General features: G+C 74.7%; 25 protein-coding genes (2 of these 25 running past the window's edge). 15 read left to right on the forward strand and 10 right to left on the reverse strand.

Features of this window, described 5'->3' with window-relative positions; translation table 11 throughout:
* The 8 genes from ACIBCA_RS04430 to ACIBCA_RS04465 all read right to left on the reverse strand — a co-directional run.
* On the reverse strand, window positions 1-2,016 hold the 5' portion of the coding sequence (locus tag ACIBCA_RS04430; protein ID WP_396281793.1) for a type I polyketide synthase. The gene continues 1,359 nt to the left of window position 1, outside the view; only the first 2,016 of its 3,375 coding nucleotides appear in the window; its start codon is at window positions 2,014-2,016; its stop codon lies off the left edge, out of view.
* 80 nt (window positions 2,017-2,096) lie between these two features.
* Window positions 2,097-7,904: a type I polyketide synthase gene (locus ACIBCA_RS04435; protein ID WP_396281317.1), complete on the reverse strand. Its 5,808-nt coding sequence runs from the start codon at window positions 7,902-7,904 to the stop codon at window positions 2,097-2,099.
* A gap of 35 nt (window positions 7,905-7,939) precedes the next feature.
* Window positions 7,940-12,937 carry a type I polyketide synthase gene (locus tag ACIBCA_RS04440; RefSeq protein ID WP_396281318.1) on the reverse strand — a complete coding sequence of 1,666 codons (4,998 nt, stop codon included), beginning with the start codon at window positions 12,935-12,937 and terminating at the stop codon, window positions 7,940-7,942.
* A 73-nt stretch (window positions 12,938-13,010) separates the two neighbouring features.
* Window positions 13,011-19,601, reverse strand: a complete 6,591-nt coding sequence (locus ACIBCA_RS04445; RefSeq protein WP_396281319.1) for an SDR family NAD(P)-dependent oxidoreductase — start codon at window positions 19,599-19,601, stop codon at window positions 13,011-13,013.
* A gap of 71 nt (window positions 19,602-19,672) precedes the next feature.
* Window positions 19,673-33,658, reverse strand: coding sequence for a type I polyketide synthase (locus tag ACIBCA_RS04450; protein WP_396281320.1), 13,986 nt, complete (start codon window positions 33,656-33,658; stop codon window positions 19,673-19,675).
* Between the two features lie 27 nt (window positions 33,659-33,685).
* On the reverse strand, window positions 33,686-36,793 hold the full coding sequence (locus ACIBCA_RS04455; protein ID WP_396281321.1) for an amino acid adenylation domain-containing protein: 3,108 nt from the start codon (window positions 36,791-36,793) through the stop codon (window positions 33,686-33,688).
* Window positions 36,790-37,623: a hypothetical protein gene (locus ACIBCA_RS04460; protein WP_396281322.1), complete on the reverse strand. Its 834-nt coding sequence runs from the start codon at window positions 37,621-37,623 to the stop codon at window positions 36,790-36,792. The genes ACIBCA_RS04455 and ACIBCA_RS04460 overlap by 4 nt, the downstream gene beginning before the upstream one ends.
* A gap of 119 nt (window positions 37,624-37,742) precedes the next feature.
* On the reverse strand, window positions 37,743-38,609 hold the full coding sequence (locus ACIBCA_RS04465; protein ID WP_396281323.1) for an FG-GAP repeat domain-containing protein: 867 nt from the start codon (window positions 38,607-38,609) through the stop codon (window positions 37,743-37,745).
* 272 nt (window positions 38,610-38,881) lie between these two features.
* Between ACIBCA_RS04465 and ACIBCA_RS04470 the strand changes: the two genes are divergently transcribed.
* From ACIBCA_RS04470 to ACIBCA_RS04485, 4 genes are read left to right on the forward strand one after another with little or no spacing between them, the layout of a single operon-like run.
* On the forward strand, window positions 38,882-39,766 hold the full coding sequence (locus ACIBCA_RS04470; RefSeq protein ID WP_396281324.1) for a 3-hydroxyacyl-CoA dehydrogenase family protein: 885 nt from the start codon (window positions 38,882-38,884) through the stop codon (window positions 39,764-39,766).
* A 2-nt stretch (window positions 39,767-39,768) separates the two neighbouring features.
* Window positions 39,769-40,065 (forward strand): acyl carrier protein, encoded by a 297-nt coding sequence (locus ACIBCA_RS04475; protein WP_396281794.1) that lies wholly within the window; start codon window positions 39,769-39,771, stop codon window positions 40,063-40,065.
* A complete protein-coding gene (locus tag ACIBCA_RS04480) occupies window positions 40,058-41,167 on the forward strand; it encodes an acyl-CoA dehydrogenase family protein (RefSeq protein ID WP_396281795.1) in 1,110 nt (369 codons plus the stop codon). The genes ACIBCA_RS04475 and ACIBCA_RS04480 overlap by 8 nt, the downstream gene beginning before the upstream one ends.
* Window positions 41,164-42,267: an HAD-IIIC family phosphatase gene (locus ACIBCA_RS04485; protein WP_396281325.1), complete on the forward strand. Its 1,104-nt coding sequence runs from the start codon at window positions 41,164-41,166 to the stop codon at window positions 42,265-42,267. Before ACIBCA_RS04480 ends, ACIBCA_RS04485 begins: the two co-directional genes overlap by 4 nt.
* A gap of 155 nt (window positions 42,268-42,422) precedes the next feature.
* Here the strand turns inward: ACIBCA_RS04485 and ACIBCA_RS04490 are convergent, their stop codons facing one another.
* The gene (locus ACIBCA_RS04490) at window positions 42,423-42,980 is read right to left on the reverse strand and encodes a MarR family winged helix-turn-helix transcriptional regulator (protein WP_396281326.1); all 558 of its coding nucleotides are present in this window, start codon (window positions 42,978-42,980) and stop codon (window positions 42,423-42,425) included.
* Between the two features lie 114 nt (window positions 42,981-43,094).
* On the opposite strand from ACIBCA_RS04490, the gene ACIBCA_RS04495 reads away from it, so the two are divergent.
* The 4 genes from ACIBCA_RS04495 (at window position 43,095) to ACIBCA_RS04510 (ending at window position 49,903) form a co-directional block, all read left to right on the forward strand.
* On the forward strand, window positions 43,095-44,555 hold the full coding sequence (locus ACIBCA_RS04495) for an MFS transporter (protein ID WP_396281327.1): 1,461 nt from the start codon (window positions 43,095-43,097) through the stop codon (window positions 44,553-44,555).
* 185 nt (window positions 44,556-44,740) lie between these two features.
* Window positions 44,741-45,592 (forward strand): collagen binding domain-containing protein, encoded by an 852-nt coding sequence (locus ACIBCA_RS04500; protein ID WP_396281328.1) that lies wholly within the window; start codon window positions 44,741-44,743, stop codon window positions 45,590-45,592.
* A 373-nt stretch (window positions 45,593-45,965) separates the two neighbouring features.
* Entirely contained in the window at window positions 45,966-48,854 is a 2,889-nt protein-coding gene (locus ACIBCA_RS04505; RefSeq protein WP_396281329.1) for an AAA family ATPase, read from the forward strand.
* Window positions 48,855-49,015: 161 nt separating this feature from the next.
* The gene (locus ACIBCA_RS04510; RefSeq protein ID WP_396281330.1) at window positions 49,016-49,903 is read left to right on the forward strand and encodes a DMT family transporter; all 888 of its coding nucleotides are present in this window, start codon (window positions 49,016-49,018) and stop codon (window positions 49,901-49,903) included.
* A gap of 48 nt (window positions 49,904-49,951) precedes the next feature.
* Here ACIBCA_RS04510 and ACIBCA_RS04515 read toward each other — a convergent pair whose 3' ends face one another.
* Window positions 49,952-50,740 (reverse strand): LuxR C-terminal-related transcriptional regulator, encoded by a 789-nt coding sequence (locus ACIBCA_RS04515; RefSeq protein WP_396281331.1) that lies wholly within the window; start codon window positions 50,738-50,740, stop codon window positions 49,952-49,954.
* Between the two features lie 341 nt (window positions 50,741-51,081).
* Here ACIBCA_RS04515 and ACIBCA_RS04520 point away from each other — a divergent pair, with 341 nt between their 5' ends.
* From ACIBCA_RS04520 to ACIBCA_RS04550, 7 genes are all read left to right on the forward strand, one after another.
* A complete protein-coding gene (locus ACIBCA_RS04520; RefSeq protein WP_396281332.1) occupies window positions 51,082-51,267 on the forward strand; it encodes a hypothetical protein in 186 nt (61 codons plus the stop codon).
* A 59-nt stretch (window positions 51,268-51,326) separates the two neighbouring features.
* Window positions 51,327-52,112: a thioesterase II family protein gene (locus ACIBCA_RS04525; protein WP_396281333.1), complete on the forward strand. Its 786-nt coding sequence runs from the start codon at window positions 51,327-51,329 to the stop codon at window positions 52,110-52,112.
* 90 nt (window positions 52,113-52,202) lie between these two features.
* Window positions 52,203-53,081 (forward strand): isocitrate lyase/phosphoenolpyruvate mutase family protein, encoded by an 879-nt coding sequence (locus tag ACIBCA_RS04530; RefSeq protein WP_396281334.1) that lies wholly within the window; start codon window positions 52,203-52,205, stop codon window positions 53,079-53,081.
* Window positions 53,078-54,016: a 3-oxoacyl-ACP synthase gene (locus tag ACIBCA_RS04535; protein ID WP_396281335.1), complete on the forward strand. Its 939-nt coding sequence runs from the start codon at window positions 53,078-53,080 to the stop codon at window positions 54,014-54,016. Before ACIBCA_RS04530 ends, ACIBCA_RS04535 begins: the two co-directional genes overlap by 4 nt.
* Window positions 54,017-54,146: 130 nt before the next feature.
* Window positions 54,147-56,360, forward strand: coding sequence for an iron-containing redox enzyme family protein (locus ACIBCA_RS04540; protein WP_396281336.1), 2,214 nt, complete (start codon window positions 54,147-54,149; stop codon window positions 56,358-56,360).
* A gap of 10 nt (window positions 56,361-56,370) precedes the next feature.
* Window positions 56,371-57,561 carry an acyl-CoA dehydrogenase family protein gene (locus ACIBCA_RS04545; RefSeq protein ID WP_396281337.1) on the forward strand — a complete coding sequence of 397 codons (1,191 nt, stop codon included), beginning with the start codon at window positions 56,371-56,373 and terminating at the stop codon, window positions 57,559-57,561.
* Window positions 57,562-57,586: 25 nt separating this feature from the next.
* Window positions 57,587-57,671: the 5' end (the start) of a cytochrome P450 gene (locus ACIBCA_RS04550; RefSeq protein ID WP_396281338.1), read on the forward strand. It continues 1,049 nt past the right edge of the window; 85 of the gene's 1,134 nt are visible here — the first part of the coding sequence; its start codon is at window positions 57,587-57,589; its stop codon lies beyond the right edge, outside the window.

The raw sequence follows: 57,671 nt of genomic DNA on the forward strand, positions 1-57,671 counted from the left end.
GGTGAAGTCCGTCCGGTCCAGCAGACCGGCCTGCTCCGAGCCGGGCTCGGCCCAGAGCACCGTGGTGAGCGGGACCTCCAGGTGGCGGTCGACCTGGGCCAGGACCTCGTCCAGTTCCTCGGCGAAGGACGGGAACGCGCGGTACAGCTCCTGGCCCGCGCCGAGCCGCTGCGATCCCTGCCCGGAGAAGAGCACGGCGAGGCGGCCGGGCGAGCCGGGCTCCGGCGCGCCGCGCACCACCGAGGGCGACGGCTGGTCGGCGGCCAGCCGAGCCAGGCCCGCCAGCAGCTCCTGGCGGTCGCCGCCGATGACCACGGCTCGGTGCGGGAAGAGCGTCCGCGTCGTCGCGAGCGCGTGGGCGACGCCGGCGGGCAGCGGTTCCGGACGGTGCGTCAGCGCTTCGTGCAGCCGGTGGGCCTGCGCCCGCAGGGCCTCGGGGTCGTTGGCGGACAGCGGCAGTCCGAGTACGGCCGGCCGGTCGCCGCCGCGCGTCGCGGGTTCGCGAAGGGCCGAGGTGGTGAAAGCGGCTGAAGCGGCCAAAGTGGCCAAAGTGGCCAAAGTGGCCGAAGTGGCCGAAGTGGCCGAAGTGGCCGAAGTGGCTGAAGCGGCCGGCGTGGCCGGGGCCGGCTCGGGGTCGTACTCGACGATGACGTGCGCGTTCGTTCCGCTGACCCCGAAGGAGGACACACCGGCGCGCCGCGGGCGGCCGGTCTCCGGCCAGGCCACCGCCTCGTCGAGCAGGGCGACCGTCCCGTCCGACCAGTCGATGAGCGGGTTGGGCTCGCTCGCGTGGAGGGTTCGCGGCAGGAGGCCGTGGCGCATCGCCATGACCATCTTGATCACGCCGCCGACGCCGGCCGCGGCCTGGGCGTGGCCGATGTTCGACTTCAGGCTGCCCAGCCGGAGCGGCGCCTCGGGGGTGTGCTCCGCGCCGTAGACGGCCATGATCGCCTGGGCCTCGATCGGGTCGCCCAGGGTGGTGCCGGTGCCGTGCGCCTCGACGGCGTCCACCTCGCCGGCCGACAGACCGGCGTTGGCCAGGGCCCGTCGGATGACCCGCTGCTGGGCGGGGCCGTTGGGCGCGGTGAGCCCGCTGCTGGCACCGTCCTGGTTGACGGCGGTGCCGCGCACCACCGCCAGGACCCGGTGGTCGTTGCGCCGGGCGTCCGTCAGGCGTTCGACCAGCAGCAGCCCGACGCCCTCGCCCCAGCCGGTCCCGTCCGCGTGCGCCGAGAACGCCTTGCAGCGGCCGTCCGGCGCCAGCCCGCGCTGGCGGCTGAACTCGACGAACGGCCCGGTCGTCGACATCACCGTGACGCCGCCGACCAGCGCCATCGAGCACTCGCCGCCCCGCAGGGCGCGGGCGGCCAGGTGCAGCCCCACCAGCGAGGAGGAGCACGCGGTGTCGATGGTCACGGCCGGGCCCTCCAGCCCGAAGGTGTAGGCCACCCGGCCCGAGGCCACGCTCGGGGCGCTGCCGTTGCCGAGGAATCCCTCGAATCCCTCGGGCGCGGGCTGGAGGCGGGAGGCGTAGTCGTTGTACATCACGCCGACGTAGGTGCCGATGTCGGCGCCGCGGACGCTGCGCGGGTCGATGCCGGCGCGCTCGAACGTCTCCCAGGCGCACTCCAGCAGCAGCCGCTGCTGGGGGTCGATGGCCAGCGCCTCGCGCGGCGAGATGCCGAAGACGCTCGTGTCGAAGTGGCTCGCCTCGGAGAGGAAGCCGCCGCCGCGCGCGGTGCACCTGCCCGGGGCGTCGGGGTCGGGGTCGTAGAGGTTCTCGAGGTCCCAGCCCCGGTCGGTGGGGAACCCGGAGATCGCGTCCACGCCGTGGGACACGAGGTCCCACAGGTCCTCGGGCGAACGGACGTCTCCGGGGTAGGCGCAGGCCATGCCCACGATGGCGAGGGGCTCCTGCTCCCGGTCCCGCAGCTCCCGCAGCTGGCGCCGGGTCTCGCGCAGGTCGATCGTGGCCCGCTTGAGGTACTCCATCAGTTTCTGTTCGTCGGCGATAATGCCGTTCTCGGCCATTCAGCACTCCCAGCTCGTGAGATCACCGGTCCCGCCGGACCGATCGGGGTTGACGGGGGCGCGGTTCACAGGGCGTCGAGTTCCGCGTCGAGCAGGTCGAACAGCTCCTGCGCGCTCGCCGAGGAGACGTCGTCGTCGGAGGTCTCCGCCTCGACGGCGCCCTCGACCTCCCGGAGCAGGGCCCGCAGCCGGGCCGCGGTGTGCTGCCGCTCCTCGCCCGTCGGCGCGTGGCCGGCCAACAGGTCGGCCAGGGTGTCGAGTTCCTGCCGCAGCCGGTTCGCTCCGTGCCGCCCGAGGTCCGCGGCGAGCTGCTCGCGCATCAGGTCGGTCACGGCCGCCGGGGTGGGATGGTCGAAGATCAGGGTGGCGGGCAGGCGCAGACCGGTCGTCCGGCCGAGCCGGCCCCGCAGGTCCATCGCGCTCAGCGAGTCGAAGCCCAGGTCCAGGAATCCGCGGGTGGTGTCGACCGCCTCGGCGTCGGAGTGGCCGAGGACGGAGGCCACCGTGGTGGCGACCAGGCGGCTCAGCTCGGCGTCGAGCTCCTTCCCGGAGAGCGTCGCCCACCGGTCGCGGAGTCCGACGGCGTCCTCCGCCTGCTCCGGGGCAGCGGTGGCCTGCGGGGCCGGGGCGAGGCCCCGCAGGACGGCCGGGAGCAGCCCGGCGTTCGCCTGCCCCCGCAGGGCCGCCCGGTCGATCCGCATCGGGACGAGCACGGCGTCCGACGCGGTGGCGCCGAGTGCGGCGTCGAACAGCGCCAGGCCCTCCGCCTCGGTGAGCGGCAGCAGACCGGCCTTGGCCATGCGCTGGGTCTCGGCCTCGCCCAGCCGCCCGGCCATGCCGTTGCGCTGGTCCCACCAGCCCCAGGCGAGCGAGACGCCCGGCAGTTCGGCCGCCCGGCGGTGCGCGGCGAGCGCGTCCACGGTGGCGTTGGCGGCGGCGTAGTTGCCCTGGCCGGGGCTGCCGAGGACGCCGGCGGCCGAGGAGAACAGGACGAAGGCCGAGAGGTCCAGTCCGCGGGTGAGCTCGTGGAGGTGCCACGCGCCGTCCGCCTTGGCCCGCAGCACGGTGTCGAACCGTCCGGCGTCCAGGGAGGCGACGGTTCCGTCGGCCACCACACCCGCGGCGTGTACGACGGAGCGCAGCGGGTGCTCGGGGGCGATCGTCGCCAGCAGCGCGGCCAGCTGGTCGCGTTCGGCCACGTCACAGGCGGCGAGGGTGACCTCGGCCCCGAGCTCGCGCAGCTCGGCGCGGAGCTGCTCGGCGCCCTCGGCCGCCGGGCCGCGCCGGCCGGTCAGGACGAGGTGCCGGACGCCGTGGTGCCGCACCAGGTGCCGGGCGAGGGCGGCGCCGATGGCCCCGGTGCCGCCGGTGATCAGCGTGGTGCCGTCGGGGTCGAGGCGCGCCTCGCCGAAGGCCGTCCGGGCCGCTGGTGCCAGCCGGGGGGCGAGCAGGCGGCCGTCGCGCTCGGCCGACTGCGGCTCCTCGCCCGCCAGGGCCGCCATGACCGGGCCGGTCGCGGTGATCGGAGCCGGGCCGGTTGCGGCGGTCGGAGCCGGGCCGGTCGGAGCGAGGTCCAGCAGCAGGATCCGGCCGGGGTACTCCGCCTGCGCGGAACGCACCAGACCCCAGACGGCGGCCTGGGCCGGGTCCGGTACCTCGGCATCGGTCGTGGCGACGCCGCCCGTGGTGAGGACGACCAGCCGGGACGCCGTCAGCCGGTCCTCGGCGGCCCAGTCGTGCAACACGGCCAGGACGCAGGCGAGTTGCTCCCGTACGGCCTCGGCCGGCGCGGTGGCCGCCGCCGGGTGCGGAGCGAGCGGCAGCAGGACGACCGGGGGAGCGGGGCGGCCCGCGTCCATGGCCGCGCGCAGCGCGCGGAGCCCATCGAACGGCTCCGGTGCCGACGGGGCGGACAGGTCGGACAGGTCGGACCGGCCGGGCGAGTCAGACGGGTCGGACAGGTCGGACCGGCCGGGCGAGTCGGACGGGTCGGCGGCGACGGCGGCCGTGGGGTCCAGCAGCGCCCACCGGCCCGGCTGCGGCGCGACGGCCGATGCCGGGACCGGCGTCCAGTCGAGCCGGAACATCGCGCGCTCCACCACCGGGGGCGCGGTGACGAGGTCCCCGAGCCGGGCCGGGCGCAGCGTCAGGGCGTCGATCGAGCCGACCGGGGCGCCCGAACCGTCGGTCACCTCGACCGAGACCGCGTCCGCCCCGGCCGGACGGAACCGGGCCCGCAGGGTGTCGGCGCCGCCCGTCCGCCAGGAGACGCCGCTCCAGGAGTAGGGCAGGCCGTAGCGGCGCCTGGTCCCGTCCGGACCGGTCTCCGCCAGGGCCCCGAGCGCCACCGGCCGCAGCAGGGCGTCGAGCAGCGCGGGGTGGACCGTGTACGAGGCGGCGTCCTGCCGTGCCACCTCGGGCAGGGAGGCCTCGACGAACAGGTCGTCCCCCGAGCGCCAGGCCGCGCGCAGCCCCAGGAAGGCCGGGCCGTAGCCGAAGCCGGTCTCGGCGAGGCCGTCCAGCAGCTCGTCCAGGTCGATCTCGGCCGCCCCCTCCGGCCGCCGGGCGTCGCCGCCGGGACGGGCGGCGGTGCCGGTCTGCGCCGAGCGGGGCTCCAGCAGGCCCTCGGCGTGCGCGGACCAGGGCGGTCCGGCCTGCGGATTGTCGGCCTGCGCTGCCGCGGGCCGGCTGTACAGCGTGAACGCCCGGGCACCCTCCCGCGCGGGTTCCACGACGAGCTGGATCGCGATCCCCGCGCCGTCGGGCACCACCAGGGGGGTGTTGACGGTCAGTTCGGCCACCCGTTCGCAGCCCAGCCGGTGGCCGGCGCCGGCCACCAGCTCGACGACGGCGGTCCCGGGCACGACGGCGGTGCCCTGGACGGTGTGGTCGGCCAGCCACGGCTGCCGCGTGAGCGACAGCACGGAGGTGAACACCTCGGCCCGCCCGTCGGCCAGGGGCACACCGGCGCTCACCAGCGGGTGGTCGACCGGGGTGAGGCCGGCGGTGGCGAGGTCGGCGGAGCGGGCCCGGTCCTCGAGCCAGAACCGCTGACGCTGGAAGGCGTACGTCGGCAGCGCGACCCGGCGGGGGCGGTGGTCCGCCAGCACGGCGGCCCAGTCCACCCGTCCGCCCTGGACGTGCAGCGTGGAGAGCGCGGTCAGCAGCCCCTGCTCCTCGGCGCGGTCGCGACGCAGCGCGGGCACGACGGTGTACCGGTCGGCGTCCTGCTCCTCCGGCAGGCACTGCCCGACCAGGGCGGACAGCACGGCGTCCGGACCGATCTCCACGAAGCGGTCCACCTGCTGCCCGAGCACGGTGCGGATGCCGTCCGCGAAACGCACCGGCAGCCGGACGTGACGGGTCCAGTAGTCGGCGGAGCGGAGCTCGTCGGGGCCGGCCGGCCCGCCGGTCACGTTGGAGACGACCGGGATCCTCGGCGGGTGGTACGTGACCCGCTCGGCGACGGAGCGGAACTCGGCGAGCATCGGCTCCATCAGGGGGGAGTGGAACGCGTGGCTGACCTTCAACCGGTGGGTCTTGCGCCCGAGTTCCGTCCAGTGGGCCGCGATCGCCAGCACCGCGGACTCCGTCCCGGCGATGACGGTGGTGCGCGGCCCGTTCAGCGCGGCGATCGCGACGTGCTCCCGCTGCCCGGCCAGGACCGGCAGCATCTCCGCCTCGGAGGCCTGGACGGCGACCATGGCACCGCCGGCGGGGAGGGCCTCCATCAGCCGCCCCCGGGCCGCCACCAGGGAGGCGGCGTCGGGCAGCGACAGCACCCCGGCCGCGGTGGCGGCGCTCAGCTCGCCGATCGAGTGGCCGATCAGCACGTCCGGGCGCACGCCGAAGCCCTCCAGCAGCCGGAACAGCGCCAGTTCGAAGGCGAAGAGGGCGGCCTGGGTCCAGTTGGTGCGGTTCAGCAGCTCCGCCTCCGGGGTGCCCGCGTCCGCGAACGCCACCTCGGCCAGCGGGCGGCCGAGCAGCGGATCGAGGTGGGCCGTCACCTCGTCCCAGGCCGCGGCGAAGGCCGGGAAGCGACGGTGGAGGTCCCGGCCCATGCCGGGCCGCTGCGCCCCCTGCCCGGTGAACAGGAACGCGGTCTTCGCCTCCGGGCGCACCGACCCCAGCACCACGTGCGGTGACGGCCGGCCCTCCGCCAGGGCGGCCAGGCCCTCCAGGAGTTCGTCGCCGTCGGCACCGAGCACCACCGCCCGCTGCTCCAGGGCGGGGCGGGTGGTCGCCAGGGAGTGGCCGACGTCGGTGGGGGTGCTGTGGCGGGCGGCGGTCGAGCCGTACAGCCTGCGGGCCTGGGCCCGCAGGGACTCCGGCCGGTCGGCCGACAGCGGCCAGGGCACCAGGGGCGCCGCGGCGGGCCGGTCCGCCGGCGAGGGGGCGTCGGCCCCGGCCTGGGTCTCGGCCTCGGCCAGGGGCTCGGTCTCGGACGGGGTCTCGGACGGGGCGGCGGCCTCGGCCTGGGCCGGGGGCTGCTCGATGATCACGTGGACGTTGGTGCCGCTGACCCCGAACGAGGACACCGCCGCCCGGCGCGGCCGTCCGGTCTCGGGCCACGGGGTCGGCTCGGTGACCAGCCGGACGGCGCCGGAGTCCCAGGCCACGTGCGGCGTGGGCTCGGTGACGTGCAGGGTCCTCGGGACGGTGGCGTGCCGGATCGCCATCACCATCTTGATGATCCCGCCGAGGCCGGCGGACGCCTGGGTGTGGCCGATGTTGGACTTGATCGAGCCCAGCAGCAGCGGGTGCCGGTCGGCCCCCCGCTGCCCGTACGTGGCGAGCAGCGCCTCGGCCTCGATCGGGTCGCCGAGCCTGGTGCCGGTGCCGTGGGCCTCGACCACGTCGACGTCGGCGACGGTCAGGGCCGCGTCCCGCAGGGCCTCGCGGATCACCCGCTGCTGGGCCAGGCCGCTGGGTGCGCTGAGCCCGTTGCTGGCGCCGTCCTGGTTGACCGCGCTGCCGCGGACCACGGCCAGGACCTCGTGCCCGAGCCGCCGGGCGTCGCCGAGCCGCTCCAGGACCAGGACGGCCACGCCCTCGCCCCAGCCCGTGCCGTCGGCGTCGGCCGAGAACGCCTTGCACCTCCCGTCCGGGGCCATCCCGCGCTGGCGGCTGAACTCGACGAACGCCCCCGGGGTGGCCATCACCGCGACGCCCGAGACGAGGGCCGTCGAGCACTCGCCGTCGCGCAGCGCCCGGCCCGCCAGGTGGAGTGCCACGAGCGAGGAGGAGCAGGCCGTGTCGACCGTCAGCGCGGGTCCCTCCAGACCCAGGACGTACGAGACCCGGCCGGAGATCACCGCCGGGGAGCCGCCGGTCAGCAGGTAGCCCGCGAGGTGCTCCGGCACCTCCTCGTGCACCCGGGGGCCGTAGTCGAGGGCCCGGCCGCCGACGAAGACCCCGGTGCGGCTGCCGCGCAGGGTGAGCGGGTCGATCCCGGCGTGCTCGATCGCCTCCCACGAGGCCTCCAGCAGCAGCCGCTGCTGGGGATCCATCGCCAGCGCCTCGCGCGGTGAGATCCCGAAGAAGCCGGGGTCGAACTCCGCGGCGTCGTGCAGGAAGCCGCCCTCCCGGGTGTAGGTCGTGCCGGGCCGGGTGCTCTCGGGGTCGTACAGCGCGTCGACGTCCCAGCCGCGGTCCCGGGGGAACGGGGTCAGCGCGTCGACGCCGCGGTCCACCAGGTCCCACAGCTCGTCGGGGTTGCCGATCCCGCCCGGGAACCGGCAGCTCATGCCGACGATCGCGATCGGCTCCTGGGCGGCATCGGCCAGGTCGTGGTTCTCCCGGCGCAGCCGCTCGTTGTCCTGCAGGGCGGCCCGCAGGGCCTCCACGACCCGGTCGGTGGACGTGGCCGTCATGGTCTTCTCCGCTTCCGTGTTCGATCCGGGGCCGGTCACGAGCCGGCCTTCTGCAGGGCCATCGCGATCAGGGCCTCGGCGTCCATCGCGTCGATCCGCCCGGCCTCGGACGGCTCGGGGGCCGGCTCCTCCGCGGAGCCGAGCCGCAGCAGCCGGTCGACCAGCCCGGCCGCCCGCAGCCGGTCCATCGGGACGGCGGCGAGCGCGCGGCGGACCGCCTGCTCCTCCTCGTCGACGGGGCCAACAGGGCCAACAGGGCCAACAGGGCCGGCGGGGTCGGCCTCGGCGGGCACCAGCAGCTCGCACAGTCGGCCGGCCAGAGCGTTCGGCGTCGGGTAGTCGAAGATCACCGTGGTGGGCAGCGGCAGGCCGGTGGCCTTGCGCAGGCGGTTGCGCAGCTCCACGACGGTCAGCGAGTCGAAGCCCACCGCCTTGAACGCCTGGCCGGGGGCGATCCGGTCGGTTCCGGTGTGGCCGAGTACGGCGGCGGCGTGGGTGAGCACGAGGTCGAGCAGGCGCCGGTCCCGGTCGATGCCGGACAGGGCCCGCAGTTCCTCCCGCAGGGGCAGGCCGCCGTCCGTCCGCTCCTCCTCGGAGGGCGCGTCCTGGCCGAGTGCCAGCCGGACCTGCGGCAGTTCGTCGAACAGCCGGCTCGGGCGGGCGGCGGTGAAGGCCGGTGCGAAGAGCCCCCAGTCCATGTCCGTGACGACCAGCGAGGTGTCGTCGCTCTCCAGCGCCTGCTGGAGGGCGGCGATCGCCCGGTCCGGGTCCATCTTCCAGATGCCGCGCCGCCGGAGCTGATCCTCCATCAGGTCGTTCGAGGCCATCCCCTCGCCGCCCCAGCCGCCCCAGGAGACCGCGGTGGCGGGCACGCCCTGCGTCCGCCAGTGCTGGGCGAGCCCGTCGAGGCAGGAGTTGGCGGCGGCGTAGGCGCCCTGGTTGCCGCTGCCCCAGGCGGCGGAGATCGAGGAGAACAGGACGACCGCGTCGAGCTCGGTGCGGTCCACCAGGTCGAGCAGGTGACGGGCGCCGGCGGCCTTGGCGGCGAGCACCCGCGCGAACTCGTCCGGGCCGGTCTCGTCGATCGGGGTGAACTGCCCGACACCGGCGGTGTGCACGACCGTGCGGATCACCGATCCGTCCGCCGTGACGCGGGCGACCAGGTCCGCCAGCGCCGGACGGTCGGTGGCGTCGCAGGCCGCCACGGTCACCCGGGTGCCCATCACCTGGAGCTCGGCCGTCAGCGCCGCGGCCCCGGGGGCGTCGGGCCCCCGCCGGCTGGTGAGGACCAGGTGCTCCACGCCGCCGCGGGCCAGCCAGCGGGCGACGTGCGCGCCGAGCGCGCCGGTACCGCCGGTGACCAGTGCCGTGCCCCGGGGCGTCCACGGGCGGACCACCGGGCGGTCGGCGGCCGGCGCGGAGAGCAGCCGGCGGGCGAGCAGCCCGGCGGCGGACACCACGACCTGGTCCTCGCCGCCGGTCTGCGAGAGCACCCCGGCGAGCCGGCGCAGGGCGTTCTCGTCCAGCGGGTCCCGAAGGTCGACCAGACCGCCCCAGCGGCGCGGGTACTCCAGAGCGACCACCCGGCCCAGACCCCACACCTGCGCCTGGTCCGCGCAGACCGCCTCGTCGGCCTGTGCCGCCACGGCGCCGTCGGTGACGCACCACAGCGGGGCCTCGATCCCGGCGTCGCCCAGCGCCTGCACCAGCGCGAGGGTGCCCGCCACGCCGGCCGCGAGCAGCGGGGACGCCCGGTGCGGGCGCCGGTCGAGCGCCAGCAGCGACAGCACCCCGGCGACCGGCCCCGCGGGGGCCTCGCGCAGTAGCGCGGCCAGGCCGGCACGCCCGGCGGACACCGCGCCGACGACCAGCCGGACCGGACGGGCCCCGTACGTGGTCAGGGCGCCCAGCGCCGCCTCGACGTGGGCGTCGCCCTCGTGGTCCTCGGGCACCACGACCAGCCAGTCGCCCGACAGCGCCGGGGCGGGCGGGTCGACCGGCTGCCAGCCGATCCGGTAGCGCCAGGCGTCGAGCCGGGACCTCTCCCGCTCCTGCCGGCGCCACGCGGACAAGGCCGGGACGACGGCCGCGAACGAGTCGCCCCCGTCCTCCTGGCCCAGCCCCAGCAGCCGGGCCAGGCCGGCCGCGTCGCCGTCCTCCACCGCCTGCCAGAACCGCGCGTCCGAGGGGCCCTCCGGCCGTGCCGCGGGCTCGGCCGGCCGGACGTCGGCCCAGTACCGCTCACGCTGGAAGGCATAGGTCGGCAGGTCGGCCGCGGCCGGGCGGCCCTCGTGCACCGCGGGCCAGTCCAGCGCGACGCCACCGGCCCACGCCTCGGCCACCGAGGTGAGCAGGCGCCGGGCGCCGCCGTGTTCGCGCCGCAGCGAGCCGGTCACCGTGACCTCGACCGACTCGTCCTCGGCCACCTCCAGCAGCGAGGGGGCGAGCAGGAGGTGCGGGCTCATCTCGACGAACGCCCGGTGGCCCTGTGCCAGCAGCTCACGGGTGGCGCGCTCGAACTCCACCGGTTCGCGCATGTTCCGGAACCAGTACGCGGGATCGAGCCCGGCCGTGTCCAGGACGGAGCCGGTGACGGTCGAGCAGAACGGGATCTCGCCGCTCCGCGGGCGGATTCCGTCCAACTCGCTCAGCAGGCTCTCGCGAAGCACGTCGACCTGGGGGGAGTGCGAGGCGAAGTCCACCCCCGGAAGGGGCCAGCGCAGCACGCCGAGGGAGGACAGCCTGGCCCCGAACTCCTCCAGGGCCGCCGGGTCCCCCGACACCGTGGCGGTGGCCGGCCCGTTCACCGCGGCGATCGCGATCCGGTCGCTCCACGGCTCCAGCCACTCGCGGACCTCGGCCGCGGGCGCCAGCACCGAGACCATGCCGCCGTTGCCCACCAGCCGTCCCCACAGCCGGCTGCGCACCGCGATCAGCCGCGCGGCGTCGGGCAGGCTCAGCGCGCCGGCCACGTAGGCGGCGGCCACCTCGCCCTGGGAGTGGCCGACCACGGCGGACGGTTCGACACCGTAGGCGCGCCAGGCGGCGGCCAGCGACACCATGACGGTGAAGAGCAGCGGCTGCACGACGTCGGCGCGGTCGATCGACGGGGACCCGGGCACGTCGCGGAGCACGTCCCACAGGGACCAGTCGAGATAGGGGGAGAGCGCCTCGACGCACCTCTCCGCCTGCTCGCGGAACGCCGGGTCGGTCTCCAGCAGGCCCGCGGCCATCCCCGGCCACTGCGATCCCTGGCCCGGGAAGACGAAGACCGGACGGCGGTCGCCGCCCGCCACCCCCGTGACCAGGGACGGTACTTCGGCGCCCTCGGCCAGCGCGGTCAGGCCCTCGGTCAGCTCCGCCAGGTCCGCGGCGACCACGACCGCCCGGTGCGAGAGCGCGGCGCGGGTGGTCGCCGAGGCGACGCCGAGGCCGGCCAGGTCGGTGGCCGGGTTCGCCCGGACGTGGTCGCGCAGCCGCCGGGCCTGGGCGCGCAGCGCCTCCGCGCCGTTGCCGGAGAGCGGGACAGGGACGACGGCGGGGACTGCGGCAGGGACGACGGAGGCGCCGACGGCCGGGGGCTCCTGCGGCTCGGCGGGCGCCTCCTCCAGGATGACGTGCGCGTTGGTGCCGCTGATCCCGAACGAGGACACCCCCGCACGGCGCGGCCGGTCGCCGGCGGGCCAGTCCACCTGTTCGGTGAGGAGCCGTACGGTGCCCGGCGACCAGTCCACGTGCGGGGACGGCGCGTCGACGTGCAGGGTCCTCGGCAGCGCGCCGTGCCGCAGGGCCATGACCATCTTGATGACCGAGGCGGCCCCCGCGGCGGCCTGGGTGTGACCGATGTTCGACTTCAGCGACCCGAGCCAGAGCGGCCGTTCCGCACTCCGGGTGCGCCCGTAGGAGGCGAGCAGCGCCTGCGCCTCGATCGGGTCGCCCAGCTCGGTGCCCGTGCCGTGCGCCTCGACCACGTCCACCTGGTCGGCGGAGACCCAGGCATTGCGCAGGGCCTGCTCGATCACCCGCTGCTGGGCCGGACCGCTCGGCGCACTCAGCCCGTTGGTCGCGCCGTCCTGGTTGGTCGCCGAGCCGCGGACGACGGCCAGCACGGGATGCCCGAGGCGCCGGGCCTCGGACAGCCGCTCGACCAGCAGCACGCCGGCCCCCTCGCCCCAGCCGGTGCCGTCGGCCCCGGCGGCGAAGGCCCGGCAGCGCCCGGTCGGGGACAGCGCCCGCTGGCGGCTCAGTTCGACGAAGGCGCCCAGCGTGGGCATCACCGAAGCGCCGCCGACCAGCGCCATCGTGCACTCGCCGCGCCGCAGCGCGTGGACGGCCAGGTGCAGCGCCACCAGCGACGACGAGCAGGCGGTGTCGACGGTGACGGCGGACGCCTCCAGGCCCAAGGCGTACGCCACCCGCCCGGAGGCCACACTCGTGGTGGTCCCGGTCAGCAGGTGGCCGCCCAACTGCTCGTCGGCCTCCTGGAGCCGGGGGCCGTAGTCCTGCGAGATCACCCCGAAGAAGACGCCGGTGCGGGTCCCGCGCAGGGCGTGCGGGTCGATCCCGGCCCGCTCGACGGCCTCCCAGGAGGTCTCCAGGAGGAGCCGCTGCTGGGGATCCATGGCGGTGGCCTCGCGGGGGGAGATGCCGAACAGTCCGGCGTCGAACCGGTCCGCGTCGTGGACGAAGCCGCCCTCGCGGACGTAGCTGCGGCCGGGTGCGTCCGGGTCCGCCGAGTACCAGCCGTCCAGGTCCCAGCCGCGGTTGCCGGGGAACGGGCCGATCGCGTCCCGGCCCTCTTCGAGCAGCCGCCAGAACGACTCCGGCGAGTCGACCCCGCCGGGGAAGCGGCAGCCCATGCCGATGATCGCGACGGGCTCGCGCTCGCGGGCCTCGGCGTCGTCCAGTTTCCGCCGCGCCTGCCGGAGGTCGGCGGTGGCGCGCTTGAGGTAGTCGCGGAGCTTTTCCTCGTTCGACGTGTGCGACGCGTTCGACGTGTGTGACGTGTGCGATGTGTTCGACGTGCTCGACATGGTGGTCACTCCTGGGTACGGAAGGCGAGGTGGTGGCGGGCTCCGGACGCCGGGCCGGTGCGGTGCGGGGCGCTCATCCGATGCCGAGCTCGCGGTCGAGGGCGTCGAACAGGGACTGGTCGTCGGTGGATCCGAGGTCCTCCTCCGGTGCCGCGGCCGCGTCGGTCCGGGCCCGCGCGTCGTTCCAGCCGGTCAGCAGCGCGCGCAGCCGGGCGGTCACCGTCCCGTGCTCGTCGCCGGCCGGGTCCGCGGCGTTCAGCAGGTCGGCCAGGCGGTCGATCTCCCCGAGCAGGGCCCGGCCGCTCACCGGAGCCTCCGGGGCGGCGGCGCCGTCCGGGGCCAGCCGGGCGAGCAGGTGGTCGACGAGCGCGGCCGGGGTGGGCACGTCGAAGACCAGCGTGGCCGGCAGCCGCAGGCCGGTGGCCGCGGCCAGCCGGTTGCGGAACTCCACTCCGGTGAGCGAGTCGAAGCCGAAGGCCTTGAACGTCCGGTCCCCGTCGACCGCCGCGGCCGAGGAGTGCCCCAGGGCGGCCGCCATCTGGCTCCGGACCAGCTGGCGCACGGTGCGCTCGCGGTCCGGGGCGGACAGCCGGGCCAGCTGGTGGGCCATCGTCTCGCCGCCCGCAGGGAACGCCGGTTCGGCCGAGGCCGACCGCCGGGCCGGCGCCGGCGCCGGGGCGAGGGCCCGCAGGATGGGCGCGAGGGCGTTCACGGCGGCCTGCTCCCGCAGCGCCGCGACGTCCACCGGGGTGGGGACCAGCACCGCGTCCGAGGCGCCCAGCGCGGCCCCGAACAGGGCCAGGCCCTCCTCGGTCTCCAGCGGGGCCAGCCCGGTGCGCCGGATCCGCCGCAGGTCGGTGTCGTCCAGGTGGCCGGTCATGCCGCTGCGTTCGGCCCACAGCCCCCAGGCGAGCGAGAGCCCCGGGAGCCCGGCGGCCCGTCGTTCCGTGGCCAGCGCGTCGAGGAAGGCGTTGGCCGCGGCGTAGCCGGCCTGTCCCGCACCGCCGAGCACGCCGGCCGCCGACGAGAACGTCACGAAGGCGTCCAGGTCCAGGTCGCGGGTGAGCTCGTGCAGGTGCACGGCCGCGTCCACCTTCGGCCGGAACACCCGGTCGACCCGTTCCGCGGTCAGCGAGGTGAGGACGCCGTCGTCGAGCACACCGGCCGCGTGCACCACGGCGACGAGCGGGTGCGCCGCGGGGATCGCCTCCAGGACCCGGGCGAGCGCGTCCCGGTCGGCGGCGTCGCACTCGGCGACCACCGCGTCGGCCCCCGACTCGGCCAGCTCGGCCACCAGTTCACGGGCCCCGGGGGTGTCGGGGCCGCGCCGGCCGAGCAGGACCAGGTGGCGCACCCCGTGGTGCGTCACCAGCCGCCGTGCCACCAGGGAGCCCAGCGTGCCGAGGGCGCCGGTCACCAGGACCGTCCCCTCGGAGCGGGGTTCGGCCGGCAGGGTCAGCACGACCTTGCCGACGTTGCGGGCCTGGCTGAGGTAGCGGAAGGCGTCGGGTGCGTGCCGGACGTCCCAGGCCGCCACCGGCAGGGGGGCGAGCACGCCGCGCCCGTAGAGGGCGGCGATCTCGTCGAGCATCTCCTTGATCCGCTCCGGCCCGGCCTCGCCCAGGTCGAAGGCGCGGTAGCCGACGCCCGGGTGGTCGGCGGCGGTCTCGCCGGCGTCGCGGATGTCGGTCTTGCCCATCTCGATGAACCGGCCGCCCGGCCGCAGCAGCCGCAGCGAGGCGTCGACGTACTCGCGGGCCAGGGAGTTGAGCACCACGTCCACGCCGCGGCCACCGGTCACCGTGCGCACGTGGGACTCGAACTCCAGGGTGCGCGAGGACGCGATGTGCTCGCGGCGCACGCCCCAGGAGTGCACGGTGTCCCACTTGTGCGGGCTCGCGGTGCCGAACGGCTCGACGTCCCAGTGCCGGGCGAGCTGCACCGCCGCGATCCCCACCGCCCCGGCGGCGGCGTGCACCAGCAGGGACTCTCCCGGCTGGATCCGCGCCAGGTCGGCCAGACCGTAGTAGGCGGTCAGGAACGCCACCGGTACGGCTGCGGCCTGGGCGTACGACAGGGTCGCGGGGATCCCGGTGACCAGCCTGGCGTCGGCCACCGTGACCGGGCCGATGCCGCCCGAGAACAGGCCCATCACCCGGTCGCCCGGCGCGAGCCCGGTCACGCCCTCGCCGACCTCCAGGACCAGGCCGGCCCCCTCGCCGCCGGGCAGTCCCGCGGTGGCCGGCACCATGCCGAGCGTCATCAGCACGTCGCGGAAGTTGACGCCCGCGGCGCGCACGGCGACCCGGATCTGCCCGGGCAGCAGCGGGGCGTCCGCCTCCGGGTACGGTACGAGCGCGATCTGTTCCAGCGTGCGCCGTCCGGCGAAGTCGAGCCGCCACGGCGCCGAACCGCCCGGGGTCCGCAGCGCGGTGCCGCGGCGCCCGTCCGCCCGGACCAGCCGGGGGCACAGCACCGTGCCCTCGCGCAGGGCGAGTTGGGGCTCGCCGGTGGCGAGCGCGGCCGGCGCGGCGAGGTGGGAGGCACCCCGGCCGTCGGTGTCCAGGAGGACGAACCGGTCCGGACGCTCGGACTGCGCGGAGCGGATCAGGCCCCAGACGGCCGCCTGGACCGGGTCCGGCCGCTGTCCGCCGGTCTCGGTGGAGACCGCGCCGTGGGTCAGGAAGACCAGCCGGGACTGCGGGAAGCGCTCGCTCCCGGCCCAGAGCCGGGCCAGCTCCAGCGCCCGCTCCACGGCCTCGCGGGCGGCGGCCGGACGCGGGCCGGGCGCCGGACCGGCCGGGGCCGAAGCGCCGGTGACGTCCGCCCAGACGGCGTCCGGGACCGGGGCGCCCGCCTCGACCTCCGCGATCAGCCCGGCGAGGTCGGCGTAGGCGGTGACCCGGGCGCCCGCCGAGGTGAGCGCCCGCACGGTGTCGGGCCGGTCCGTGCCCAGCACGGCCCACTGCGGTGCCCGCGCACCGTCGGCCGTCACCGGCAGCAGGCTCCAGTCGATCCGGAACAGGTGGTCGAGCGCCGGATCGCGGGTCAGCGCCTGCGGATCCACGGCGCGCAGGCTGAGCGCCTCGACGGACCCCACCACTCCGGTGGGGTCGGCGAGCGTGATCCCGTACGCGCCGGAGCCGTCCCCGGCGATGCGGACCCGCAGCGCCGTGGCACCGGTCGCCCGCAGGGACACCCCGGCCCAGGAGAACGGCAGCAGCGTCCCGCTCCCGTCGGGCAGGGCCAGGCCGATGACGTGCAGCGCCGCGTCCAGCAGCGCCGGATGGAGCCCGAAGCCGGCGGCCCCGGCCCGCTGGTCCTCGGGGAGGCGGACCTCGGCGAACAGCTCGTCACCGCGCCGCCAGGCGGCCTGCAGCCCCTGGAAGGCCGGGCCGTACCGGTAGCCGCGCCCGGCCAGCGCCTCGTAGTGGCCGCTGACGTCCAGGGCGGTCGCCCCGGACGGCGGCCACACGGCGAAGCCGGCGTCCTCGGCCGGTGCGCCGTGCCCCAGCAGCCCGGCGGCGTGCCTGGTCCAGGCCGGATCGCCGGCCCGGCCGGCGGGCGCCGAGAAGATCTCCACGGTGTGCTCGCCGGACTCGTCCGCCGGGCCGACCACGATCTGGAGCCGGGCGCCGTCCTCCTCGGTCAGCACCAGCGGCGCCTCGAGGGTGAGTTCCACCACCCGGTCGCAGCCCGCCACCCCGGCGGCGTGGAGGGCGAGTTCGACGAAGTACGCGCCCGGCACCAGGGCGGCCCCGGAGACGGTGTGGTCGGCCAGCCACGGCTGGGAGCCGAGCCCCACCGACCCGGTGAGCAGCACCTCGCCGTCGGCCGCGGGCCGGATCGCCGCGCCCAGCAGCGGGTGTCCGGCCTCCGCCAGGCCCAGCCGGCCGGCGCCGGCCGGCGCCTCGGCCGGGTCGAGCCAGTAGCGGCGGCCCTGGAACGCGTAGGTGGGCAGGTCGACGCGGTGCGCCCCGGTGCCGTCGAAGGCGGCGGACCAGTCCACCGGGATGCCGCCGACGAACGCCCGGCCCAGGGACAGCAGGAACCGGTGCGGCCCGCCCTCCTCGCGCCGGAGCGTCTCGCAGACCACCGCCTCGGCGCCGCGGGCCTCGACGGTCTCCTCGAGCCCGACGGTCAGCACCGGGTGGGGGCTCACCTCGACGAAGGCGTCGTACCCCTGCTCCAGCAGGGTGCCGACGGCCTCCTCCAGCCGGACCGGCAGCCGCAGGTTGCGGAACCAGTACTCCGCGTCGAGCGCCGTACCGTCGAGCGGCGCCCCGGTGACGGTGGAGCAGAAGACCGTCTGCGCCGGCTTCGGCGTCACCCCGGCGAGGGCCTCGGCGATCTCCTCCCGGATGCCGTCCACGTGGGCCGAGTGGGAGGCGTAGCCGACCGGGATCATCCGCGCCCGGACACCGTCCTTCTCGCAGGCCGCGCACAGCTCCTCCAGCGCCGAGCGGTCGCCGGAGACGACCGTCGAGCGGGGGCCGTTGACGGCCGCGACGGAGATCCGGCCCGCCCACTCGGCCAGACGCGGCGTCACCTCGGCGGCCGCGGCGGCGATCGAGGCCATCCCGCCGGTGCCCGAGAGCGCGGCCAGCGCCCGCGCCCGCAGCGCGACCACCCTGGCGGCGTCGTCGAGCGTCAGCGCGCCGGCCACGCAGGCCGCCGCGATCTCGCCCTGGCTGTGGCCGATCACGGCGGCGGGCCGCACGCCGTGTGCCGTCCACAGCTCGGCGAGCGAGACCATCACCGCGAACAGGGCCGGCTGGACGACGTCCACGGCCTCCAGGGACGGCGCGCCCTCGTCGGCGCGCAGCACCGCCTCCAGGTCCCAGCCGGTGTACGGGCGCAGGGCCTCGGCGCAGCGCCGCACGGACGCGGCGAAGACCTCGGAGGAGTCCAGCAGTCCGGCCGCCATGCCGGCCCACTGCGAGCCCTGGCCTGGGAAGACGAAGACCGTACGGCCGGTGGTCGCGGCCGTCCCGTGGACGAGCCCGGGCGCCGCCTCGCCCCGGGCCAGCGCGTCGAGGCTCTCTGCCAGCTCCCGCGCGTCCGCGCCCACGAGGACCGCCCGCTGCTCGAAGACCGAACGGGTGGTGGCGAGCGAGTGGCCGAGATCGGCGGGCCGGGCCCCGTCGTCCAGCAGCGGACGCAGCCGCTCGGCCTGGCCGCGCAGCGCCTCCGCGCTCCGGGCCGACAGCGGCAGCGGGACGACCCGCCCGGGACCGGTCGGCGCGGTGTCCGAAGGCGCGCTGTCCGAAGGCGCCTGGGCCGGGTGCTCCTCGACGATCACGTGCGCGTTGGTGCCGCTGATGCCGAACGAGGAGACGGCCGCCCGGCGCGGACCGTCCGGCCGCTGCCACGGGCGGTTCTCGTCGAGCAGCGCCACTCCGCCGTCGGCCCAGTCCACGTCCGGCAGCGGCCGCTGCGCGTGCAGCGTGCGGGGCAGGGTCCGGTGGCGCAGCGCCATGACCATCTTGATGAGCCCGGCCACGCCGGCGGCGGCCTGGGTGTGGCCGAGGTTGGACTTGACCGACCCGAGCCACAGCGGACGGTCGGCGGCGCGGCCGGCGCCGTACACCGCCTGGAGCGCCTGCACCTCGATCGGGTCACCCAGCCGGGTGCCCGTGCCGTGGGCCTCCACCACGTCGATGTCGGCGGCGCCCAGCCGGGCCGAGGCCAGGGCCTGGCGGATCACCCGCTGCTGGGCGGGTCCGTTGGGCGCCGTGAGCCGGCTGCTCGCGCCGTCCTGGTTGACGGCCGAACCGGGGATCACGGCCAGCACCGGGTGGCCGTTGCGCAGCGCGTCGGACAGCCGCTCCAGGACGAGGACGCCCGCGCCCTCGCCCCAGCCGGTGCCGTCGGCGTCGGCGGAGAAGGCCTTGCAGCGGCCGTCCGGCGAGAGCCCGCGCTGCCGGCTGAACTCGACGAACGTCGACGGCGAGGACATCACCGTGACGCCGCCGGCCAGCGCGAGCGCGCACTCGCCACGGCGCAGCGACTGCGCGGCCAGGTGCACGGACACCAGGGACGAGGAGCAGGCGGTGTCCACGGTGATGGCCGGGCCCTGGAACCCGAAGCTGTACGCGATCCGGCCGGAGGCGATGCTCGGCGCGCTCCCGCTGCCGACGTAGCCCTCGAAGTCGGCCGGAACGGTGTGCAGCCGGGAGCCGTAGTCGTCGTACATCAGGCCGATGAAGACCCCGGTGTCGCTTCCCTTGACCGACCGGACGCCGAGACCGGCCCGTTCGAGGGCCTCCCAGGAGACCTCCAGCAGCAGCCGCTGCTGCGGGTCCGTCGCCGTCGCCTCACGCGGGTTCAGGCCGAAGAGCTCGGCGTCGAACAGGTCGGCGTCGTGCAGGAAGCCGCCCGAGCGGGTGTAGGTCGTGCCCGTGGTCTCGGGGTCGGGGTCGTACAGCGCCTCGGTGTCCCAGCCGCGGTTGGCCGGGAAGCCCGAGATCGCGTCCGTCCCGCCGAGGGCCACCTCCCACAGGTCCTCCGGCGAGGCGACCCCGCCCGGGTACCGGCAGGCCATCGAGACGACGGCGATCGGCTCGCGCTCGGCCTCCTCCGCCTCCTCCAGCCGCTGCCTGGTCCGCTGAAGGTCGGCCGTGACCCGCTTGAGGTAGCCGCGAAGCTTCTCCTCGTTCCCCACCGGTGTCCCACTCCTCAAAGGGGTCGCTCCAGGTCCGGACGGCTGGTCCGACGCAGGTGTCGAAAGGCTCATCAGGACACTCCGAGGTCGTTGTCGATCAGGTTGAAGATCTCGTCGTCGGTCGATTCGTCGAGCCGCTCGGCCAGGTCCGTGCCGTCGGCGCGGCGGTCGGCGGCGCTCGCCCGGTCCAGCAGGCCGCGCAGACGGCGGGCCACGCCGTCCTCGCCCCGGCCGTCCTGGAGCCGCTGGAGGATCCAGTCCTCCAGGCGGTCCAGGTCCAGGCCGTCGAGGTCCGGGCCGTCGAGGCCAGGTCCGTCGAGGGGGGCCTGCGCCCGGATCCGTTCCGCCAGCAGCTCCCGCAGGTGCTTGGCGAGCAGCACCGGCTCCGGGAAGTCGAACAGCACGGTGGGTGGCAGCGGCAGGCCGGTGAGCCGGGCCAGCCGGTTGCGGAACTCCACGGCGGTCAGCGAGTCGAAGCCGAGATCGAGGAAGCCGCGCTCCGCACCGACCGCCCTCGGGTCCGGGAACCCGAGCACGGCGGCGGCCTGGGCCCGGACGAGGTCGAGCAGCACCGCCTCCGACTCCTGCTCCGACAGGCCCGCCAGCCGGTCGGTCAGCGGCACCTCGGCCGGGCCGTCGGCCCGCTCCGCCCGGCGCGCCGGGCGCGGCAGGAGGCCGCGCATGACCGCGGGCGCGTCGCCGCGCCGCGCCCGCAGGGCGGGCAGGTCCAGCCGGACCGGCAGCAGGACGGGTTCCTGGCCGGCGCAGGCCGCGTCGAAGAGCTCCAGCGCCTCGCGGTCGGACAGCGCGGCCACACCCGACCGGGCCAGACGCCGGAGGTCGGCGTCGCCGAGGGTGCCCGCCATGCCGCCGTGCTGGGCCCACAGGCCCCAGGCCAGCGAGGTGGCGGGGAGCCCCTGTGTCGCGCGGTGGCGGGCGAACGCGTCCAGGAAGGCGTTGGCGGCCGCGTAGTTGCCCTGCCCGGCCGTGCCGAGCGTGCCGGCGGCCGAGGAGAACAGGACGAACGACCGGAGCCCCAGGTCCTTGGTGGCCTCGTGCAGGTGGACGGCGGCGTCGACCTTGGCCCGCAGGACGGCGGTGACCTGCCGCTCGGTCAGCGATTGGACGACGCCGTCGTCCAGCACACCCGCGGCGTGCACGACCGCGGTCAGCGGACGCCCGGTCGGCACGGCGGCCAGCAGGCCGTCGACCGCGTTCCGGTCGGACAGGTCGCAGGCCACCAGCTCCGCGTCGGCGCCCAGTTCGGCGAGGTCCGACAGCAGCTGCGCCGCGCCCTCGGCCGCCGGGCCGCGGCGGCTGACCAGCAGCAGCCGCCGCACGCCGTGCGCGCTCACCAGGTGCCGGGCGAGCAGGCCGCCGAGCGCCCCGGTGGCGCCGCTCAGCAGGACGGTGCCGTCGGCGGTGAAGCCGCCCCCGGCGGCCGCGTCCGGCGCGGCGAGGTTCGCCCTGGCCAGCCTCGGCGCGTACAACACGCCGTTCCGTACGGCGAGTTGGGGCTCCTCCTCGGAGGGCAGCAGGAGCGCTCCGAGGCCGGCGGGTTCCGCCAGGTCGATCAGGAGGAACCGGCCGGGGTGCTCCGCCTGGGCGGCGCGCAACAGGCCCCACACCGCCGCTCCGGCCAGGTCCGGTACGGCGTCGGTGGACCGGACGCCGACCGCACCGCGGGTGGCCACCACGAGCCGGGTGTCGGCGAGCCGGTCGTCGGCCAGCCAGTCCTGCACCGTGCGCAGGGCGCCGAGCACGGCCCGTTCGACCTCGGCCGGGTCGGCACCGGAGGCCGGCGGCGAGGCCGGTGCCTCCAGTACGACCGCCTCCGGTGGCCGTGCCCCGCCGTCCAGGGCGGCCAGCAGTGCGGCCAGGTCCGGGTAGGTGCCGGCGTTCGGCACCGGCGCGGCCCCGGTCGTGCCGAGGACCGCCCAGCGCGACGCGTCGTGCTCCGGGAGCGGCGCGCCCGGGACGGGCACCCAGTCCAGCCGGTAGAGCGAACGGGAGCCGCTGCGGGAGCGCTCCAGGGCGCCGGCGGGCAGCGGGCGCAACGTCACCTCGTCGATCGAGAGCACCGGCCGGCCGGCCTGGTCGGCGGCCTGGAGCCGGTAGCCGTCGATGCCGCGCGGCGCCAGGCGCACCCGCAGGGGGCCGGACTCGGCCGCGTGCAGGGTGACGCCGGAGAACGCGAACGGGAGCCGGTCGTCGTCCTGGCCGGTCAGCACGCCCAGCTTCAGGGCGTTCAGCGCCGCGTCGAGCGCGGCCGGCCGGATGCCGAAGTGCTCGTGGTCGGCCGAGGGCTCGGCGGCGGCGACCTCCACGAAGATCTCGTCCCCCCGGCGCCAGGCGGCCCGCAGGCCGCGGAAGGACGGCCCGTAGCTGAATCCGGCCTCGGCCAGCCGCTCGTACAGTCCGTCCGAGGGGACGGGCCGGGCGCCGGCCGGCGGCCAGACCCGGAGGTCGGTGCCGTCGGTGTTCTCGGCGTCCCCGGCGTGCTCGGTGTCCTCGGTGTCCTCGGGGCGGAGGGCGCCGCCGGCGTGCCGGGTCCAGACCGGGTGGTCGGCGGGATCGGCCTCCTCGGGGCGGGCGTACACGTGCACCGGCCGGTCCGCGGAGCCCTCCTCCGGCTCCCCGACCACCAGTTGCAGCAGGAGCACACCGGAGTCGGGCAGGACCAGGGGTTCCTCCAGCACCAGCTCGGCCACCCGTGCGCAGCCCGTCTCGGCGCCCGCGTACCGGGCGAGTTCGAGCAGGGCGGTGCCCGGGACGACGACCGTGCCGAGGATGGCGTGGTCGGTGAGCCAGGGGTGCGTCGTCCGGGAGAGCCGTCCGGTGAAGACCGTCCCCGCCGAGGCGGCGAGCGGTACCGCCGCGCCGAGCAGCGGGTGGTCGGACCGCACCAGGCCGGCCGCCTCGACTCCGGCACCGGCCGCGCCGGTGGAGGAGAGCCAGTACGGCCGGTGGCGGAAGGCGTAGGTCGGCAGCTCGGCGGCGGTCCGGGAGTCGGCCCGCTCGCCCAGCAGGCCTGTCCAGGACACCGCCGCACCGAGTGCCTGCGCCCGCCCGACCGCCTCCACCAGGGTGTGGGCCGGGGGGCGTCCGGCGCGCTGCGTCGCCACGAAGCCGGCCTCCACGGGCCGCCCGGCCAGGGCCTCCTGGGCCATCGCCGTGAGGATGCCGTCGGGGCCCACCTCGACGAAGAGGGTCGTGCCCAGGTCGGCGAGCCCGTGCACGCAGTCCTGGAAACGGACGGCCTCGCGGGCGTGCCGCGCCCAGTACTCCGGGCCGAGGGCGAGTGGCTCGCCGTCGCCCGGCCCGGTGGCGCCGAGCGGGCGGCCGGTCAGCCCGGAGACGAACGTGATCTCCGTCGGAGCGTGGTCCAGTTCGGCCGCCGCCGAGCGCAGGGCGTTCAGCGCGGGCTCCATGTGGGACGAGTGGAAGGCGTGGCTGACCCGCAGCCGGCGGGTCTTGCGGCCCTGCCCGCGGACGAGCTCGGCCACCGCCAGGACCTCCTCCTCGTCACCGGCCAGCACCACCGACGACGGGCCGTTGACCGCCGCGATCGAGACGGCGTCGGCCCGCCCCGCGATCAGCGGCAGGACCTCGGCCTCCGACATCTGGAGCGCCACCATCGCGCCGCCCGGGGGCAGTTCCTCCATGGCGGCGGCCCGGGCCGTCACCAGGGCGGCGGCGTCCGCCAGGGACAGTGCCCCGGCCACGTGGGCGGCGGCCAGCTCGCCCACCGAGTGCCCGGCGACGGCGTCGGGGCGCAGGCCCCAGGAGGCCAGCAGCCGGGACAGCGCGACCTGGAAGGCGAACAGCGCGGGCTGGGTGAACCCGGTCCGGTCCAGCCGCTCGTCGAGCCCGGAGTCAGGCTCGGGGGCCGGCTCGGCGAGGAGCAACTCCGCGAGCGGGCCGGTCAGTTCCGGGCCGAGCGCCGCGCAGGCCTCGTCGAGCGCGCGGGCGAAGACCTCGTACTCCCGGTACAGCTCGCGCGCCATGCCCACGGACTGGGAGCCCTGACCGGTGAACAGGAAGGCGACCCGTCCGGCCGGGGGTGCGGCCGTGTCGGCCGTGCCCGGCAGCTCCCCCCGGGCGAGCGCGGTGAGGCCGCGCAGCAGCTCCTCGCGGTCGGCGCCGGTGACCACCGCGCGGTGCTCGAACAGGGTGCGGGAGGAGACCAGGGCCCGGGCGATCCCGGCCGGATCCAGGTCGGGCCGGTGCTCGGTGAACGCCCGCATCCGCTCGGCCTGCGCCCGCAGGCCGTCCGCGGTCCGCGAGGAGAGCACCCAGGGCACCACGGTCGTCGCGCCCGGGGCCTGCTGCCCGGGGGTGACCGGCGTCTTCGCCTCGGACTGCGGGTCGTACTCCAGGACGACGTGGGCGTTGGTGCCGCTGAGGCCGAAGGAGGAGACGCCCGCCCGGCGCGGGCGCCGGGTGTCGGGCCAGTCCTGTTGCTCCGTCAGGAGCCGGACCGCGCCGGCGCTCCAGTCCACGTGCGTACTGGGCCGGTCGACGTGGAGCGTCCTGGGCAGGACGCCGTGACGCATGGCCATCACCATCTTGATGACCCCGCCGATCCCGGCCGCCGCCTGGGCGTGTCCGATGTTCGACTTCAGCGAGCCGAGCCACAGCGGATGCCGCTCGTCGTGCTGCCGGCCGTAGGTGGCCAGGATCGCCTGGGCCTCGATCGGGTCGCCGAGGTTGGTGCCGGTGCCGTGGGCCTCGACCGCGTCGACCTCGGCCCCGGAGAGCCCCGCGTCGCGCAACGCGGCCTGGATGACCTGCTGCTGGGAGGGGCCGCTGGGCGCGGTGAGTCCGTTGCTGGCACCGTCCTGGTTGACGGCGCTGCCGCGCAGGACCGCGAGCACCGGGTGGCCGTGGCGGCGGGCCTCGGAGAGCCGCTCCACCACCAGGACGCCGGCGCCCTCGGCCCAGCCGGTGCCGTCCGCCGCCTCGGCGAAGGACTTGCACCGGCCGTCGGGTGCGAGACCGCGCTGGCGGCTGAACTCGACGAAGGTGCGCGGCGTGGCCATCACGGTGACGCCGCCGACCAGGGCCATCGAGCACTCGCCGCGGCGCAGCGACTGCGCGGCCGTGTGCAGGGCGACCAGCGAGGAGGAGCAGGCCGTGTCGATGGTGACGGCCGACCCCTCGAAACCGAAGGTGTAGGCCAGCCGGCCGGACAGGATGCTGCCGCTGGTCCCGGTCAGCAGGTAGCCCTCGACGCCCTGCTCCTCCGGTGCGGCGGCGGTGGCGTAGTCGGAGGCCATGGCGCCGACGAAGACGCCGGTCCGGGAGCCCTTCAGGGACTTCGGGTCGATACCGGCGCGCTCGACCGCCTCCCAGGCGGTCTCCAGCAGCAGCCGCTGCTGCGGGTCCATGGCCAGGGCCTCGCGCGGGGAGATGCCGAAGAACTCGGCGTCGAACCCGGTCGCGACCTCGTCCTCCAGGAGCCCGGCCGCCGTGGCGTAGAACGTGCCCGGGTGATCGGGGTCGGGGTGGTACAGGGCGTCCAGGTCCCAGCCGCGCCCGGTGGGCAGCGGGCCGACCGCGTCCGTGCCGGACGCCACCAACTGCCAGAGGGCCTCGGGCGAGTGGGCGCCGCCGGGGAAACGGCAGCTCATCCCGACGATCGCGATCGGCTCGTCGGCCACGGCCGACGGCGCCTGGGCGGCGGCCGGTTCCGGTGCCGCGGGGTCGGCGCCGAACTCGCTGCGCAGCCGCCGCACCAGGGCGTCCGGGGTGGGGTGGTCGAACAGCGTGGTGGCCGGCAGCCGCAGCCCGGTGGCCTCGTTGAGCCGGTTGCGCAGCTCGACCGAGGTGAGGGAGTCGAAGCCGAGGTCCTTGAACGCCCGTGAGCGGTCGACCGGCCGGCCGTCGCCGTAACCCAGCACCGAGGCGACGAGCGCGCGCACCAGCTCGCGCAGGATCTCCTCCTGCTCGGCCGCCGGTACGCGGGCCAGCCGCTGGGCCAGGCCGTCGCCGGAGCCGTCCGCCGCGCGGGCGGCACGCCGGGCCGGGGCCCGGACCAGACCGCGCAGCAGCGGGGCGACGGGGCCGGAGGCCGCGCGGCCGGCGAACGCCGCGACGTCGATCCGGGCCGGTACGAGGGCCGCCGCCGGCAGACCCAGCGACACGTCCAGCAGCCGCAGGCCCTCCGCCGTGGACAGCGGGGTCAGTCCGGCGCGGGAGAGCCGCCGCAGATCGGTCTCCGAGAGGTGGCCGGTCATCCCGCTGGCCTCGCCCCACAGACCCCAGGCGAGGGAGACCGCGGGCAGGCCCAGATCCGACCGGTGCCGTGCGAGGGCGTCCAGGAAGGCGTTGGCCGCCGCGTAGTTGGCCTGGCCGGGGTTGCCGAGCACGCCCGCCACCGAGGAGAAGAGCACGAAGGCGGACAGCCGCGAGTGCCGGGTCAGCTCGTGCAGGTGGACGGCCGCGTCCACCTTGGGGCGCAGCACCCGCTCCAGCTGGGCCGCGGTCAGCGAGCCCACCGGTGCGTCGTCGAGGACGCCCGCGGCGTGCACCACGGCGGTCAGCGGGTGGGCGGCCGGGACGGAGTCCAGCAGCGCGGCGACCTGCTCGCGGTCGGCGACGTCGCAGGCCGCGACGGTTACCTGCACCCCGCGCTCGCCCAACTCCTCGGCCAGCTCCGGCAGTCCGTCCGCCGCCAGGCCGCGCCGGCCCACCAGGAGCAGGTGGCGGACGCCGTACCGGTCGCTCAGATGACGGGCGATCGCGCGGCCGAGTGCCCCGGTGGCGCCGGTGATCAGGACGGTGCCCTCGGGGTCCGGTGCGAACGGGGAGGCGAGTGCGGCGTCCAGGTCGTTCCGGGGCACCCGGACCAGCCGGGGCGCGGAGCACTCGCCGTGGCGCACGCGCAGCTGCGGCTCGTCGGCGGCCGAGGCCAGCGCGGCCGGCAGGACGGCGCGGGAGTGCTCGTCGTCGTCCGTGTCGAGCAGGACGACGCGTCCCGGGTGCTCGGTCTGGGCCGACCTGGCGAGGCCCCAGACCGGGGCGTTCAGCAGGTCGGCGCTCTCCCGGGGGCCGTCCTGCGCCGCGTCGGGCACGGCCCGGCGGGTGAGCAGGGCCAGGCGGGCCGCGCCGAACCGGTCGTCGGCGAGCCAGTCCTGGAGCAGGGCCAGCGATCGCAGGGCGGTCGCGCCGGCCCCGGCGGCGAGGTCCACGGGGGCCTCGGCGGGGGCGGCCCAGCAGGTGACGACGGTCTCCGGGACGGTTCCGCCGGCGTCGAGCGCCGCGCGCAGCGCGGCGAGGTCGGGGTAGCGCTCGGCGGCCAGCGAGGCCGTGAGGCCCGCCGGGTCGGCGCCCACGACGGCGAGCCGGGGAGCAGCGGCCGGCGCGGCGGCGACCGGCGCCCAGTCGACCCGGTGGAGGGAGCCCGGGCGCGGACCGCCGGTGTCGGCGAGCTGTGCCACCGGGACCGGACGGAACGCCAGCGAGTCGGCCGTCAGCACCGGCTGACCGTCCGGATCCGTGGCGACGATCGAGACGGCGCCGTCGCCCACCCGGCTCAGCCGGACCCGCAGGGTGGTGGCGCCGACCGCGCCCAGGGTCACGCCGGACCAGGCGAACGGCAGCTTGAGCTGCTCGCCGTCCCCGGGTTCGGCGGTCGGCAGCAGAACGGAGACGGCCGGGTGCAGGGCGGCGTCGGACAGGGCCGGGTGCAGGCCGAAGCGGGCGGCGGTGTCGTACGCCTCCTCGGGCAGGGCGACCTCGGCGAACACCTCGTCGCCGCTCTTCCAGAGCGCCTGGACGCCCTGGAAGAGCGGGCCGTAGTGGTATCCGGTCCCGGCGAGTCGCTCGTAGAGGCCGTTCATCGTCACCGGCTCGGCCCCGGCTGGCGGCCAGGCGGCCTCGGCCACCGGGGCGGAGAGGCCGGTGTCCGTTTCCAGGAGGCCGGTGGCGTGCCTGGTCCAGGGCGCGTCGGCCGCTTCGCCGGCGGGCCGGGAGTGGACGCTCAGCGGGAGCCGTCCGGTGCCGTCCGGGCGGCCCACCACCAGCTGGAGGCGCACGCCGCCCTGGGCGGGAAGGGTCAGGGGTGCTTCCAGGGTGAGGTCGGCCAGGCGCTCGCAGCCGGCCTGCCGGCCCGCGTGCAGGGCGAGTTCGAGCAGCGCCGTGCCCGGGAGCAGCACGGTTCCGGAGACGGCGTGGTCCGCCAGCCAGGGGTGGGACTCCAGTGACAGCCGGCCGGTCAGCAGCATGCCGTCGCCGCTCGCCAGGGTGGTCGCCGCGCCGAGGAACGGGTGCTCGGCGGGGTCGAGACCGAGGGTGGTGGAGTCGGTGGTGCCGGTGGTGCCGGTGGCGGTGGTGTTGACCCAGTAGCGGCGGCGTTGGAAGGGGTAGTGGGGGAGGGTGAGGGGTCGGGGGTGGGGGGTGGTGGGCCAGGTGATGGGGGTGCCGCGGACGAAGGCTTGGGCGGCGGAGTGGAGGAGGCGGGGGAGTCCGCCGTCGTCGCGGCGGAGGGTGCCGATGACGAGGGGGTGGGTGTCGGTGGTGTCGAGGGTGTCTTGGAGGGGGGCGATGAGGACGGGGTGGGGGCTGATCTCGATGTAGGTGGTGTGGCCGTCTTGGGCGAGTCGGCGGGTGGTGGGTTCGAGGAGGACGGGTTGGCGCAGGTTGCGGTACCAGTAGTGGGCGTCGAGTTCGGTGGTGTCGAGGGGGCCGCCGGTGACGGTGGAGTAGAAGGTGATCGGGGTCGGCCGGGGCTCCACGTCGGCGAGCGCGGCCGTCAGCTCGTCGGCCAGGAACTCCACCTGGGCGGAGTGCGAGGCGTAGTCGACCGGGATCATGCGGGCGCGACCGCCGTCCGCCTCGACCCGGTCGCGCAGTGCGGCGAGGGTGTCGGGGTCTCCGGCGACGACGGTGGCGTTGGGGCCGTTGAGCGCGGCGATGGTGGCCCGGCCCTGGTGGGGTTCGAGGAGGGCGGCCACCTCCTCCCGGGGGAGGGCGAGGGAGAGCATGCCGCCTTGCCCCGAGAGTGCGCGCAGGGCCTTGCTCCGGAGGGCGACGATGCGGGCGCCGTCGTGGAGGGTGAGGGCTCCGGCGGTGCAGGCGGCGGCGATTTCGCCTTGGGAGTGGCCGATGACGGCGTCGGGGTGGGCGCCGAGGGATCGCCAGGTGGCGGCGAGGGAGACCATGACGGCCCAGAGGGCGGGTTGGACGATGTCGACGCGGTCGAGGGGTGCGTTGTGGTCGCGGACGGCGTCGTGGAGGTTCCAGTCGATGTGGGGGGCGAGGGCGTCGGCGCAGGCTTGCATGGTCTGGGCGAAGACGGGTGAGGTGTCGAGGAGTTGGGCGGCCATGCCGGTCCATTGGGAGCCTTGGCCGGGGAAGACGAAGACGGTGGGGCCGGTGAGGTCGGCGGTGCCGGTGACGAGGTCGGGGTGGGGGTGGTGGTGGGCGAGGGCGGTGAGGGTGTGGGTGGCGTGGGTGGGGTGGGTGGTGAGGGCGACGGCGCGGTGTTCGAAGAGGGTGCGGGTGGTGGTGAGGGCGGTGGCGAGGTCGCTGAGGTCGCGGTCTTCGGGGAGGTGGTGGGTGAGGTCGCTGAGGTGGGAGGCGAGCTCGCCCAGGGCGTCGGTGTCGCGGGCGGAGACCACGAGCGGGACCACGGACGGGACGGGTTCCCCGGCAGGGGCGGGTTCGGTCTGCACGGGGTCGGGCGCCTGCTCCAGCACCATGTGACAGTTCGTCCCGCTGATGCCGAAGGCGGACACCCCGGCCCGGCGCGGACGGTCGTCGGAGCGCCACTCCCGCTCCTCGGTGAGGAGCTCGACGCCGCCGGCGGACCAGTCGACGTGCGGGGTCGGCTCGTCCACGTGCAGCGTCCTGGGCAGGACACCGTGCTGGAGGGCCAGCACCATCTTGATGAGCCCGCCGATGCCGGCCGCGGCCTGGGTGTGCCCGATGTTCGACTTCAGCGAGCCGAGCCACAGCGGACGGTCGGCGGCCCGGTCCTGGCCGTACGTCATCAGCAGCGCGTGCGCCTCGATCGGGTCGCCGAGGTTGGTGCCGGTGCCGTGGGCCTCGACCGCGTCGACCTCGGCCGCGGAGAGCCGCGCGTCGGCCAGCGCCTGCCGGATGACCCGCTGCTGGGAGGGGCCGTTGGGGGCGCTGAGCCCGTTGCTGGCGCCGTCCTGGTTGACGGCGGAGCCGCGGATCACGGCCAGCACCCGGTGCCCGTTGCGCCGCGCGTCCGACAGCCGTTCCAGTACGAGCATGCCGGCGCCCTCGGCCCAGCCGGTGCCGTCCGCACCGGAGGCGAACGGCTTGCACCGGCCGTCCGGAGCGAGACCGCGCTGGCGGCTGAACTCCAGGAAGATGCCGGGGCTCGACATGACGGTCACCCCGCCGGCCAGGGCGATCGAGCACTCACCGGCGCGCAGGGCCCGGACGGCGAGGTGGGTGGCCACCAGCGAGGAGGAGCAGGCCGTGTCGATGGTGACCGCGGGGCCCTCCAGCCCGAAGGTGTACGCCACCCGGCCGGAGGCCACGCTCGTGGTGCTGCCGGTCAGCAGGTAGCCCTCCAGACCCTGCGCGTCCTCGTGCAGCCGGGGACCGTAGTCCTGGGCCATCGCGCCGATGTAGACACCGGTGGAGCTGCCCCGCAGTGACGCGGGGTCGATACCGGCTCCCTCGAACGCCTCCCAGGCGGTCTCCAGCATCAGCCGCTGCTGCGGGTCGATGGCCAGCGCCTCGCGCGGCGAGATCCCGAAGAAGTCCGCGTCGAACCGGTCGGCCTCGTACAGGAAGCCGCCGGTGCGGACGTAGCTCGTGCCGTGGTGGTCGGGGTCCGGGTCGTACAGCGCGGCCAGGTCCCAGCCGCGGTTGTCGGGCAGGTCACCGATGGCGTCGGTGCCGTCGGCGAGCAGCCGCCACAGGCGCTCCGGGGTGTCGGCGCCCCCGGGGAAGCGGCAGCTCATGGCGACGATCGCGATCGGCTCGTCCGGTTCCGGCGAGCCGGCGGCCGGCGTGGCGGGGGCGTCGTCGCGCTCCTCGTGCAGCAGCTCGGCGAGGAGGTGGTCGGCGAGCCGGCCGGGCGTGGGGTGGTCGAAGAGCACCGAGGCGGGGAGCCGCAGTTCGGTGGCCGCGGCGAGCCGGTTGCGCAGCTCGACCGAGGTGAGGGAGTCGAAGCCGAGGTCGCGGAAGGTGCGTCCGGCCTCGACGTCCTCCGGGCGGTGGTGGCCGAGCAGGGCCATGATGTGGGCGCGTACGGCGTCGAGCAGGACGGTGGCGCGCCGGCCCTCGGGCGCGGCCAGGACCTGTCGGAGCAGGACCGGACCGGAGTCGCCGGGCGCCGGTTCGGCGGGGCGCTGCGGGAGGTCGATCGCGTGGATCGCGTTGGTTGCGCCGGTGGCGCCGGTGGCGGTGGTGTCGATCCGGTGGCGGCGGCGTTGGAAGGGGTAGTGGGGGAGGGTGAGGGGTCGGGGGTGGGGGGTGGTGGGCCAGGTGATGGGGGTGCCGCGGACGAAGGCTTGGGCGGCGGAGTGGAGGAGGCGGGGGAGTCCGCCGTCGTCGCGGCGGAGGGTGCCGATGACGAGGGGGTGGGTGTCGGTGGTGTCGAGGGTGTCTTGGAGGGGGGCGATGAGGACGGGGTGGGGGCTGATCTCGATGTAGGTGGTGTGGCCGTCTTGGGCGAGTCGGCGGGTGGTGGGTTCGAGGAGGACGGGTTGGCGCAGGTTGCGGTACCAGTAGTGGGCGTCGAGTTCGGTGGTGTCGAGGGGGCCGCCGGTGACGGTGGAGTAGAAGGTGATCGGGGTCGGCCGGGGCTCCACGTCGGCGAGCGCCGAGAGCATCCGCTCCTTCAGCACCTCGACCGCGGGTGAGTGCGAGGCGTAGGCGGCCGGGACGATCTTGGCGCGGACATCGGCCTCCCGGCAGCGGTCGCGCAGTGCGGTGAGGGTGTCGGGGTCTCCGGCGACGACGGTGGCGTTGGGGCCGTTGAGCGCGGCGATGGTGGCCCGGCCCTGGTGGGGTTCGAGGAGGGCGGTCACCTCGTCCCGGGGGAGGGCGACGGAAAGGAGCCCCCCTCGGTCGGACAGCTCCTCCGACGCCAACCGGCTGCGGAGGGCGATGATGCGGGCGCCGTCGTGGAGGGTGAGGGCTCCGGCGGTGCAGGCGGCGGCGATTTCGCCTTGGGAGTGGCCGATGACGGCGTCGGGGTGGGCGCCGAGGGATTGCCAGGTGGCGGCGAGGGAGACCATGACGGCCCAGAGGGCGGGTTGGACGATGTCGACGCGGTCGAGGGGTGCGTTGTGGTCGCGGACGGCGTCGTGGAGGTTCCAGTCGATGTGGGGGGCGAGGGCGTCGGCGCAGGCTTGCATGGTCTGGGCGAAGACGGGTGAGGTGTCGAGGAGTTGGGCGGCCATGCCGGTCCATTGGGAGCCTTGGCCGGGGAAGACGAAGACGGTGGGGCCGGTGAGGTCGGCGGTGCCGGTGACGAGGTCGGGGTGGGGGTGGTGGTGGGCGAGGGCGGTGAGGGTGTGGGTGGCGTGGGTGGGGTGGGTGGTGAGGGCGACGGCGCGGTGTTCGAAGAGGGTGCGGGTGGTGGTGAGGGCGGTGGCGAGGTCGCTGAGGTCGCGGTCTTCGGGGAGGTGGTGGGTGAGGTCGCTCAGGTGGGAGGCGAGCTCGCCCAGGGCGTCGGTGTCGCGGGCGGAGACCACGAGCGGGACCACGGACGGGACGGGTTCCCCGGCAGGGGCGGGTTCGGTCTCCACGGGGTCGGGCGCCTGCTCCAGCACCACGTGACAGTTCGTCCCGCCCATGCCGAAGGAGGACACACCCGCGCGGCGCGGGCCCTCCGTTCCCGGCCAGGCGGTGGGCTCCCGCACGATCCGGAGGTTCAGTTCGGTGAACGGGATCGCGGGGTTCGGCCGCTCGAAGTTCAGGCTCGCCGGGAGCTCTTCGTGCTCGATGCTCAGCGCGGCCTTGATCAGCCCGGTGATGCCCGCGGCGCCCTCCAGGTGACCCACGTTGGTCTTCGCGGACCCGACGAGCAGGGGGCCCTGGCGCAGCCCCGCCGGGCCGAAGGCCGCGCCGAGCGCGGCTGCCTCGATCGGGTCCCCGACCGGCGTGCCGGTGCCGTGCAGTTCGACGTAGGCCACGGTGGACGGGTCGACCCCGGAGCGCCGGTAGGCCTGCCGCAGGACCTCCTCCTGCGCGTCGGCCGAGGGCCTGGTCAGGCCCTCGCCGGCCCCGTCGCTGTTGACGGCGGAGCCGCGGATCACGCAGTGCACGTGGTCGCCGTCCGCCAGCGCCCGGGACAGGGGCTTGAGCAGGACCAGTCCGCCGCCCTCGCCGCGGACCAGTCCGTTGGCGCGCTCGTCGAAGGTGTAGCAGCGCCCGTCGGGGGACAGGCCGCCGAACCGGACCACGGCGAGGGCGCTCTCCGGGGAGAGGTTGAGGTGGACGCCGCCGGCGAACGCGACCTCGCACTCGCCGGAGCGCAGGCTCTCGATCGCGAGGTGCACCGCCACCAGCGAGGACGCCTGCGCCGCGTCGACGGTCATGCTCGGACCGTGCAGATCGAGGTGGTGGGAGAGCCGGTTGGCGATCAGGCCGCGCTCCAGACCGGCCATCGTGTGCTGGGTGATGACCGCGGGACCGCCCCGGAGCACCTGCGCCGCGTGGTCCCCGGAGATAGCGCCGACGAAGACACCGGTCCGGCTCCGCCCGAGGTCCGCCGGGGTCAGCCGGGCGTCCTCCAGTGCCTCCCACCCGAGTTCGAGGGCCAGGCGCTGCTGCGGGTCCATCATCTCCGCCTCGCGCGGGGAGATGCCGAAGAACGAGGCGTCGAAGTGGTCCACGTCCTCGACGAAGCCGCCGAGCCGAGCACCGACCGGGCCGAGGTCCTCCGCCCACGGGCCCCAGCGGCCCTCGGGCACCTCGGTGATCCCGTGCCGCTGTTCGCGGAGCATCCGCCAGAACGCCCGGGGGTCCCCGGCCTGCGCGAGGCGGCAGGAGATCCCGATCACGGCGATCGGCTCGGGGGCGGTGGCGTCCTGGATGGCGTTGGTGCTGTCGGACTCGTGCATCGGCGTCAACTACCTCAATCCGTCTGATCAGGAGCCCGACGGTGCGGCGTCGGTCGTGGGGGAGTCGGCCCGGCGCAGGTGCTCCGCCAGCCGGTGGGGAGTCGGGTACTCGAAGACGTCCGCGAGCCGGACCCGCCGGCCCGTCTCGGTCTCGACCCGCTGGACCAGCTGCGCGCCCAGCAGGGAGTGCCCGCCGCTGGCGAAGAAGTTCGCCCGGTCGTCGACGTCCTCGCGGCCGAGCAGCTCGCGCCAGAGCGAGACCAGGAGCGTCAGCAGCTCGTCCTCGGAGTCGAAGTCCGCCCCGGGCTCGGTGCCGGCGGTGCGGCGTTCCTCGGCGAGGCGGGTCAGCGCCGGGTAGTCGATCTTGTCGTTGCCGGTGGTGGGCAGGACGTCCACGAAGACGAACTCGCTGGGGACGGCCGCGCGGGGCAGCCGGGCCCGGGCCTGCTCCCACAGCCGGTCGACCATGTCGGGCTTGTCCGGCCCGTCGACGAAGGCGACCAGTACCCCGTCCTCGCCGGGGTCGCCGACCACGACCACCGCGACGGTGCGCACGTCCTCGTGGGCGAGCAGCACCGACTCGACCTCGGCCAGCTCGATCCGGTTGCCGCGCAGCTTGACCTGGCGGTCGGTGCGACCGATCACCTGGAGCCTCCCGTCGGGCAGCCAGCGCGCCAGGTCGCCGGTGCGGTAGTGGCGCCCGTACCGGTCGTCGTGGCGGAACCGGTCCGCCGTCAGCTCCGGCCGGTCGTGGTAGTCGAGCGCGACGCCCGCGCCCGCGAGGCACAGCTCGCCGGTGACTCCGACCGGCAGCTCGTGGCCGTCCGGGTCGATGACGAAGGCGGTGGTGTTGGCGATCGGGCGGCCGACGGTGACCGTGGCGTGGCCGTCCGGCTCGATCCGGCCGGCCGCGGACCAGATGGTGGTCTCGGTGGGGCCGTAGACGTTCCACACCTCGCCGGCCGCCTGCCCGAGCCGGCGGGCCAGTTCCTCCGGCATCGGCTCCCCGCCGCAGAGCACCCGGCACGCGGAGAGCGCGGGCGCGGCGTCCTGGACGACCGTCCGCCAGGTGGTCGGGGTGGCCTGGACGATGCCGACCCGGTGCCGGCGGATCGTGTCGGCGAGGGCGCGGCCGTCGGTGCGCGCTTGGTCCGGCGCCACCACGATCCGGCCTCCGCCGAGCAGGGGCAGGAAGAGTTCGAGTGCGGAGATGTCGAAGGAGAAGGTGGTCAGCCACAGCACGGCGTCCTCGGAGGTCACCGCGAGCCGGCCGGCGAAGTGGTTCACCAGGTTCGCCAGGCTGCGGTGGCTGATCCGGGTGCCCTTGGGGCGGCCGGTCGAGCCCGAGGTGTAGATCAGGTAGGCGCAGGAGTCCGGCGCCGGCGGCTCGTCCCCGGGAGCCGCGGCGACCGTCTCCCCGGCCGGCGTCCGCGGTGCGCTCAGCGGCAGGACCGCGGACACCGCACCGCTCGGTACCAGGGCGGGGTCGTCGGCCAGCACGACGCGCGCGCCGGAGTCGGTGAGCTGGTACCGGAGCCGGTCCTGCGGGTGGCCGGGGTCGAGCGGCAGGTAGGCCGCGCCGGCCAGCCAGGTGCCGAGCGCCGCCGCGGCCAGGGCGGAGCCGCGCTGGCCGAGCAGCGCGACGACGTCGCCCGGGCCGACCCCGTGGGCGCGCAGGGCCCGCGCGGTGTCGCGGGCCGCCGCCAGCAGCCCGCGGTAGGAGGTCCGCCCCTGGTCGTCCTCGACGGCGGTCCGCTCGGGCGCCGCGGCCGTCCGCTCCAGGACGCCTTCGAGGACCGTGACGGGCCGGACCGGCCCGGCGGTGTCGTTGGCGGAGGCGACGGTCTCGCGGTCCGGCGCGCTGAACAGGTCCAGCCCGCCGACCGGCGCGGTGGGGTCGGCGCCGACCGCGAGGAGCAGCCGCTCGTACCGGCGCAGCAGGGCCTCCACGTCGCCCCGGTCGAACGCCTCGACGCAGTACGCCGCCCGCACACCGATGGAGCCGGGCGAGGACAGGACGAAGAACTCGAGGTCGAACTTGCTGTAGCCGTTCTCCACGACGACCGGCCTGGCCGTCATGCCGTCGATCTCGAACGGCGGCAGGCCTTCCCCCGGCACGTAGTTGAAGACGTGCCGGAACAGCGGGTTGTGCCAGGACGAACCGGTGCGCGGGATGTCCTCCAGCAGCCGGTCGATGGCCACGTCGAGCCTGGCGATGGTGCCCATGAACACCGAGCGGACCTGCTTCACCAGGGCGTCGAAGCCGTTCGCCGGATCGACCGCGCACCGCAGCGGCAGGACGTTGACGTGGTAGCCGATCGCGCCCTGCTCGCGGGCGCCGCGGGTGTTCACCGGTGAGCCGACGACGATGTCCGGCCCGGCGCCGTGCCGGGCCAGCAGCAGGTAGTAGACGGCCAGCAGGATGACGGCCTCCGGCGCGCGGAGCTCCTTCCCCAGCCTGCGGGTGGTCTCGCGGGCCTCCTCGGAGAGGTGGTGGAGCACCTGGTCCCCGCGCAGGGACGGGTCGGCGACCTCCGGTTCGCCGACCCACATGCCCAGCCCGTTCGGGTCGAATCCGCGCAGGTGGTCCCGCCAGAAGCCGAGACTGGCCTCGGTCGGCCGCGGCTCGGGCAGCGCCGGCCTGGTCTCCAGCAGTTCGGCGCGCGGGAGCCGGCCCGTGGCGAGGGCGTCGTAGACCTCGGTCAGCTCCGTCAGCAGGACGGCGCCGGAGATCGTGTCGAAGACCAGGTGGTGGACGGCGACGCAGACGTGGTCGCGCCGCGGGCCGCTCAGCCGCAGCGCCCGTACGAGCGGGCGGCCGTCGAGCTCGAAGGGGCGGGCCACGAAGGCGGCGAGGACGTCCCCGGCCTCCTCGTCGGAGCCGGTGGCCGACTCGACCACCACCTCGGCGCTCGGCAGGACCGACCTCGTCAGCGCGGTGCCGGTGGCCCGGAAGACCGTCCGCAACGCCTCATGGCGGCGGACCAGCAGCGTCAGGGACTCCTGGAGGACGTCCGGGCGGATCCGTCCGTCGACCTCGAAGGCGAGCGAGAGGTGGTTGACGGCGCTGCCCGGAACCATCTGTTCGAGCAGCCACAGCGCCGACTCCTTGCGGTCCGCGGGGAGAGCGGTCACGAGAGCTCCAGCAGCAGGTCGTCGACCACCGACGCGACCGCGTCCGAGCGCAGCAGCTCGGCGTGCTCGACCTCGACCCGGATCTCGCGGGCGACCAACCGGTGCTCGCCGGCGGGCAGATGGGCCCGGATGCCGTTGAGGCCGCTGGTCGGGCTGACCGAGGTGATCGCGACCGCCGAGGACCAGCGCGCCAGGGCGTCGTACCGGCCGGCGGCGGACAGGTAGGTCATGAACGAGGAGAAGGTCGCGAAGAGCTCGGCCCGGCGGATCCCGTCCAGGCCGGCCCGGGCGAACGCGACCTCGCCGGTCCGCCGGAACAGCTCGATGAGGCGCTCCGACAGGACGCCCAGGTCGGTCGTGCTCTCCTCGGCGATCCGCCCGGCCTCCTGGGCCGCGGCGATCTCCTCGTCGGTGGCCACCGACCGCATGAACTCCATGACCTTGTGGAACTGCCAGAAGAGGGTCGGGCCCGTGGACGGCTCGGGGTCGAAGAGCACGACGAGGGGGCTGCGCTCCTGCGTCCGCGCGATCCGGGCGGCCAGCTCGGCCGCGTACACGCCGCCCACGCAGTAGCCGAACACCGCGCGCACCTCCGGCAGTTCGGCGCCGAGGCCCCGGTGCCACCGGTCGAGGTAGGCCTCGCCCGTCATGCCGGTCTCGGTGCCGGCGGCCGGCGGGAGGCTCTCCCAGAGGCCGGTGTCGGCCTTCAGCATCGGGGCGAGATCGGTGAAGCGGGCCTCCGGCCGCCCGGTCACGTCGAAGTCGACGGCGAGGACCACCTCCGGGCGGTCTCCTGCGGACAGGACTTTCCAAGCGTCGTGCTGCGGCATGCGACTTCTCCTGAGCGGAAGCGGAAAGGCTGGAGGAAGGAATCAGGGCGCCCGTGGGCCGGCCGCGCGGAGCCCGCGCGGCCGACCCACGGGGCGAAGGTTGCCTGACGCGGCACCAGTCAGCTGACGATGTCGAAGTCGACCCATCCGGTGGCGACCGTGACCGGGGGGAGGAAGGTCGCGCCGGGGTTCTCCGGGTCGAAGGTGCCGCTGTGCCGGTGCACCACCAGCGTTCCGTCCCGGTGCAGGGCCAGCAGGTCCGGGTGGCCGTCGCCGGTGATGTCGGTGATGTCGATCACGGACGCGTCGTTCCACCCCGTGCCGAGCCGGTGCGAGGCGCCGTGGCCGAGCGGTTCGGCGGACGCGCCCTTGCCGCCGGCGTAGACCTCGTAGCAGGAGAGCGTGCCGTCGGAGTGGCGCACCAGCAGGTCCGGCTCGCCGCTGCCGGTGACGTCCGCGAGGCCCACCGGCAGGTCGGTCTCCGCGAGGACGGCGAAGTCCTGCGGGGGCGCGAAGGTCGCCCCGCCGTCGACCTTGCCGCTGTGCAGGATCCGGTGGATCTCCCCGGTGCCCTGTACCCGTCCGACGATGTCGACCGTCCCGCTGCCGGTGAGGTCGCCGAGGGCGATGGTGTCGTAGGTGCGCTCCGGGGGCTTCCCCCCGACGTGGATGGGCTCGCCCAGGGTGCCGAGGCCGTCGAGCCCGCCCTGGTTGAGGAAGATCAGGCAGCGGTCGTCGTCGGTGATGCAGACGATGTCGGCCGTCCCGTCTCCGGTCAGGTCTCCGGCGCACAGCCACAGGTGCGAGCCGAAGCCGGTGCCGATCAGCACCGGAGCGCCGTACGTCTCCGTGCCCTTGAACTCTCCGCCGTGCGGAAAGACGAACAGCTCTCCCGTCCTCGCGTTCCGGACGAGCAGGTCCTGCCGTCCGTCGCCGTTGAAGGAACCGGACCGGAATACGGCCGGAACGAAGCTCAGTGTGCCCATTCTCAATTCCCCGGGGAATGCGGAGCCGACTCGGTGTTTTCGGAATCGAACGTAACCAGCGGCGCTGCCGGGGTGAACCCCAGGAAGTGCCCGCCACCCGGCCCCTGCCCGGCGTCTGGGGCCGTCACCGGCCGATCCCCTAGACCCCCAGGCCGAGTAGGGGTTGCTCCCCCAGAGGGCCCCGAACAGGATTGCAGCGCACATTCCCATTCACACTGCGGTGTCTCGCCCGCGCGGTTCCCCGGGAATCGCGTGCGACGAAAGGACGGCACATGGAAAGGCCCGGAGAACCGGCGACCGACGACCGAGGGCCGCACCGGCTCGCGGTACTCGGGGCCGGTGTCATGGGGACGAACATCACGACGCTGGCACTCGGCCACGGCGTGCCGGTGACCCTGATCGACGTCGATCCGGCCAGGCTCGGCGAGGCGTCCGAGCTGATCGCCCGGCAGCTGCGGATGGCCCGGCTGATGAACGCCCTGCCGGAGGGCGTGGAGACCGGCGAGCTGCGCACCGGGACCGCCGTCGAGGACGCCGCGGACGCGACCGCCGTGATCGAGGCCGTGACGGAGGACGCCGGGATCAAGGCCGAGGTGCTGGCCAAGGCCTCCGCGGTGGTCCGCCCGGGCACCCTGATCGTCTCCAACACCTCCTCGATCCCGATCGACGAGCTGGCCGCGTCGGTTCCGGACCCGGAACGCCTCGTCGGCGTCCACTTCATGAACCCGACGTACCTGATCCCGACGGTCGAGGTCATCCGCGGCCCGCGCACGGCGGACTCCGCGATGGCGGCGGTCACCGCCCTGCTGACGGCCGTCGACCGGCGGCCGATCGAGGTGAACGACGGGCCGGGCTTCGTCACCAGCCGCATCCTGCACCGGATGATCAACGACGCGGTCCGGGTCGTCGAGGAGGGCCGGGCGAGCGCGGAGTCGGTCGACGCCCTGATGCAGGGCTGCCTGGGGCACCGGACCGGGCCGCTGCGGACGGCCGATCTGATCGGCCTGGACAATCTCGCGGATTCGCTGCGGGTGTTGCACGAACGCACAGGTGACGAGGGGTTCCGCCCCGCCGGGCTGCTGGTGCGCATGGTTTCCGAAGGCAGGCTCGGCCGCAAGAACGGCCGGGGTTTCTACGAGTACGGGGAGGCGTCGTGACGATCGCGGCCGATGGAAGGTCCGAGCTGGGAGCGCAGCCGCAGGGCGGTGTCGGGCAGCAGGTGCTGGAGTTCCTGCTGGCCCGGACCAAGACCGCCTGGAAGGCGGACCAGGACCTGTTCGCGTCCGGGACGGTGTCCTCGCTCTTCGCGATGGAGCTGGTGGTCTTCCTGGAGAAGGAGTTCGGCGTCACCATCGGCGGGGCGGACCTGCGGCTGGACAACTTCCGTACGGTGAACGGCATGGTCGCCCTGGTGGCCCGGCTGCGCGAGGAGAAGGCCGGGGCGCGTGGTGAGTGACCGTCTCGCCGAGGCCTGTGCCCTGGCGACCGCGGCCGTCGGCGACCAGGCCGACGGCTGGGACCGCGCGGGTGTGATCCCGGCCCAGCTGGTGCGCGGGCTCGGCACCAAGGGGCTGCTCTGCGCCCAGGTCCCGGCCGAGTACGGCGGCCTGGGCTTCAGCAGCCTGGACAACGGCGAGTTCACCGCTCACGTGGGCAGCCTGTGCTCCTCCCTGCGCAGTCTGATGACCTCGCAGGGGATGGCGGCCTGGACGCTGCAGCGCCTCGGCGGGCGGGAGCACCGGGAGGCCTTCCTGCCGAGGCTGACCGGCGGTGAGCTGGCGGCGGTGGCGTTCAGCGAGCCGGAGGCCGGCAGCGACCTGTCGGCGATGAGCACCACCATCACCCCCGACGGCGACTCGATCGTGATCGACGGGCGGAAGACGTGGATCACCGCCGCGGCCTACGCGGATCTGCTGGTGGTGTTCGGGCAGCACCCCGACGGGGCCGCCGCGGTGGTCGTTCCCGCGGATGCCCCGGGGGTGCGGATCGAGCGCGTGCCGGACCCGCTCGGCTGCCGCGCGGCCGGTCACGCCGAGGTGGTGCTGGACTCGGTCCGCGTCCCGGCCGACCACATGCTGCCGAGCGCGGGCCAGCCCGTCGCGCTGCTGGTGACCTCCGCCCTGGCGTACGGCCGGATGTCCGTGGCCTGGGGCTGCACCGGGATCCTGCGGGCGTGCCTGGCGGCCACGGCCCGTCATGCGCGCACCCGTCGGCAGTTCGGCCGTCCGATCGCCGAGCACCAGCTGGTGATGCGTCACCTCGCCGAACTGCTCGTCGCCGAGCAGGCCGCGGCCCGGGCGTGCGAGCACGCCAGCCGCTGCTGGGACGAGGGCTCGCCGGACGTGGTGACGGCGACGGTGCTGGCGAAGCACGTCGGCGCGACGAACGCGGCCAGGGGAGCGGCCGAGGCCGTTCAGGTGCTGGCCTCCGCCGGGGCGCGGGACGGCGGCGTGGTCGCCCGGGCGTACCGCGACGCGAAGCTGATGGAGATCATCGAGGGCAGCAGCGAGATCTGCCAACTGATGCTGGCCCAAGCCGCGTTGGCGACCTGGGGATGAGGAGGGACGGGATCGTGTCGGAACAGCACGCCGAGCCTGCGGCTCTGGTGAAGTGCTTGGTCTGGGACCTCGACAACACGCTCTGGCAGGGCACGCTCTCCGAGGACGAGGAGGTCGTCTTGCCGGAGTCCGTACGGGAGGTCGTCCTCGCGCTGGACGCCCGGGGCATCCTCCAGGCGGTGGCCAGCAAGAACGACCACGACCACGCCTGGGGCAAGCTGGAGAAGCTGGGCATCAGCGAGTACTTCGTCCTGCCGCACATCGGCTGGGGCCCGAAGTCCGAGTCGGTGCGGTCGATCGCGGACGGGCTCGCCTTCGCTCCCAGGACGATCGCGTTCATCGACGACCAGCCCGCCGAGCGGGCCGAGGTCGCCTACCACCTTCCGGACGTGCGGTGCTACTCCGCGGACCAGGTGGCGTCGCTGGCGTCGCTGCCCGAGTTCAGTCCGCCGGTGTCGACGGTGGACTCGCGCCGCCGGCGCCGGATGTACCAGGCCGGCTTCCGCCGCGAGGCGGAGCGGGCCGGATTCACCGGCCCGGACGAGGACTTCCTCCGCTCGCTGGACCTGGTCATGACCATCGGGCGGGCCACCGACGAGGAACTGACGCGGGTGGAGGAACTCACCCTGCGGACCAGCCAGATGAACGCGACCGGGGTGCACTACCCGGACGCGGCGCTGCGGGCCCTGATGTCCGACCCGGAGCACGAGGTGCTGGTCGTCACGATGGCCGACCGCTTCGGCCCGCACGGCGCCGTCGGGGTGCTGCTGCTGGAGAAGCGGCCGGAGGTGTGGCGCCTCAAGCTCCTCGCCACCTCCTGCCGGGTGGTCTCGTTCGGGGCGGGTGCCGCGATCCTGCGCTGGCTGATCGACCAGGCGGCCTCGGCCGGGGTCCACCTGGCGGCGGACTTCCGCGCCACCGACCGGAACCGGATGATGGAGGTGGCGTACCGGTTCGCCGGTTTCACCGACCAGGCGTGCGCCTGCACGGCGGGCCTGTCCGCCGCGACCGGCGACGACATCCAGTGCCTGCACCTGGAACCGGCCCCGCAGGAGCCGCCGACCACGCTGCGGCTGTCGGCTCCGACCCTCGCCGGCTGAGCACCGGCCCCAGGACGGCCGGACCTCGGCCACCACGCGGCCGCCGGGCCGCGGAACACACACCCCCGATGTGTTCCGCGGCCCGGCGGCCATCGCGTCGTCCGGCGCTCCCGGCGTTTCAGGCCCTCCCGGCCGGCCCGCCCCGGTGCGGCCTCTCAGGCCACGCCCGCCCGGTCGGGGCGGTCCACCCCGCCCTGACGGGCCGTACGGGCCCCGGCTCCGGCCGGCGTCTCCGGGCCGTGGGCGCGCTCCTGCTCCAGGAAGGAGAGGAAGTCGTCGACCATACGACTGCCCAGGCGGACGAGGTCCCGCTGGTCCTGCTCGGGCCAAGACGCGAACGCCTGGGACAGCCAGCTGAACACCACCGCCCGGTACCGGGTGCTCAGTTCGGCGCCCTGGGGCGTGAGTCCGATGAGCCGGGCACGCCGGTCCTGCGGATCCACGACCCGCTCCACCAGGCCCTTGCGCTCCAGGCGCTGGACGTGGCGGGTGACGTGCGGGCCCTCGACCCGCATCTCGGCGGCGATCTCGCCGATCCGGCGCGGCTCGCCGGCGGACTGGAGGACACCGAGGACCTGGAGGGCGGGCCGTTCCAGGGACACCTCCGCGAGGTGGGTCGCCCGCTCGTGCAGCCAGCCGCTGTTCAGGGCGGAGCCCAGCTGGGCGAGTTTGGGCGCGAGGGCGAACAGGCCCTCCACATCGTCGTCGCTCATGGCTCTTGCATCCTTCCAGATAGATACCTAAGGTAGGTAATGAACTTGCAGGGGCCGTGCACTGCTCGCGGACTGCCTACCTCAGTTAGCTATTTTATCGAAAGGAGATCCGGCATGTCTCGAACGACTCAACTATCCACCGTGCCGAACGCGTCCCCGGCCGAAGGCTCGCCGCCCCAGCGGCGGCAGGGGCTGGTCGTCCTCGCGCTGTCCATCGCCGCGTCCACCGCGTCGATCCAGCAGAGCGCGGTCATCCCGCTCCTCCCGCGGCTCCAGGAGTCCCTGCACGCGACCGTCACCTCCGTCGCCTGGGCCCTGACGGTGAGTCTGCTCTGCGGCGCGATCGCCACGCCGCTCTTCGGCCGCTTCGGCGACATGTACGGCCGGCGGAAGATGCTTCTGCTGACCCTCGGCTTACTGGTCGCCGGTTCGGTGGTCGGCGCCCTGTCGACCTCGATCGTCACCCTCATGATCGCCCGCGTGCTCCAGGGCATCTCGGCGGCGACCGTACCGCTGTCCATCGGCGCCGTCCGGGACCTGCTGCCACGCGAGAAGATGGCCACCGGGATCGGCATCCTCAGCGCCACCATGGGCATCGGTGTCGGCCTCGGAATGATCATCAGCGGTCTGATCGCCCAGTACACCAGCGGCTACAAGCTGGTCTTCTGGATCATCACCGGCCTCGCGGTCATGGCCACCCTGCTCGTCGCCGTGGCCGTCCACGACGTGACCCCGCCGCCCGGCGGCCAGCCCGACGTGCCGGGCGCCGTCCTGCTCGGCGGCACCCTGGTGTGCATCCTGCTCGCCGTGAGCCAGGGCCGCTCCTGGGGCTGGACCTCCGGCGGGGTCATCGGACTCCTGGTCGGCGCGGTGGTGCTCGGCGTGGCCTGGGTCATGGTCGAGCGGCGGTCCGCCAGCCCGCTGGTCGACATCGGCATGCTGACCCACCGCGGCACCATCGGGGCCAGCCTGGCCTCGTTCATGCTCGGCTTCGCGCTCTACGCGGGCTTCACACTGCTCCCCGGCTTCGTCCAGACGCCGCCGAAGGCGGGCTACGGGTTCGGCGCCTCCGTCCTGATGGCCGGCGTCTACCTGCTGCCGACCACGCTGCTCCTGCTCGTCATCTCGCTGTACGCCGGCCGACTGGTGCGCCGCACCTCGGCGGCCGCGATGGTCGCGACCGGCTCGGCGGTGGCCATGCTGTCCAACCTCTGGCTGATCATGCGCCACGACCACCCGTACGACATCTACGTGGCCACCGCCCTGCTCGGCGTCGGCGTCGGCCTGTCCTTCTCCGCCCTCGGGACGATGGCCGTGGAGCACGTGGACCCGGACAAGACCGCCGTGGCCAGCGCCGTGAACAGCCTCGTCCGGCTGGTCGGCGGAGGGGTGGCCGCCGCCCTCACCTCGGCGATCCTGAGCTCGGACACCATCAAGGGCACCAAGATCGCGAGCGTCCACGCCTACCAGGTCAGCTTCACCATCGCCGCGGTCTCGGTCGGCCTCGCGGCGCTCTGCGCCGGCTACTTCGGCTGGATGAACAAGCGGACGGTGGCACCGATCGGCGAGGAGTGACCGCCGCCACCGGAGTCGTCCAACGGGTCGTGGGGACACGCGGCCCGTTGCCGGCTGCGCCTGTTCTTGAGTTCGTCGAGGTCGCACAGGAAGGGGTCAGGGCCATGTCGGGGCAGATCGCGGGATTCACCGGGCGAGCTCTTGTCGGGGCCGCGCGGACGGGAGGCGGGTCGTGGCGCACGTCGGTGACGTCCGGCCTGCTCCGCGCCCGCAGGCTGTGGGCCGGCGTGGTCGCCCGGGCCCTGCCGTACCGGCGCCGGCCGTCGGCCGACGGGCACAGCTCGATCGACGGGCTGGTCACCGGCACCCATGGCGCCCCGCTCGCGGACGCCGTACTGACGGTGGTCGACGGCGTCGGCCGGGAGCTGGCCCGGTCCAGGTCCGGGCGGCACGGCGGCTGCCGGCTCCCGGTGCCCGGCCCCGGGGACTACCTCGTGGTGGCCGCCGCCCGGGGGCACCAGCCACGCGCGCTGTCGGTGACCGTGGCGGAACGGTGTACCGAGCTCTCGCTCTGCCTGACGGCGTCGTCGAGCATCGCCGGCGTCGTCGAGGACGACACGCTGCGCATGCCGCTGGCCGACGCCCAGGTCGTCCTCACCGACGTCGACGGCTCGGTGGTCGGCTCCCGGATCACCTCGGTGGACGGCACGTACAGCTTCCCCGGCGTCCCGCCGGCCTCGTACACGCTGGCGGTGACGCACGACCGGCACACGCCGGCGGCCCGGGAGGTGACGGTGACCGCGGAGTGCCGGACCGCCGCCGTGGACGTCGCCCTGGCGCACCGGCTGCTGCAACTCGACGGCACGGTACGGGACCGGCACGACGCCCCGGTGGCGGGCGCGCGGGTCACGCTCACGGACCGCGGCCGGCTCGCACGCGAGATGTACAGCGACGCCGCCGGCCGTTTCCACTTCCAGTCGCTCCCCATCGGGCAGTACCGCCTGACCGTGGTCGGCCTCCTGGGCGAGTGGGCCGAGCTCGAAGTGACGCTCCACAGGGATCGGCATCAACTGGACCTGCGGCTCGATCAAACGTGAGAGCGCATGTGATTTGTACTCTTCTTGACAGGTTCGCGGTAGCGGTCTTGGATAGGTGAGGTTGGCCTTCCGGCCTGCCTGACAGGGGAGCGTTCGGGCTCGAAGGCCCGGAAAGCTCTCGGCGAGTCGAACGGGGGTCTGGCGGTGGTGGCGATCGCTGCGCCTTTCGGCCGGGATTCGGCCCCGATCATTCTGAAGTCGACCCGAAGACTCGCGAACTTCATCTGAGTGCGGGCCGCCAGTTCCAGCACGCCGGTCAGGCTGCGAAGGATCCTGCGGCTTCCGCGTGCGCACGCCTCGCCGGATGTTCGTCCGGCCCCGTGCGGAGTGTGATCCAGTGCACACATGACGTTGAATCTCGGGGGAGTTCACGATGGAGTTGCTCGAGCGTGAGGCGGAGATATCCGCCGTCGACGGATGCCTTTCGCACTGCCGGCACGGGAACGGCCGGATTCTCCTGGTGGAGGGGTTCGCCGCCACCGGGAGATCGGAGCTGCTGCGCGCCGCCGTCGCGCGGGCGCGGCAGGCCGAGTTCACCCTGCTGACCGCGTCCGCCTCGCGGCCGGCCCGGGACGTCCCGCTGGGCGTCGTGCGGCAGTTGCTGGAGAGCCTGCCGCGCACCGCCGACCAGCAGGTCCGCAGCCTCAGCCAACGGATCAAGCAGTTCCAGACCGCCGCCCGGGACACGCCGGGCGAAGCCGACGCGGGGCTGCTGGCGGACTTCATCGATCTGGTGACGGAGCTGACCGAACGGGCGCCGCTGCTGCTCGTGGTGGACGACCTGCACGAGGCCGACGGACTTTCGCTGCAGTATGTGCTGCACCTGGCCCCGAGGATCCAGTACAGGCCCGCACTTCTGGTGCTGAGTCAGCTGTCCGCCGCCGTTCCGGAGGACCAGTTCTTCCAGACCGAACTCAAGCGGCAGCCGCACTGTCAGTCCATTCGGATCCGGCCCCTCTCGCATTCCGGGGTCGCCCGCCTGCTCGCGGCCCGGCTGCCCGTCGCGGACGCCACGCGAATGGCCCCCGATGTGTACGAACTCAGCGGCGGAAACCCGCTCCTGGTCCAGGCCGTACTGGAGGACAGCCAGATGTCGGCCGTTCCGCCGGGGGACGAGGCGGGACCGGCCGGGGCCTTCGAAGTGGGCGAGGAATACCGCCAGGCCGTGATCGCCTGCCTGCAACGCGGAGAACCCATGGCGGCGGTCGTCGCCCACGCCCTCGCCGTGCTCCAGGAATCGCAGTCCGAGTACATGGCGGCCGAACTGCTGGGCATGGAAGAGGATTTACTGGGCCGTCTGAAATTCGTCCTGACGCGCAGCGGTGTGCTGGCCGTGAACGGCTTTCGGCACCCGGTCGCCCAGTCGGCGGCGGCGGGACTCCTGCCGCCCGAGGAGACCGCGGAGCTCCACCGCCGCGCCGCCGACCTCCTGCACGCGAACGGGAAGGCACCGGCCAAGATCGCGAGGCACCTGGTCGCGGGAGGCCACACCAAGGCGCCCTGGGCCGTCGGCGTCCTTCAGGAGGCGGCCGAGCAGGCCATGCAGGGCGACGACACCGAACTGGCCAAGAAACACCTGGAGTTCGCCGGCCTCCTCTGTACCGACGATGAACAGCGCAAGGCCATCGCCCTGGCCCTCGCCCGGGCGGACTGGCGGCGCGACCCGGCCAGCGCCCTGCAGCACCTCGAGGAACTCGCCGGGGCCCTGCGGGAGGACGAGCTCGACCTCGGCCAGGCGCTGCAGGTCGTCCGGGCGCTCATCCGGCACGGGATCCTCAGTGAGGTGGGCGCGGCACTGGAGCAGCTCGCCCGGCTGGCCGGGGACGAGAGCGATCCGGTCGTCCTGGAGGACTACCTCGCCTTCCGGGCCTGGCTCTCGTGTACCTACCCGGCCCTGGCGGGCCGGGGGATCACCTCGTCGCCCGGTGCCGAGCCGGGCGGCCCGGGGTCGCGCTGGTGCCCGGCGTTCGGCGCGACCAATCCCCTGGCGAGGGCAGCGATGCTGCTCGACGCCGTGCTCTCCGGCTCCTCGTCGAAGGACACCATCGACGAGGTCGAACAGGCCCTCCGGCCGCTCCAGTTGAGTGACACGACACTCGAACCGCTGGGCACCGCCCTCACCGCGCTCCTGTACGCGGACCGGGTCGAGGAGGCGGGGGCCTGGTGCGCCGGCCTGCTGGCCGAGGCGGCCAAGCGGGGGATCCCGGCATGGGAAGCGGTGCTGGCCTCCGTGATGGCGGAGGTGTCGCTCCGGCAGGGAGCGCTCCCACGCGCCGAGAAGTTCGCGCGATCGGCCCTCTCCCTGGTATCGGCCAGGAGCTGGGGCCTGGCGATCGGATCGCCCAGGGCGTCCCTGCTGAGCGCCGTCCTGGAGCGCGGGGACTTCCGGACGGCCAACTCCCTCGTCAACGAGCGGGTGCCGGAGGCCATGCACGACACCCGGGCCGGGCTCCAGTACCGCCAGGCCGTGGGTCAGTTCTTCCTGGAGACGCAGCGCCCGCACGCGGCCCTGCGGGAGTTCAGGGCCTGCGGTGCACAGATGCGCGAATGGAACCTGGACCACCCGCTGTTCGTCGCCTGGCGCAGCGGAGCGGCCCGTGCGCTGATCGAACTGGGGCGCCCGGACGAGGCCCGCGTGCTCCTGGAGGAGCAGCTGGGGCTGCTCGGGCCCGAGAACCGGCGCACGCGTGGGCAGACGTTCCGGATCCTCGCGGCGGCGACCCCTCCCGCCGGTCGCGGGGAGCTGCTCTCCCGGGCGGTCGAGCAACTGGAAGGGGCCTCGGACGACCTGGAACTGGCCAAGGCGATGATCGCGCTGAGCGGGGTCTGCGCGGAAGCCGGAATCCCGGACCGTACGGCGGAGGCGCTGTCCGAGCAGGCGCTGCGCCTGGCGCGCGCCTGTGGTGCCCAGCCCCTCGTCGACCGCCTGGCGCCCGACCGGCCGGCGGCGGGGGCCGAACGGGCCGGGGCGGCGGGAGATCCGGCCTCCGGGCACGGCGCCCTGGACGTCGACGGTCTGAGCGAGGCGGAGCGTCGTGTCGCCGCTCTCGTGGTCGAGGGGCAGAGCAACCAGGAGGTGTCGGAGCACCTGTTCGTCACCGTGAGCACGGTGGAACAGCACCTGACCAGCGTCTACCGAAAGCTCAAGGTGCGCGGTCGCAACCAGCTGCGCACCGTCTACCGGGATGCGCTGGCGGCCGAGCGGAACGCCGGCCGTTTTCACCGGGACGCGAGGCTGAGGGCGGCCGGCACCGCGGTGTGACGGGGCGCGGGTGGGCTCGGGGGTGGGCTTGGGGTGGGCTCGGGGGTGGGTGGCTCGAATCCGTGTGTGAGTGGCGAACGGGCTGGCCAGTCTCGGGATTTGCGGGTTTCGGAGCCGTCTGACGGCCGTTCGGGAGGGTCAAAACGCGCTAGCTTGGCGGCATGGATGTGACCACGACACAAGCAACGGTGAAGTTCGACGCCAAGGTGGTCGCGGCCGCCTCCACCACGGTGGTGCTCTGGGCCTCCGCCTTCGTCGCGATCCGGGACGCGGGCGGGGCGTTCGGGCCGGGGGCGCTGGCGCTGGGGCGGCTGCTGACCGGGGCGGTGGCGCTGCTGGCGCTGCTGCTGGTGCGCGGGGAGGGGCTGCCGCCGCGGGCCGCCTGGCCGGGGATCCTGACCTCGGGGGTGCTCTGGTTCGGGGTCTACATGGTCGTGCTCAACTGGGGGGAGAAGGAGGTCGACGCGGGGACCGCCGCGATGGTGGTCAACATCGGGCCGGTGCTGATCGCGCTGCTCGGCGGCTGGCTGCTCAAGGAGGGCTTCCCCCGCAGCCTGATGGCGGGCATGGCGGTCTCGTTCGCGGGCGCGATCGTGGTCGGGGTCTCCTCGTCCGGCGGCGGCGGCAGTTCGGTCCTCGGGATCGTGCTGTGCGTGCTGGCGGCGGCGGCCTACGCCTCGGGCGTGGTGAGCCAGAAGCCGGCCCTGAAGCACGCCTCGCCGCTGCAGACGACCGCGTGGGGCTGCACGGTCGGCGCGGTGGCCTGCCTGCCGTTCGGCCCGCAGTTGCTGGACCAGGTCGGGCACGCGCCGCTGCGGGCGATCCTGGGCATGGTCTACCTCGGGCTGTTCCCGACCGCGCTGGCCTTCACCACCTGGGCCTACGCGCTCTCCCGCACCACCGCCGGGAGGATGGGCGCGACCACGTACGCGGTGCCGGCCCTGGTGGTCCTGATGTCCTGGGCCGTCCTCGGCGAGGTGCCCGGCTGGCTGACGCTGCTCGGTGGGGTGCTCTGCCTGGGCGGCGTGGCGGTCTCCCGGCGTCGCTGACCGCGCCGCTCCCGGCGCCGCAGACCGCGCCGCTGACGAAATGCCCTGCTAGAGCACCAGGGTGGTCTCGCTGCGGCCCAGCAGGTAGCCCAGGTGCAGCCGGTTCTTGGCGCCCAGGCCGTCCTTGATGGCGGCGACGTGCGCCTGGAGGGAACGCTCGCTGATGCCCATCCGGCGGGCGATCACCTTGTCCGAGTGCCCCTCCACCAGGAGCCGCCGGATCGACTCGCGGATCGCCGGCACCACCTCGGGTGCGGCCTGGGCGGCGTGGATGGGGATGAACGGGAACGGCTCGGCCCGGTCCCAGGAGCGCTCGAAGACGTCGCTGAGGAAGCGCACCACGGACGGCTCGGTGATCATCGAGGCCGCCGTCCGGTCGTCGTTGGCGGAGATGAACGCGGTGCTGCGGTCGATCACGATCAGCCGGTCGAAGAACTCGGCCAGGGTGCGCACCTGGACGCCGTGGTCGGTCACCGTGCGGACGTAGTTCTTGGTGGCCTCGTCGAACCGCGTGGTGTGCTGGTAGAGGGTGCGCATGGCCACCCCGCCGGCGATCTGGCGGCGCACCGACTCCAGCGCCTCGTCGAGGACCAGGCCGGGCCTGGGGCCGTCCGGCTGAGCGGTGAGGATCTCCCGCTCGGCGTCCTCCAGGGCGGTCTGGATGGTCCGGTTGATCTCCGGCAGCCCGTGCAGGTGCACCACCCCCTGCGCGGCGGGCTCCCCGGCCGCCGGCGGGGCCTCCTTCTCCTGGCTCTGCTGCTTGGCCAACTGGGCCAGAGCGAGCTTCAGGGCGGCCTCGACCAGGTTGTCGCCGAGGTCCTGACCATGTGCCGCCACCTCGGGTGCTAAGGCCCCGTCAGCCTGGCTCTGCGCGTCCGATTTGTCCGATCCTGCCCGCATTTAGACCCCTCGGTTAACTGCAATGCGAAGACCCGAACCATCTTAGGACTGGAGCCGTGAACCCAGCCAGAGGAAGGTTGGTTGTGCGGGCGGCGGAACTCCCCGGGGAACACGAGGGAATCCCGCCGCATCACCCTAACTCGACGATCGTGCAAGCGAATTGAGTCTCACTCGGGTCCTGCTCGCGACGCAGCGCGATGAATTCCCGGAATTGACGCCTAATCGGCGCTTTCCGAAAAACCTTTCCCGATCAAAAGCTTTCACGAAAGAGGTCTGCCATGCGCCAGTACGCCTCCGTCCGGATCATCGCCCCGATCGTCCTCCTGCTGGCCCCGGTGGCCGGTGTGTTCGCCGGAACCTCGCTGCTGCACGGCACCCCCGCGGTGGCGGTGCAGAACCGCGCCGACGTGGGCTGGAACAACCCCCCGGCCACCCCCACCCCCACCCCGGTGCCCGCCTCCTGACGCTCCCGCCGACCTTCCCGGCCCAGCGCCGCCAGACCCGAAGAGAGCAGCCGTCTGCCATGTCCGACTCACCGTGGTTCGTCTCCCGCCCCACCGACAGCCGGGCCCCGTACCGGGTCTACTGCTTTCCGCACGCCGGCGGCAACGCCCGTTCGTTCCTGAGCTGGCAGCAGCACCTGGCAGGCGATGCCGAACTGGTCGGCGTCTGCGCCCCCGGGCGCGGCCTGCGTCTGGACGAGCCGAGCCCGGCCGGCATCGCCGAACTGGCCGAGGGCGCCGCCCGGGCCGTCGCCGCCGACGCGGACCGTCCGTTCCTGCTCTTCGGCCACAGCTTCGGCGCCGTGCTCGCCTTCGAGACGGCCCGCCGACTGCGCGAACTCCCTTTGCTGAGGCACCTGGTGGCCTCCGGATGCGCCGCCCCGAGGCTGCTGCCGAGCGAGCGGGTGCGGCAGACGGCCGCACTGCGCGGCCAGGAGTTCACCGAGGCCGTCGCCTTCTTCGGCGGCCTGCCGCCCGAGGTGCTCGCCGAGCCCGAACTGCAGGACCTGCTGCTGCCGGGCCTGCGGGCCGACTTCCACCTGGTCTCCGGCTACCGCTACCGGCCGGCCGAGCCGCTGTCGATCGGCATCTCGCTGGTCAACGGCCGCGAGGACCCGCACGTGGGGCCGTCCGAACTGCGCCACTGGGAGCACGAGTCCGTGCTGCCGCTGCGCTACCACTGGGCCGACGGCGGCCACTTCTACTTCGGCCCCGACCCGGCGCCCGCGGTCGATCTGCTGCGCTCACTCGTTCGTGCGGATTCCGGTGCGCCGAGCGCGCGGGAGGAACACGTCGAACTTATCTAGTTGTGCCGCCGGAACCACGGGTAGTGACCCGTCCGGAACCGCAGCCGGGGAAACCCCCGCAACTCGCGTCACAACAGAGAGGATCCTGCGATGCAGTCGGCAGCCGCAGACCAGTACGACCGCGCCCGGGCATTCCGGGAACTCCACGAGCGGTCCGCCGCCTTCGTGATTCCGAACCCCTGGGACGCCGGATCCGCCAGGCTGCTGGCCGGCCTCGGCTTCCCGGCGCTGGCGACCACCAGCGGGGGCCTGGCCTTCTCGCTGGGCCGCCCCGACGGCGACAACCGGGTGAGCCGGAGCGAGGCCCTGGCCAACGCGGCGGACATCGTGGCCGCCACCCCGCTGCCGGTCGCCGCCGACCTCGAGAGCGGCTACGGGCCGAACCCCGAGGACGTCGCCGAGACCATCCGGCTGGCCGCCCGGGCGGGTCTGGTGGGCGGTTCGATCGAGGACGCCACCGGGGACCGGCACGCGCCCGTGCTGGAGCCGGCGGCGGCCGCGGACCGGGTCCGGGCGGCGGTCGAGGCCGCGCGCTCGCTCGACTTCCCCTTCACGGTCACGGCGCGGGCGGAGAACTTCCTCTACGGCCGCCCGGACCTCAAGGACACGGTCGCGCGGCTGCAGGCGTACCAGGAGGCCGGCGCGGACGTGCTCTACGCCCCGGGCCTGCCGGACGCCGACGCGGTGCGCACGGTCTGCGCCGAACTGGACCGCCCCGTCAACGTGCTGGCCGCGGCCGGCGGCCTGAGCCTGTCGGTCGCGCAGCTGGCCGAGCTCGGCGTGCGGCGGATCAGCCTGGGATCCGCCCTGGTCCGCGCCGCGCTGGGCGGGCTGCTGGCCGCGGCGCAGGAGGTGCGCACCACCGGGACCTTCGGGTTCGCGGCGCGGGCGCTGCCGTACGCCAGGGCCAACGAGATCTTCGCCGAGCCCTTCGACATCCATCGACCCCCGAAGGAAGAGACGTCATGAGTGTCCTGCAGGCCCCCCGGTACGTCCTGGGGGAGGAGGAGCTGGACCACACCGAGGTCGAGTGCCTGGCCGAACGGGCCGCCGAGCTGAAGATGGTGCCCAAGGCCGCGCTCTGGGGCTGGGGGTCGGTGCGCCGCACCGGCCGCGGCCTGGCGGAGCTCGCGATCGACAGCGGCACCGCCACGCTGCGGGCGGCGGGGGTGGACCCGGCCGAGGTGGACGCGCTGATCCTGTGCTCCACCCGGTTCCCGGGCGGGCCGCGCACCCACGGCCGGTTCGTGGAGCGGATCCTGACCGGGACCGGCCTCGAGCGCGCGGCCTTCCTCGGGATCACGCTGAACCGCTGCACCAACCTGCTCGTCGCCCTCGACACCGCGAACGCCCTGGTGGCGGCCGGCCGGCACCGCCGGATCCTGGTCGTCACCACGGACCGGATCGAGGACGAGAAGGAGCGGATGGAGAGCTTCGCGCTCTTCAGCGACGGGGCGGCGAGCTGCCTGGTCTCGGCCCCGACCACTGCTGAGGCCACGGCCGGTAGTGGGCTCGGAGCCCACTACCGGATCCGGTCCACCGCGAGCGCCCAGGAGGCGGCCGCGCTGGACTGGTCGCACGAGATCAGCGCCGACCTGGCCCGGGAGGCCAACGGGCGCCTGCTGGCGCCGCTCGGCCTGGAGGCCGACCAGGTGGACGGGCTCCTGCACGCCAACCTGTTCCTGCCGCTGGTCACCATGAAGGAGCGCCAGGCCGGCTTCACCGCCCGCCAGCTGTACACCGCGAACATCACCCGGTTCGGGCACTGCTTCGCCGCGGACCCGCTGATCAACCTGGCCGACCAGGAACGCGCCGGACAGCTGCGCGACGGCGGCCACTACCTGGCCGCGGTCAGCGTGCCGGGCTCGCGGGTCGCCGTCCTGCTCCAGCGCGACGGCGGCTGACGGCCCGTCCGCCGGCCCGCCCGTCGCGCCACCCCTCCCCAGAACCCCCTCCCGCCGCGCTGCCCGCCCGTGGGTCGCCCCGGCGCGCCCTGCCACGCCACCGCCCGAGCCACCGTCCGATGGAGTGCCCGTGTACGCCCACCAGACCCACGATCTCGACGACCTGACCACCTCGCTGCCCGCCGGCGGCTTCGAGTTCAGCCCCACCGCGCAGGCCGAGGCCGAAGCGGTGCTGGCCGCCGGCCCGGCCGTCACCTACCACCGGCTGCTCGCCGACCAGGAGTCCCAGACCACCCTGCTGGTGGCCCGCCGGGTGCTGGCCGCCTTCCTCGCCGCCCAGGACCCCGGCACCGAGCACCCCGGCGCCGGGCCGATCGCCACCGAGGACCCCGGCGCCGAGGCGCTCACGGCCCTGGTGGCCGACGCCCGGGCGGAGTTCGCCCCGACGGCGGCCCGGCTGACCGCCACGCCCGCCGACCGGGCCGTCGCGCTGCGCGGCCGGGCCCCGGTCGGGCTGCTGGCCGGCTGCTGGCTGGACACCGTCTCGCAGCCCGCCACCCAGCCCGCCCTGGTGGTGAACCGGCTCTACGCCCAGTACTTCGCGCTCAAGGGCGAGGGCCGCCCCCAGCACTCCGTCCAGCAGCGGCGCCGCCGCGCGCTGGAGGACGCCGGGGTGCTGCTGCCGCGGCAGGAGGAGCCGGACTTCCTCCTCCGGGCCCAGGCCCGCCCGCTGGCCGCCCTGCACGGCGCCTTCCTGCTGGCCCTGTCCCGGCTGCCCGCCGCCTTCCTGCCGGAGGTGGTCGGCGTCCAGTACGCCTTCCACGCGCTCGGCCTGGACGACCTGCTGAACGGCACCGGGCCGACGCTCGCGGTCGACGAGCTGCTCGCCGAGTACCTGGAGCTGACCGAACGCTCGGAGACCGGGGCGCAGGACCGCCGGCGACTGGCCGCAGCCGTCCGGCTGGTGGTCCGGATCGAGCGCGAGCAGCTCGCCATGCTGGCCGAACTGGTCTCCTACCGGGCCGGGTTGTCGCTGGACGCGCGGGCCGCCGAGATCGTCGAGCGGCACCGCCCGTACGCCGGACGCCAGCACAAGGGCGTCAAGATCGGCGGCGAGCTGCTCTCCGAGACCTTCGCCGACCCGGAGTTCGACCTCGACGCCTTCATGGCCGGGTTCCGCGACTCCCGCCAGCTGCGCCCGCTGAAGCGCGGCGGCTGCCCGTTCACCCGGGCGGTCAAGTTCGGCGGCCCGATGTTCGGCATCTTCGACGAGGCCGAGGCCGGCGTCTTCAAGGAGTGGGCCGAGGCGGTCGCCGCCGGCGAGCCGGCCGGTGCGCCGCTGCGGCCCGACACCAGCGGCGACGAGCAGGCCGCGCACTGGCAGCGGGCCGTGCTCGCCACCGCGCCGCAGGACGTGCGGTTCGCCGAGGCGTCCCCCGCCGACGACCGTGAGTTCTTCCACCGGCTGGTCAACATCGAGCTGTTCCCCAACACCCTGCCCCTGGCCGCGCGGACTGCCGAGGAGGGCCTGGAGCGGGCCGAACTGCTCTTCCGCCACGGCGCCGGCGGCCGGTACACCGACGCCAGCTGGTTCGACTACACCCCCGAGGCGCTGCTGGAGCGGGTGGACCGGATCTACTGGGACAAGCTGGTCGGCCCCTACCGCGCCCTCCAGGAGGTGCCGGACCGCGAGGAGGTGATCTTCCACCAGAAGACCTTCGCCCTCGGCAGCCTGATCGACGGCACCTGGGCCTACCGGATCGGCAACCACGGCCGCTACCACCGGCAGAGCGACGCGATGCTCTTCTCCATCTACGCCGACGAGATGGGCCGCGGCGAGCTCGCCAAGAACCACATCACCCTGATCCGCCAGGTGCTGGCCAGCATGGACGTCCACCTGCCGCACATCCGCTCGGCGGAGTTCCTCGACCAGGGCGAACTGCCGGACGAGCTCTACCGGTTCTCGATCCACCAGATCTGCCTGGCGCTGTTCCCGGACCGGCTGCACAGCGAGATCCTCGGCTACAACCTCGGGATCGAGATGTTCGGGCTCGGCGAGATGCGCCTGCACGAGGTGCAGAAGCTGCGCCGCTACAACCTGGACACCGGCTACGAGGAAGCGCACCTGTCGATCGACAACTTCTCGGCCGGCCACGCCCGCCAGTCCGCCGAGATCATCGTCTCCCACCTGGACGGGGTGCGCCGGGAGGTGGGCGAGGCGGCCGTACGGCGCGAATGGCGCCGGATCTGGCGCGGCTACGCCTCCTTCGCCTGGTTCGTGGAGCACCAGCTGGTCAACTCGCTGGCCACCGAGGCCGACACCGCCGACGACCTGGTCATCTGAGGAGCCCGCCATGACCCCCGCCATCACCCCCACGGCCTTCGACCCGGAGATCCTCCGGCTGCCCTTCTACACCGACGAGCACCGCGACCGCGCCCGGCGACTGGCCCTGTGGTGCGAGGAGCGCGCCCCGCTCTGGACCGAACTGCGCACCGACGGCCCCGACAAGGCCGTGCGCCGGGCGCTGGCCGCGCTCGGCGAGGCCGGCTGGCTGGCCTTCCTGGACGACGGGGAGCCCGGCACGGACGGCGACCACCGCTCCATCTGCCTGGCCCGCGAGGCGCTCGCCTACGCCGAGGACCTGGCCGACTTCGCCTTCGCGATCCAGGTGCTCTCGGCCACCCCGATCCTGCGGCACGGCAGCCCCGAGCAGCGGCGGCGCTACCTGCCGGGCCTGGCGGCCGGCACCCTGGTCGGCGCCTTCGCGATCTCCGAGGAGCAGGCCGGCTCGGACGTCGCCGCAGTGGCGCTGACCGCCGAACGGGACGGCGAGGAGTACGTCCTCAACGGCGGCAAGGCGTGGATCGCCAACGGCACGCTGGCGGACGTGCTCTGCGTGATCGCCCGGACGGGGGAGGGACCGGGGCCGCTGGGGCTGACCGCCTTCCTGGTCCCCGGTGACACCCCGGGCCTGCGGGTGCGCGAACCGATCGACGCGATCGCGCCCCGCCCCTTCGCCCACCTGGTGTTCGAGGACTGCCGGGTGCCCGCCGACGCGGTGCTCGGGCGGCCCGGGCGCGGCTTCGTGGTGGCGATGGACCTGCTGGAGCGGGCCCGGATGACGGTGGGCGCGGCCGCGCTCGGCTTCGCCCGCCGGGCCGCCGACGCGGCCCAGGCCCGGGCCCGGCAGCGCGCCATCTACGGCGGGGTGCTGTTCGACCTGCCCACGGTCAAATTCGACCTGGCCGCCATGGAGGTCGAGCTGAACGCCTCCGCGCTGCTGGTCGGTCGGGCCGCCTGGGAGATCGACCAGGGCCACCGGGGGTTCGGCAAGCATTCCAGCATCGCCAAGCTCCAGGCCACCGAGGCGGCCCAGCGGATCGTCGACCGGTGCGTGCAGCTGCACGGCGCGGCCGGGCTGGTCGCCGACAGCCTGCCCGAGCGCCTGTACCGCCAGATCAGGGCGCTGCGTGTCTACGAGGGCGCCTCCGAGGTTCAACAGCTGACCATCGCCGGTGCGCTGGACGCGCGCCGGGCCCGCTGACCCCCTGTCAAGGAGCGCGACTGCCATGCAGACCCCGACGAACCCGGTCGAGGCCGTCCGGCACCCCGACCCGTACCCGTACTACGCGCGGCTGACCGAGGAACGCCCGT

Source organism: Kitasatospora sp. NPDC051170, assembly GCF_044455705.1.
Taxonomy (GTDB): Bacteria; Actinomycetota; Actinomycetes; order Streptomycetales; family Streptomycetaceae; genus Kitasatospora.

Bases quoted from the DNA above. Each gene is read 5' to 3' on its own strand.
- ACIBCA_RS04435 (WP_396281317.1), bottom strand. From the start codon at position 7,904: ATGACGGCCACGTCCACCGACCGGGTCGTGGAGGCCCTGCGGGCCGCC.
- ACIBCA_RS04440 (WP_396281318.1), bottom strand. From the start codon at position 12,937: ATGTCGAGCACGTCGAACACATCGCACACGTCACACACGTCGAACGCG.
- ACIBCA_RS04450 (WP_396281320.1), bottom strand. From the start codon at position 33,658: ATGCACGAGTCCGACAGCACCAACGCCATCCAGGACGCCACCGCCCCC.
- ACIBCA_RS04460 (WP_396281322.1), bottom strand. From the start codon at position 37,623: ATGCCGCAGCACGACGCTTGGAAAGTCCTGTCCGCAGGAGACCGCCCG.
- ACIBCA_RS04465 (WP_396281323.1), bottom strand. From the start codon at position 38,609: ATGGGCACACTGAGCTTCGTTCCGGCCGTATTCCGGTCCGGTTCCTTC.
- ACIBCA_RS04470 (WP_396281324.1), top strand. From the start codon at position 38,882: ATGGAAAGGCCCGGAGAACCGGCGACCGACGACCGAGGGCCGCACCGG.
- ACIBCA_RS04485 (WP_396281325.1), top strand. From the start codon at position 41,164: ATGAGGAGGGACGGGATCGTGTCGGAACAGCACGCCGAGCCTGCGGCT.
- ACIBCA_RS04490 (WP_396281326.1), bottom strand. From the start codon at position 42,980: ATGAGCGACGACGATGTGGAGGGCCTGTTCGCCCTCGCGCCCAAACTC.
- ACIBCA_RS04495 (WP_396281327.1), top strand. From the start codon at position 43,095: ATGTCTCGAACGACTCAACTATCCACCGTGCCGAACGCGTCCCCGGCC.
- ACIBCA_RS04505 (WP_396281329.1), top strand. From the start codon at position 45,966: ATGGAGTTGCTCGAGCGTGAGGCGGAGATATCCGCCGTCGACGGATGC.
- ACIBCA_RS04510 (WP_396281330.1), top strand. From the start codon at position 49,016: ATGGATGTGACCACGACACAAGCAACGGTGAAGTTCGACGCCAAGGTG.
- ACIBCA_RS04520 (WP_396281332.1), top strand. From the start codon at position 51,082: ATGCGCCAGTACGCCTCCGTCCGGATCATCGCCCCGATCGTCCTCCTG.
- ACIBCA_RS04525 (WP_396281333.1), top strand. From the start codon at position 51,327: ATGTCCGACTCACCGTGGTTCGTCTCCCGCCCCACCGACAGCCGGGCC.
- ACIBCA_RS04530 (WP_396281334.1), top strand. From the start codon at position 52,203: ATGCAGTCGGCAGCCGCAGACCAGTACGACCGCGCCCGGGCATTCCGG.
- ACIBCA_RS04535 (WP_396281335.1), top strand. From the start codon at position 53,078: ATGAGTGTCCTGCAGGCCCCCCGGTACGTCCTGGGGGAGGAGGAGCTG.
- ACIBCA_RS04545 (WP_396281337.1), top strand. From the start codon at position 56,371: ATGACCCCCGCCATCACCCCCACGGCCTTCGACCCGGAGATCCTCCGG.